The 55,345-nt window shown below is 68.9% G+C and carries 64 protein-coding genes and 2 pseudogenes (2 of these 66 cut by a window edge); 29 read left to right on the top strand and 37 right to left on the bottom strand.

The annotated features are described in order from the left end of the window. A protein-coding gene (locus G7043_RS17590; RefSeq protein WP_166046735.1) for an AMP-binding protein crosses the window boundary here: on the top strand, positions 1-1,452 show its 3' portion. 198 nt of this gene lie to the left of the window's left edge; the window shows 1,452 of its 1,650 coding nt (coding positions 199-1,650); its start codon lies beyond the left edge, outside the window; the stop codon is at positions 1,450-1,452. 46 nt (positions 1,453-1,498) lie between these two features. Here the strand turns inward: G7043_RS17590 and nusB are convergent, their stop codons facing one another. The 3 genes from nusB to G7043_RS17575 are packed head-to-tail and all read right to left on the bottom strand — an operon-like array spanning position 1,499 to position 3,595. Then, entirely contained in the window at positions 1,499-1,918 is a 420-nt protein-coding gene (gene nusB / locus G7043_RS17585) for a transcription antitermination factor NusB (protein ID WP_166046734.1), read from the bottom strand. Beyond that, entirely contained in the window at positions 1,918-2,487 is a 570-nt protein-coding gene (gene efp / locus G7043_RS17580; RefSeq protein ID WP_166046733.1) for an elongation factor P, read from the bottom strand. The genes nusB and efp overlap by 1 nt, the downstream gene beginning before the upstream one ends. A gap of 31 nt (positions 2,488-2,518) precedes the next feature. Then, positions 2,519-3,595 carry a M24 family metallopeptidase gene (locus G7043_RS17575; protein ID WP_166046732.1) on the bottom strand — a complete coding sequence of 359 codons (1,077 nt, stop codon included), beginning with the start codon at positions 3,593-3,595 and terminating at the stop codon, positions 2,519-2,521. Between the two features lie 35 nt (positions 3,596-3,630). On the opposite strand from G7043_RS17575, the gene G7043_RS17570 reads away from it, so the two are divergent. Further along, on the top strand, positions 3,631-4,035 hold the full coding sequence (locus tag G7043_RS17570; RefSeq protein WP_166046731.1) for a B-4DMT family transporter: 405 nt from the start codon (positions 3,631-3,633) through the stop codon (positions 4,033-4,035). Here the strand turns inward: G7043_RS17570 and G7043_RS17565 are convergent. The 10 genes from G7043_RS17565 to G7043_RS17520 form a co-directional block, all read right to left on the bottom strand. Beyond that, positions 4,032-4,649: a hypothetical protein gene (locus tag G7043_RS17565; protein ID WP_207311281.1), complete on the bottom strand. Its 618-nt coding sequence runs from the start codon at positions 4,647-4,649 to the stop codon at positions 4,032-4,034. The two genes, G7043_RS17570 and G7043_RS17565, sit on opposite strands and share 4 nt — an antisense overlap. A gap of 25 nt (positions 4,650-4,674) precedes the next feature. After that, positions 4,675-5,058, bottom strand: coding sequence for a VOC family protein (locus G7043_RS17560; protein ID WP_166046730.1), 384 nt, complete (start codon positions 5,056-5,058; stop codon positions 4,675-4,677). Positions 5,059-5,197: 139 nt separating this feature from the next. Further along, complete coding sequence (locus tag G7043_RS17555; protein ID WP_166046729.1) at positions 5,198-5,362, bottom strand: hypothetical protein; 165 nt, start codon at positions 5,360-5,362, stop codon at positions 5,198-5,200. Positions 5,363-5,408: 46 nt separating this feature from the next. Next, positions 5,409-5,837 carry a type II 3-dehydroquinate dehydratase gene (gene aroQ, locus G7043_RS17550; protein WP_166046728.1) on the bottom strand — a complete coding sequence of 143 codons (429 nt, stop codon included), beginning with the start codon at positions 5,835-5,837 and terminating at the stop codon, positions 5,409-5,411. Then, entirely contained in the window at positions 5,834-6,943 is a 1,110-nt protein-coding gene (aroB, locus tag G7043_RS17545) for a 3-dehydroquinate synthase (RefSeq protein WP_166046727.1), read from the bottom strand. Before aroB ends, aroQ begins: the two co-directional genes overlap by 4 nt. Continuing rightward, positions 6,940-7,446: a shikimate kinase gene (locus tag G7043_RS17540; RefSeq protein ID WP_166046726.1), complete on the bottom strand. Its 507-nt coding sequence runs from the start codon at positions 7,444-7,446 to the stop codon at positions 6,940-6,942. The genes aroB and G7043_RS17540 overlap by 4 nt, the downstream gene beginning before the upstream one ends. Beyond that, positions 7,443-8,642: a chorismate synthase gene (gene aroC, locus G7043_RS17535; protein ID WP_166046725.1), complete on the bottom strand. Its 1,200-nt coding sequence runs from the start codon at positions 8,640-8,642 to the stop codon at positions 7,443-7,445. Before aroC ends, G7043_RS17540 begins: the two co-directional genes overlap by 4 nt. Positions 8,643-8,655: 13 nt before the next feature. Further along, positions 8,656-9,108, bottom strand: a complete 453-nt coding sequence (locus G7043_RS17530; protein ID WP_166046724.1) for a prepilin peptidase — start codon at positions 9,106-9,108, stop codon at positions 8,656-8,658. 223 nt (positions 9,109-9,331) lie between these two features. Then, a complete protein-coding gene (locus G7043_RS17525) occupies positions 9,332-9,787 on the bottom strand; it encodes a PTS sugar transporter subunit IIA (RefSeq protein ID WP_166046723.1) in 456 nt (151 codons plus the stop codon). After that, a complete protein-coding gene (locus G7043_RS17520) occupies positions 9,784-10,020 on the bottom strand; it encodes a glucose PTS transporter subunit EIIB (protein WP_166046722.1) in 237 nt (78 codons plus the stop codon). Before G7043_RS17520 ends, G7043_RS17525 begins: the two co-directional genes overlap by 4 nt. 111 nt (positions 10,021-10,131) lie before the next feature. On the opposite strand from G7043_RS17520, the gene G7043_RS17515 reads away from it, so the two are divergent. From G7043_RS17515 to G7043_RS17505, 3 genes are read left to right on the top strand one after another with little or no spacing between them, the layout of a single operon-like run. Beyond that, a complete protein-coding gene (locus G7043_RS17515; protein WP_166046721.1) occupies positions 10,132-10,887 on the top strand; it encodes a GntR family transcriptional regulator in 756 nt (251 codons plus the stop codon). Beyond that, positions 10,884-12,176: a PTS transporter subunit EIIC gene (locus G7043_RS17510; RefSeq protein WP_166046720.1), complete on the top strand. Its 1,293-nt coding sequence runs from the start codon at positions 10,884-10,886 to the stop codon at positions 12,174-12,176. The genes G7043_RS17515 and G7043_RS17510 overlap by 4 nt, the downstream gene beginning before the upstream one ends. A gap of 30 nt (positions 12,177-12,206) precedes the next feature. Continuing rightward, positions 12,207-12,473: an HPr family phosphocarrier protein gene (locus tag G7043_RS17505; protein ID WP_158102618.1), complete on the top strand. Its 267-nt coding sequence runs from the start codon at positions 12,207-12,209 to the stop codon at positions 12,471-12,473. 204 nt (positions 12,474-12,677) lie between these two features. Here the strand turns inward: G7043_RS17505 and G7043_RS48340 are convergent. After that, positions 12,678-12,941, bottom strand: a pseudogene (locus G7043_RS48340) (phosphatase PAP2 family protein); the annotation flags it as partial. A gap of 330 nt (positions 12,942-13,271) precedes the next feature. On the opposite strand from G7043_RS48340, the gene G7043_RS17500 reads away from it, so the two are divergent. Genes G7043_RS17500 through G7043_RS17490 form a run of 3 tightly spaced genes read left to right on the top strand, consistent with a single transcriptional unit; the run spans position 13,272 to position 15,693 of the window. Beyond that, the gene (locus tag G7043_RS17500) at positions 13,272-13,946 is read left to right on the top strand and encodes a response regulator transcription factor (RefSeq protein ID WP_166046719.1); all 675 of its coding nucleotides are present in this window, start codon (positions 13,272-13,274) and stop codon (positions 13,944-13,946) included. A gap of 32 nt (positions 13,947-13,978) precedes the next feature. Continuing rightward, on the top strand, positions 13,979-15,289 hold the full coding sequence (locus tag G7043_RS17495; protein WP_242642362.1) for a sensor histidine kinase: 1,311 nt from the start codon (positions 13,979-13,981) through the stop codon (positions 15,287-15,289). Continuing rightward, positions 15,286-15,693 carry a hypothetical protein gene (locus G7043_RS17490; RefSeq protein ID WP_166046717.1) on the top strand — a complete coding sequence of 136 codons (408 nt, stop codon included), beginning with the start codon at positions 15,286-15,288 and terminating at the stop codon, positions 15,691-15,693. The genes G7043_RS17495 and G7043_RS17490 overlap by 4 nt, the downstream gene beginning before the upstream one ends. On the opposite strand, the gene G7043_RS17485 is transcribed toward G7043_RS17490, so the two are convergent. The 9 genes from G7043_RS17485 to G7043_RS17445 all read right to left on the bottom strand — a co-directional run bounded on the left by G7043_RS17485 (position 15,690) and on the right by G7043_RS17445 (position 22,975). After that, positions 15,690-16,211 carry a DUF6985 domain-containing protein gene (locus G7043_RS17485; protein WP_166046716.1) on the bottom strand — a complete coding sequence of 174 codons (522 nt, stop codon included), beginning with the start codon at positions 16,209-16,211 and terminating at the stop codon, positions 15,690-15,692. The two genes, G7043_RS17490 and G7043_RS17485, sit on opposite strands and share 4 nt — an antisense overlap. A gap of 10 nt (positions 16,212-16,221) precedes the next feature. After that, positions 16,222-17,040, bottom strand: coding sequence for a shikimate dehydrogenase (locus G7043_RS48335; protein WP_313887938.1), 819 nt, complete (start codon positions 17,038-17,040; stop codon positions 16,222-16,224). Continuing rightward, on the bottom strand, positions 17,040-18,269 hold the full coding sequence (gene mltG, locus G7043_RS48330; RefSeq protein ID WP_313887937.1) for an endolytic transglycosylase MltG: 1,230 nt from the start codon (positions 18,267-18,269) through the stop codon (positions 17,040-17,042). Before mltG ends, G7043_RS48335 begins: the two co-directional genes overlap by 1 nt. Continuing rightward, the gene (gene ruvX, locus G7043_RS17470; protein ID WP_166046715.1) at positions 18,266-18,754 is read right to left on the bottom strand and encodes a Holliday junction resolvase RuvX; all 489 of its coding nucleotides are present in this window, start codon (positions 18,752-18,754) and stop codon (positions 18,266-18,268) included. Before ruvX ends, mltG begins: the two co-directional genes overlap by 4 nt. Next, positions 18,741-21,410, bottom strand: a complete 2,670-nt coding sequence (alaS, locus tag G7043_RS17465; RefSeq protein ID WP_166046714.1) for an alanine--tRNA ligase — start codon at positions 21,408-21,410, stop codon at positions 18,741-18,743. Before alaS ends, ruvX begins: the two co-directional genes overlap by 14 nt. Before the next feature lie 54 nt (positions 21,411-21,464). Then, positions 21,465-21,734 (bottom strand): hypothetical protein, encoded by a 270-nt coding sequence (locus tag G7043_RS17460; RefSeq protein ID WP_166046713.1) that lies wholly within the window; start codon positions 21,732-21,734, stop codon positions 21,465-21,467. Beyond that, positions 21,731-22,135 carry a DUF948 domain-containing protein gene (locus G7043_RS17455; RefSeq protein ID WP_086661769.1) on the bottom strand — a complete coding sequence of 135 codons (405 nt, stop codon included), beginning with the start codon at positions 22,133-22,135 and terminating at the stop codon, positions 21,731-21,733. Before G7043_RS17455 ends, G7043_RS17460 begins: the two co-directional genes overlap by 4 nt. A gap of 100 nt (positions 22,136-22,235) precedes the next feature. Then, complete coding sequence (locus G7043_RS17450) at positions 22,236-22,484, bottom strand: DUF7716 domain-containing protein (RefSeq protein ID WP_166046712.1); 249 nt, start codon at positions 22,482-22,484, stop codon at positions 22,236-22,238. Then, complete coding sequence (locus tag G7043_RS17445) at positions 22,481-22,975, bottom strand: DinB family protein (protein ID WP_166046711.1); 495 nt, start codon at positions 22,973-22,975, stop codon at positions 22,481-22,483. Before G7043_RS17445 ends, G7043_RS17450 begins: the two co-directional genes overlap by 4 nt. 149 nt (positions 22,976-23,124) lie before the next feature. Here G7043_RS17445 and G7043_RS17440 point away from each other — a divergent pair, with 149 nt between their 5' ends. Continuing rightward, entirely contained in the window at positions 23,125-23,703 is a 579-nt protein-coding gene (locus G7043_RS17440; protein ID WP_166046710.1) for a GNAT family N-acetyltransferase, read from the top strand. On the opposite strand, the gene G7043_RS17435 is transcribed toward G7043_RS17440, so the two are convergent. Then, the gene (locus G7043_RS17435; protein WP_313887936.1) at positions 23,700-24,335 is read right to left on the bottom strand and encodes a maleylpyruvate isomerase N-terminal domain-containing protein; all 636 of its coding nucleotides are present in this window, start codon (positions 24,333-24,335) and stop codon (positions 23,700-23,702) included. The genes G7043_RS17440 and G7043_RS17435 overlap by 4 nt on opposite strands. Positions 24,336-24,365: 30 nt before the next feature. Between G7043_RS17435 and G7043_RS17430 the strand changes: the two genes are divergently transcribed. Next, complete coding sequence (locus tag G7043_RS17430; protein WP_166046709.1) at positions 24,366-24,725, top strand: GNAT family N-acetyltransferase; 360 nt, start codon at positions 24,366-24,368, stop codon at positions 24,723-24,725. Here the strand turns inward: G7043_RS17430 and G7043_RS17425 are convergent. Continuing rightward, on the bottom strand, positions 24,712-26,061 hold the full coding sequence (locus G7043_RS17425) for a replication-associated recombination protein A (protein WP_166046708.1): 1,350 nt from the start codon (positions 26,059-26,061) through the stop codon (positions 24,712-24,714). The genes G7043_RS17430 and G7043_RS17425 overlap by 14 nt on opposite strands. Positions 26,062-26,098: 37 nt before the next feature. Here G7043_RS17425 and G7043_RS17420 point away from each other — a divergent pair, with 37 nt between their 5' ends. From G7043_RS17420 to G7043_RS17405, 4 genes are read left to right on the top strand one after another with little or no spacing between them, the layout of a single operon-like run. After that, complete coding sequence (locus G7043_RS17420; protein WP_313887935.1) at positions 26,099-26,677, top strand: uridine kinase family protein; 579 nt, start codon at positions 26,099-26,101, stop codon at positions 26,675-26,677. A gap of 50 nt (positions 26,678-26,727) precedes the next feature. Further along, a complete protein-coding gene (locus tag G7043_RS17415; protein WP_313887934.1) occupies positions 26,728-27,732 on the top strand; it encodes a chemotaxis protein CheB in 1,005 nt (334 codons plus the stop codon). Continuing rightward, positions 27,729-28,472, top strand: coding sequence for an ATP-binding protein (locus tag G7043_RS17410; protein ID WP_166046705.1), 744 nt, complete (start codon positions 27,729-27,731; stop codon positions 28,470-28,472). Before G7043_RS17415 ends, G7043_RS17410 begins: the two co-directional genes overlap by 4 nt. A gap of 1 nt (position 28,473) precedes the next feature. Beyond that, complete coding sequence (locus G7043_RS17405) at positions 28,474-30,324, top strand: CheR family methyltransferase (RefSeq protein ID WP_313887933.1); 1,851 nt, start codon at positions 28,474-28,476, stop codon at positions 30,322-30,324. On the opposite strand, the gene G7043_RS17400 is transcribed toward G7043_RS17405, so the two are convergent. Beyond that, positions 30,321-30,656 carry an STAS domain-containing protein gene (locus G7043_RS17400; RefSeq protein ID WP_207311279.1) on the bottom strand — a complete coding sequence of 112 codons (336 nt, stop codon included), beginning with the start codon at positions 30,654-30,656 and terminating at the stop codon, positions 30,321-30,323. The two genes, G7043_RS17405 and G7043_RS17400, sit on opposite strands and share 4 nt — an antisense overlap. 110 nt (positions 30,657-30,766) lie before the next feature. On the opposite strand from G7043_RS17400, the gene G7043_RS17395 reads away from it, so the two are divergent. The 7 genes from G7043_RS17395 (at position 30,767) to G7043_RS17365 (ending at position 36,713) form a co-directional block, all read left to right on the top strand. Beyond that, positions 30,767-31,762 (top strand): hypothetical protein, encoded by a 996-nt coding sequence (locus G7043_RS17395; RefSeq protein WP_166046703.1) that lies wholly within the window; start codon positions 30,767-30,769, stop codon positions 31,760-31,762. After that, positions 31,749-32,348: a DUF4129 domain-containing protein gene (locus G7043_RS17390; RefSeq protein ID WP_166046702.1), complete on the top strand. Its 600-nt coding sequence runs from the start codon at positions 31,749-31,751 to the stop codon at positions 32,346-32,348. Before G7043_RS17395 ends, G7043_RS17390 begins: the two co-directional genes overlap by 14 nt. After that, complete coding sequence (locus G7043_RS17385) at positions 32,345-33,379, top strand: DUF4350 domain-containing protein (protein WP_166046701.1); 1,035 nt, start codon at positions 32,345-32,347, stop codon at positions 33,377-33,379. Before G7043_RS17390 ends, G7043_RS17385 begins: the two co-directional genes overlap by 4 nt. After that, positions 33,376-34,332: an AAA family ATPase gene (locus tag G7043_RS17380; protein ID WP_166046700.1), complete on the top strand. Its 957-nt coding sequence runs from the start codon at positions 33,376-33,378 to the stop codon at positions 34,330-34,332. Before G7043_RS17385 ends, G7043_RS17380 begins: the two co-directional genes overlap by 4 nt. Position 34,333: 1 nt before the next feature. Beyond that, positions 34,334-35,623 carry a DUF58 domain-containing protein gene (locus tag G7043_RS17375; RefSeq protein ID WP_166046699.1) on the top strand — a complete coding sequence of 430 codons (1,290 nt, stop codon included), beginning with the start codon at positions 34,334-34,336 and terminating at the stop codon, positions 35,621-35,623. Positions 35,624-35,736: 113 nt separating this feature from the next. Next, a complete protein-coding gene (locus G7043_RS17370; RefSeq protein WP_166046698.1) occupies positions 35,737-36,543 on the top strand; it encodes a helix-turn-helix domain-containing protein in 807 nt (268 codons plus the stop codon). A gap of 14 nt (positions 36,544-36,557) precedes the next feature. Then, positions 36,558-36,713, top strand: coding sequence for a DUF397 domain-containing protein (locus G7043_RS17365; protein WP_166046697.1), 156 nt, complete (start codon positions 36,558-36,560; stop codon positions 36,711-36,713). A 267-nt stretch (positions 36,714-36,980) separates the two neighbouring features. On the opposite strand, the gene G7043_RS17360 is transcribed toward G7043_RS17365, so the two are convergent. Continuing rightward, positions 36,981-37,988, bottom strand: coding sequence for a stage II sporulation protein M (locus G7043_RS17360; protein WP_166046696.1), 1,008 nt, complete (start codon positions 37,986-37,988; stop codon positions 36,981-36,983). A 19-nt stretch (positions 37,989-38,007) separates the two neighbouring features. Between G7043_RS17360 and G7043_RS17355 the strand changes: the two genes are divergently transcribed. Together G7043_RS17355 and G7043_RS17350 are read left to right on the top strand one after the other, a co-directional pair. After that, positions 38,008-38,739, top strand: a complete 732-nt coding sequence (locus G7043_RS17355; RefSeq protein ID WP_313887932.1) for an RDD family protein — start codon at positions 38,008-38,010, stop codon at positions 38,737-38,739. 112 nt (positions 38,740-38,851) lie between these two features. Continuing rightward, positions 38,852-41,326 carry an NACHT domain-containing protein gene (locus tag G7043_RS17350; protein ID WP_166046694.1) on the top strand — a complete coding sequence of 825 codons (2,475 nt, stop codon included), beginning with the start codon at positions 38,852-38,854 and terminating at the stop codon, positions 41,324-41,326. 7 nt (positions 41,327-41,333) lie between these two features. On the opposite strand, the gene G7043_RS17345 is transcribed toward G7043_RS17350, so the two are convergent. From G7043_RS17345 to G7043_RS17325, 5 genes are all read right to left on the bottom strand, one after another. After that, positions 41,334-41,969: a cation transporter gene (locus tag G7043_RS17345; RefSeq protein WP_166046693.1), complete on the bottom strand. Its 636-nt coding sequence runs from the start codon at positions 41,967-41,969 to the stop codon at positions 41,334-41,336. Positions 41,970-42,018: 49 nt separating this feature from the next. Then, a complete protein-coding gene (locus tag G7043_RS17340; RefSeq protein WP_166046692.1) occupies positions 42,019-42,936 on the bottom strand; it encodes a phosphotransferase enzyme family protein in 918 nt (305 codons plus the stop codon). 111 nt (positions 42,937-43,047) lie between these two features. Then, complete coding sequence (locus G7043_RS17335; RefSeq protein ID WP_166046691.1) at positions 43,048-43,350, bottom strand: hypothetical protein; 303 nt, start codon at positions 43,348-43,350, stop codon at positions 43,048-43,050. A gap of 191 nt (positions 43,351-43,541) precedes the next feature. Then, a complete protein-coding gene (locus G7043_RS17330) occupies positions 43,542-44,528 on the bottom strand; it encodes a GlxA family transcriptional regulator (protein WP_166047058.1) in 987 nt (328 codons plus the stop codon). 69 nt (positions 44,529-44,597) lie between these two features. Then, a complete protein-coding gene (locus G7043_RS17325; protein WP_166046690.1) occupies positions 44,598-45,038 on the bottom strand; it encodes a nuclear transport factor 2 family protein in 441 nt (146 codons plus the stop codon). Positions 45,039-45,117: 79 nt separating this feature from the next. Between G7043_RS17325 and G7043_RS17320 the strand changes: the two genes are divergently transcribed. Further along, positions 45,118-45,633, top strand: coding sequence for a TetR/AcrR family transcriptional regulator (locus G7043_RS17320; protein WP_166046689.1), 516 nt, complete (start codon positions 45,118-45,120; stop codon positions 45,631-45,633). Here the strand turns inward: G7043_RS17320 and G7043_RS47625 are convergent. From G7043_RS47625 to G7043_RS17305, 4 genes and pseudogenes are all read right to left on the bottom strand, one after another. Beyond that, positions 45,612-46,400 carry an energy-coupling factor ABC transporter ATP-binding protein gene (locus G7043_RS47625; RefSeq protein WP_207311351.1) on the bottom strand — a complete coding sequence of 263 codons (789 nt, stop codon included), beginning with the start codon at positions 46,398-46,400 and terminating at the stop codon, positions 45,612-45,614. The two genes, G7043_RS17320 and G7043_RS47625, sit on opposite strands and share 22 nt — an antisense overlap. After that, positions 46,389-46,982: pseudogene (gene cbiQ, locus G7043_RS47620) on the bottom strand (cobalt ECF transporter T component CbiQ); the annotation flags it as partial. The gene G7043_RS47625 and the pseudogene cbiQ, both read right to left, overlap by 12 nt. Positions 46,983-47,023: 41 nt before the next feature. Then, positions 47,024-47,308, bottom strand: coding sequence for a PDGLE domain-containing protein (locus G7043_RS17310; protein WP_166046687.1), 285 nt, complete (start codon positions 47,306-47,308; stop codon positions 47,024-47,026). Then, positions 47,305-47,991: an energy-coupling factor ABC transporter permease gene (locus tag G7043_RS17305; protein ID WP_166046686.1), complete on the bottom strand. Its 687-nt coding sequence runs from the start codon at positions 47,989-47,991 to the stop codon at positions 47,305-47,307. The genes G7043_RS17310 and G7043_RS17305 overlap by 4 nt, the downstream gene beginning before the upstream one ends. Before the next feature lie 102 nt (positions 47,992-48,093). On the opposite strand from G7043_RS17305, the gene modA reads away from it, so the two are divergent. The 3 genes from modA to G7043_RS17290 all read left to right on the top strand — a co-directional run bounded on the left by modA (position 48,094) and on the right by G7043_RS17290 (position 52,532). Further along, a complete protein-coding gene (gene modA, locus G7043_RS17300) occupies positions 48,094-48,822 on the top strand; it encodes a molybdate ABC transporter substrate-binding protein (RefSeq protein WP_166046685.1) in 729 nt (242 codons plus the stop codon). A gap of 184 nt (positions 48,823-49,006) precedes the next feature. Then, the gene (locus G7043_RS17295) at positions 49,007-51,133 is read left to right on the top strand and encodes a glycosyl hydrolase family 95 catalytic domain-containing protein (protein WP_390827251.1); all 2,127 of its coding nucleotides are present in this window, start codon (positions 49,007-49,009) and stop codon (positions 51,131-51,133) included. A gap of 49 nt (positions 51,134-51,182) precedes the next feature. Beyond that, positions 51,183-52,532, top strand: a complete 1,350-nt coding sequence (locus tag G7043_RS17290; protein ID WP_166046683.1) for a pyridoxal phosphate-dependent decarboxylase family protein — start codon at positions 51,183-51,185, stop codon at positions 52,530-52,532. A 111-nt stretch (positions 52,533-52,643) separates the two neighbouring features. Here G7043_RS17290 and G7043_RS17285 read toward each other — a convergent pair whose 3' ends face one another. Then, complete coding sequence (locus tag G7043_RS17285) at positions 52,644-53,159, bottom strand: MarR family winged helix-turn-helix transcriptional regulator (protein WP_236219911.1); 516 nt, start codon at positions 53,157-53,159, stop codon at positions 52,644-52,646. 375 nt (positions 53,160-53,534) lie between these two features. On the opposite strand from G7043_RS17285, the gene G7043_RS17280 reads away from it, so the two are divergent. Further along, entirely contained in the window at positions 53,535-54,869 is a 1,335-nt protein-coding gene (locus tag G7043_RS17280; protein WP_313887931.1) for a glutamine synthetase family protein, read from the top strand. Between the two features lie 10 nt (positions 54,870-54,879). Continuing rightward, positions 54,880-55,345, top strand: the 5' end (the start) of a protein-coding gene (locus tag G7043_RS17275; RefSeq protein WP_166046682.1) for a DEAD/DEAH box helicase. The gene runs 2,021 nt beyond the window's last position; the window shows 466 of its 2,487 coding nt (coding positions 1-466); its start codon is at positions 54,880-54,882; its stop codon lies beyond the right edge, outside the window.

Raw genomic sequence — 55,345 nt, 5'->3', positions numbered from 1 at the left:
GACGAAGCACAGCAGTGCGCGCACTGGTTGCTGACCCGGTTCACCCCCGGTGAGCGCATCACCGTCTGGGCGCCCAACGTTCCCGAGTGGACAATCCTGCAGTACGGCGCGGCACTGGCCGGTCTGGTCCTGGTGACCGCGAACCCGGCGTTGCGGGCGGCCGAACTGCGTTACGTGCTGGAGCAGTCCCGCTCGGCAGGGCTGTTCCACACGGCGGCGTTCCGGGGCACCGACATGACCGCCGTCGCGCGCGAGGCGAGCACCGGGCTGCCCGATCTGCGCACCACGACGTGTTTCACCGACTGGTCCGCCACGGTGCGCGCGCACGGCGAAACCGGCTCGCTGCCGGAGGTACGGCCGGGCGACGCCGCCCAGATCCAGTACACGTCGGGCACCACCGGGTTCCCCAAAGGCGCCCTGCTGCACCACCGCGGGCTGGTCACCAACGCCCGGTTCATGATCGACCGGACGCAGCTGCCGCGCGCGGGCGTGATGGTCTCGGCGATGCCGTTGTTCCACACCGCGGGCTGCGCGATGGGCGTGCTGGGCAGCGCACATCAGCGCGCCACCTACGTGCTGTGCCAGCTGTTCGACCCGGCACTGGTGCTCAGCACGGCCGAGCGGCACCGCGCGGACCTGCTGTGCGGGGTGCCCACGATGTTGATCGCGATGCTGGGCCATCCCGGCTTCGACGGGTTCGACCTGTCGCGGCTCTCCCTGGTGCTCTCGGGAGGCAGCCCTGTCCCGCCCGAGCTCGTGCGCCGGGTCGAGGAGCGCTTCGGCGCGAGGTTCACCGCCGTGTACGGCCAGACCGAGCTGTCCCCCGTGGTCACCCAGACCAGCCCCGACGACTCGCCGGAGGACAAGGCCACCACGGCAGGACGCCCACTGCCCCAGCTGGAGTTGGCGATCAAGGCTCCGGCCGACGACCGGATCGTGTCCACGGGACAGCAGGGCGAGATCTGCGTGCGCGGCTACCAGACCATGCTGGGCTACTTCGGGATGCCTGAGCGCACCGCGGAAACCATCGACGCCGAGGGCTGGTTGCACACCGGTGACCTGGGCGTTCTGGACGAGCGCGGCTATCTCACGGTCACCGGGCGGCTCAAGGACATGATCATCCGCGGCGGGGAGAACATCTACACCAGCGAGATCGAGAAGGTCCTGTTCACCCATCCCGGTGTCCGCGACGTCACGGTGCTCGGCCTGCCCGATCCCACCTGGGGCGAGGTCGTCGCCGCCGTGCTCGTGCCCAGCAAGCCCGGCCGGCTTCCCCCGATCGCCGAGCTGCACGGCCTGTGCCGGGCGGAACTGGCCCCGCACAAGACACCCACGCGCTGGTTCCTGGCCGCGGAACTACCGCTGACCGGTTCGGGGAAGATCCAGAAGTTCCGCCTGCGCGACCAGGTCGAGGCGGCTGAGCTCACCGAACTGACGCAAGATCAGCAGTGACGTCCCGGACACGGCGGGCCCGCGGCGGGCCCGCCGTCTTCGAGAACTAGAGAACAGCGCGCAGCTGGTCCGCGATGACCGCGATCCGGCCGAGCACACCGTTCACGAACCGCGGCGAGTCGTCCGTGGACAGGCCCTTGGCGAGCTCCACGGCCTCGTCGATCGCCACCGCGTCCGGCACGTCGGCCGCCCACAGCAGCTCGTACAGGCCGAGGCGCAGGACCGCTCGGTCTACCGCCGGCATGCGCTGCAGGGTCCAGCCCTCGGCGTGTTCGGAGATGAGGTCGTCGATGCGCGCGCGGTGTGCGGTGACGCCCTCGACGAGGGTCACCGTGTAGTCGTTGATCGGCGGCACGTCCGGAGACCCGACACGCGAGGCGAGCAACGTCACCGCGTCGCTGCCCAGCAGGTCGGCTTCGTAGAGGAAGTCGACCGCGCGTTTGCGGGCCTTGCTACGAGCACCCATCAGGACTTGTCGCTGATGCGGCCGAGGTAACGGCCGTCGCGGGTGTCGACCTTGATCTTCTCACCGGTCGTGACGAACAGCGGGACCTGGATCTCGGCGCCGGTCTCCAGGCGGGCGGGCTTGGTGCCGCCGGTGGAGCGGTCGCCCTGCAGGCCGGGGTCGGTGTGCTCGATCACGAGCTCGACCGAGGTCGGGAGCTCGACGAACAGCGGCACGCCCTCGTGCGTGGCGACCATCGCCTCCTGGTTCTCCAGCATGTAGTTCGCGGCGTCACCGACGGTCTCGGTCGGAACCGGGATCTGGTCGTAGGTGTCACCGTCCATGAAGATGAAGTCGGTGCCTTCCTTGTACAGGTAGGTCATGCCGCGCTTGTCCACGGTGGCGGTCTCGACCTTGGTACCCGCGTTGAAGGTCTTGTCGACGACCTTCCCGGTCAGCACGTGCTTGAGGGTCGTGCGCACGAAGGCGCCACCCTTGCCGGGCTTGACGTGCTGGAACGCGGTGACGGTCCACAGCTGGCCGTCGAGGTTCAGCACCAGGCCGTTCTTCAGGTCGTTCGTGGTGGCCACGGTGGGATTTCTCCTGTGTTGGACGGGGGTGTCAGACGACCACGAGTTCCTTCGTGGTCAGGGTGAGGAGCTCCGGCCCGCTTTCGCGCACCACGAGGGTGTCCTCGATGCGGACCCCGCCCCGCCCCGACAAGTAGACGCCGGGCTCGACGGTGACCGCCATACCGGCCGAAAGTGTACCGTCACCCACCTTCGACAACGCCGGTGCCTCGTGGATCTCCAGCCCGACCCCGTGGCCCAGGCCGTGCACGAACTCGCTCCCGTGCCCCGCCTTCTCGATCACCTCGCGCGACGCCTGGTCGACGTCGCTCAGCCGCACCCCCGGCCGCAGCGCGTTGCGGCCGGCCGCCTGCGACCGCGCGACCAGGTCGTAGAGCTCGCGCTGCCAGTCCGCGGGCTTGCCGAGCACGAGCGTGCGGGTCATGTCCGAGTGGTAGCCGTCGACGAGCGCGCCGAAGTCGAGCTTGATGAGGTCGCCCTGGTGCAGCGTGGCGTCGGTCGGCGAGTGGTGCGGCACCGCCGAGTTCGCCCCGAACGCCACGATCGAGGAGAACGACGGGCCCTCCGCGCCGTGGTCGAGCATCCGGCTCTCCAGCTCGCGCGCGACCTCGCGTTCGGTCCGGCCCGCCCGCAGGCCGCCGTGCCCGATCAACGCCGCCAGCGCCCGGTCCGCCGCCGCGCACGCCATCCGCAGCGCCTCGATCTCGACCTCGTCCTTGACCAGCCGCAGCTTCTCGACCAGGCCACCGGCTCGCAGCAGCTCCGCCTTCCCGGCGGCCTGCGTGAGCGCGTCCAGCCCGTCCACCGTGACGTGGTGGCTCTCGAACCCGAGCTTGCCCTTCGCCCGGCTCGCGAGCGCGATGTCGCAGGGCCGGTCGATCAGCCGTTCCAGGTCGGGCACCTGCTTCGCCGACTGCGTGAGGTAACGGCCGTCGGTGCAGAACACCGTGGTGTCGTCGCCCTGCGCGTCGATGAGGACGGCGGCGTTCGATCCGGTGAACCCGGTGAGATACCGGACGTTCAGCAGGTTCGTCACGAGGAGCGCGTCCAGGTTCGTGGCCTGGAGCTCTTGGCGCAATGCGGTTCGGCGTGCGGCGTACGACGACATGTCTCGCAGCGTACGGCCAGTCCTAAGCTGTCCGCATGCGTCCTTGGTTCGTCCGTGCGTTGTGGATGGGGCTCCTGCACGGAGCCGTGCAGACCGGCGTGGCCGCGGTCGCCGTCCGCAGTCCCGAGGCCTCGTCGGTCGGCCCGATCGCCATCGGGCTGCTGATCGCCGCCGCGGTGATCTGGGGCGCGGTCGACACGCTGCGCGAGCTGCCCTCACGCGGCATGCAGTGGTTCATCGCGGCGCTGATCGCCGGTCCGTTCGCCGGGGCGCTCGGGGTGATCGGCTCGGCGCTGCTGGTCGACCAGACCGGGCAGGAGGCGCTGTGGGTGGCGCTGACGGGCGGGGCGGCCTTCACCGCGTTGCTCGTGCTGGCGCCGGCGGGGCTCGGGATGCTGCTCGGCGGCTTCCTCGCCCAGAAGGACTCAGCCCGCGGTTAGTCCCCTGCGCCGACCTTGAGCTGGTAGACGACCGAGGTCGAGAAGGTGCCCGACTCCCCCTCGATCTTCAGTTCGTGCTCGCCCGGCAGCAACGGCGGCAGCCACGCCCACAACCCGCACGCCTGGGCGACCTTGCGCCCCGCGCTCTCCCCGATCGCGTTGTCCTGCGCGGCCTGGAAGGTGATCTCGACGGGGTCGATCCGCCGCAGCTCGACGACCTGCCCGTCGAGCGTCATCGACCCCGTGGCCGCGGCCATGAACGACTTGCAGTCGGACGTGTTGGCGCTGTACAGGTTCACCGCGGGCGCGGCGATCGGACGGCCGCCGGGCACCTCACACGTCCGTTGTGCCGCGCCGCCGAACGTCCCGGCGAGGAACCACACGTTCTTCGGCTGGTCCTCGGCGCAGAACTGACCCGTCGGGTCGGCCACCGGGTTGCGCGCCTGCGGACTCGACAGCGCCCACGTCCACCACTTGGCCTGCAAGTCCGCGTCGGACGGCGCGGCACCGTCCGACGCGGACGTCGGGGCGCCCGAAGTGGGCGTGGCCTGCGGTGGAGCGCCCGCGCACCCGGCCAGAAGCAGGGCGACGGCGGCGATGAACAGTCTCGGCACGCGCGGCATCCTCGCAGACGAGAGGTCAGCCGGCTGATGCGACCAACTCGACTTCGAAGCCGTCCTCGTTCTCGAGGAACGCGGCGTAGTGCTCGGGGCCGCCCGCGTGCGGGTGCCGGTCGGCGAACATCAGCCGCCAGCCGTTGCGCTGGGCTTGTTCGGTCAGGCTGTCCACGTTCTCGCGCGAGCCCGCGTGCAGCGCGAGGTGGTTGAGGCCCGCTTTCATCCGATCGTGTGGACCTGTGGTCGCCGGGGACTGCTCGACCACGACGTAGGTCTCGTTGAGCTTCCAGCTGACCCCGGCGTTCCAGCGCTGGAACTCGGTCCAGCCGAGGGCCGGGAAGAGCCAGCCGAACGTGGCTTCGGCGCGGGCGAGGTCGGTCACCCACAGCTCGACGTGATGGAGCATTCCGCGGTCTCCCGGTTCCCTGGGACCGGTTCGTGAAGATCGTCACGAACGGCGAACGGCCCGACCTCCAGGGCGGTGCCCAGGCAGCGCTGCGCGACGGCTGGCCGGCGTTCGTGCTGCGCGGCCAGGTCCCGAAGGACTACCGCGAGGACGGCCTGCACCTCGACCCGTGGATCCGCACCCACCAGCGTCTCGGCGCGACGATCCTGGCACCGGCGCCGCGTTCCCGCAGACCGGGCACCACGTCGTGCCCGGTGCGCTGGACCTCGCCGAGATCGACCGCGAACGCGACCAGGGCGTCCACCGGGAGACGAACCTCTGGGTACGCCACCGCTGAGCGGCCCCGGCCACTACTTCTTGAGCGACAGCCAGCGCAGCGCCAGCAGGTAGCCCTCGACGCCGAGCCCCACGATCACGCCGCTCGCGATCGCCGAGATGACGCTGTGGTGCCGGAACTCCTCGCGCTGGTGGATGTTCGAGATGTGCACCTCGACCAGCGGCGCGGTGAGCTGCGAGCACGCGTCGCGCAGCGCGATCGAGTAGTGGGTCCAGGCGGCGCCGTTGAGCACGACGGGGATCGAGGCGTCGGCGGCCTCGTGCAGCCACGCGACCATCTCGCCCTCGAAGGCGGTCTGGCGGACCTCGACCTCGAAGCCGAGGTCCTTGCCCTCGGCCACGCACATGTCGACGAGGTCGGCGTGGGTGGTGCTGCCGTAGATGAGCGGCTCGCGGGTGCCGAGGCGGTCCAGGTTCGGGCCGTTCAGGACGAGGACCTTCACAGCAGCACCTTCCCGGAGCCGGTGGTCGGCTCGGCGGCGACGGCCGAGTAGGCGGCGGCGATCAGGGCCGGGTCCGGGCCCTCCAGGCGGCCGGGCTTGGCGAGGCCGTCGAGGACGACGAAGCGGAGCACGCCCGCCTTGTTCTTCTTGTCGACCTTCATGCCCTCCATCAGCTGCGGGAGGGCGTCCGGGTCGTAGGAGGTCGGCAGGCCGAGCAGTTCCAGCACCCGCTTGTGGCGATCCGCGGTGTCGTCGTCGAGACGGCCGGCGAGGCGGGCCAGTTCGGCGGCGAACACCAGGCCCACGCTGATCGCGGCACCGTGCCGCCAGCGGTAGCGCTCGCGGCGTTCGATGGCGTGGCCCAGGGTGTGGCCGTAGTTCAGGATCTCGCGCAGCGACGACTCGCGGAGGTCGTTCGTCACCACGTCGGCCTTGATCTGGATCTTGCGGCGGACCAGCTCGGCGAGCACGTCGCCGGTCGGGTCCAGCGCGAGCGCGGGGTCGGCCTCGATCAGGTCGAGGATGACCGGGTCGGCGATGAAGCCGCCCTTGACGATCTCGGCCATGCCGGCGACGAGCTCGTTGCGCGGCAGGGTTTCCAGGGTCGCCAGGTCGACGAAGATGGCGTCCGGCTCGTAGAACGTGCCGACGAGGTTCTTGCCCGCGTCGGTGTTGATGCCGGTCTTGCCGCCGACCGCCGCGTCGACCATGCCGAGCAGCGTCGTCGGGATGTTCACCAGGCGCACGCCGCGCATCCAGGTGGACGCGACGAAGCCCGCGAGGTCGGTCACCGCGCCGCCGCCCAGGCCGACGACGACGTCCGCGCGCGAGAGGCCGATCTTGCCGAGCACGTCCCAGCAGAAACCGGCGACGGCGAGGTCCTTGCCGTCCTCGGCGTCGGGGACCTCGACGCGGTGCGCGTCGGCGCCGCCCGCCTTCAGCTCCTCGACCAGCACCTCGGCGGTCGCGGCGAGCGTCGGCTGGTGCACGATCGCGATCTTGGCCGTGCCCTTGAGGAACTCGACGATGTCGCCGAGCAGGCCGCGGCCGATCACCACGTCGTAGGGCTTCTCGGCGGCGACCCGGATGCGGGCGGGCTCGGTCATTGCTCAGCTCCCTTGATCACCGCTGCGGTCACCTGCTCCGGATCGAGGGCGTCGGTCAGCACCTCGATCGTCGCGACCTCGCGGTACAGCGGCAGGCGCGCGTCCAGCAGCGCCTTGAACGTCGCGCGCGGGTTCACGCCGGACAGCAGTGGCCGCGCGGACGAGAGTCCGGTGCGGCGCACGCCCTCGGCCATGCCCACGTTCAGGAACACGACCGTGTGCGCCTTCAGCAGCTCACGGGTGGCGGCGGACAGCACCGCTCCCCCGCCCAGCGCCAGCACGCCGTCGTGCTCCGCCAGTGCCTTGGCGACGGCTTCTTCTTCCAGGGCACGGAAAACCGGCTCGCCGTCGTCGGTGAAGATGTCCGAGATCGGCTTGCCCGCGGTCTCGACGATGTCCACGTCGACGTCGCGGAAGGTGAGGTTCAGCTGCTTCGCCAGCAGCTCGCTGACGGTGGTCTTGCCCGCGCCGGGCGGGCCGACCACGACGAAGCGCGGGCTCACATGCCCTCCCAGCGGGCTTCCAGGGCCTTGAGGTACGCGTGGGCGTTGCGCCGGGTCTCGTCCAGCGAGTCGCCGCCGAACTTCTCCAGCGCGGCCTCGGCCAGTACCAGCGCCACGACGGACTCCAGCACCACACCGGCCCGCGGCACCGCGCACACGTCCGAACGCTGGTGGATCGCGACGGCGGGCTCGCCGGTGCGGACGTCCACAGTGGACAGCGCGCGGGGAACCGTCGAGATGGGCTTCATGGCCACGCGGGCACGCAGGATCTCACCGTTGGTGATGCCGCCTTCGAGGCCGCCGGCGCGGTTCGAGCGGCGGGTGACGCCGACCGGGCCGCTGCCGCGGTCGATCTCGTCGTGCGCCTGCGAACCCCAGCGCTGCGCGGAGGTGAAGCCGTCGCCGATCTCGACGCCCTTCATCGCCTGCACGCCCATCAGGGCGGCGGCCAGGCGCGCGTCGAGGCGGCGGTCCCAGTGCACGTGCGAGCCGAGGCCCGGCGGCAACCCGTACGCGAGCACCTCGATCACGCCGCCGACCGTGTCACCGGCCTCCTTGACGGCCTCGACCTCGGCGACCATCGCGTCGGTGCCGCGCTGGTCGAAGCAGCGCACCGGCGACTCGTCGATCGCGGGCAGGTCGTCCGGCGTGGGCAGCGCGGCGTCCTCCGGCGTCTGCGCCTTGCCGATGGACACGACGTGGCTCAGGATCCGCACGCCCAGCAACTGCTGCAGGAACTGGCGGGCGACCGTGCCGAGCGCGGTGCGGGCGGCGGTTTCGCGGGCGGACGCGCGTTCGAGCACGGGCCGGGCCTCGTCGAAGCCGAACTTCTGCATGCCCGGCAGGTCCGCGTGACCGGGCCGGGGCCGCGTCAGGGCCTCGTTGCGGCCGGTCGGCTTGAGCAGGCTCGGGTCCACGGGGTCGGGCGACATGACCGTCTGCCACTTGGGCCACTCGGAGTTGCCGATCGTGACCGCGATCGGACCGCCTTGGGTCCGGCCGTGGCGCACGCCGCCGAGGATCTCGACCTCGTCCTGCTCGAACCCCATCCGGGGCGAGCGACCGAACCCGAGCCTGCGGCGCCCGAGCTGGGCGACGAGGTCCTCGGTGGTCACCTCGACTCCGGCGGGCATGCCCTCCAGGACGGCGACGAGGGCGGGGCCGTGTGACTCTCCAGCGGTGATCCAGCGCAGCACGTTCACAATCCTTTCACAGCGTGGTCAAAGCCCAGGTGGCGGCCAGCAACCCGGGCCCGTGCGGCACTCTCCTGCTGCGTCTGACGGCCGCCAGCACGAGCGTGACCGTACTGGACAAGATCGCCGCAGGTAGGAGCAACGGGAGTGCGAGCGGCGCGCCTAGTCCGAACGCCAGCTTCACGTCCCCGCCGCCCATGAGGTGCGGCCGCCAGCGCCGGACGGCGAGATGAGCGCCACCGAAGATCACCGCCGCGAGCACGGCGGCTCCCAGCCGGTGGAACTCGAGGAGCAGCAGCGCGGCCCCCAACGGGAGGGTGAGCGCGTCCGGCAACCGGTGGTGCCGCAGGTCCGTCGCCGCGAGCACGATGCCGAACAACGCCAGCACGTACGACGAGGGTGGTGCGTCGAGGGCGGCGGCGACCGTCCACAACGAACCCAGCACAGACGCGAGCAGGACCGTGGTCATGACACCACGGTCCTGCTAGGTACGACTCGGACCCAAATTCCGGCCCGTCGTGAACGGTCCGTTCACACACCGCCCCCCGATGCCTCACCGACCACCAGGAGATGCCCGATCAGGTGATCCTTCAAGTCACGCGGGGCCCCCGCGTTTCCCTGGAAGGGACGCGGGGGCCCCGCGTTACTCCAACAGACACGGGTGGGTGAGGGGGTGAGGTGGGTGCGGTTGCTCAGCGAGACCAGTCGAAGAGGGCGTCGTTCGTGGTGACGTCCGCGTCCAGGGCGAGGCCGGCCAGCACGTCGGCGGACGCGTCCAGCGCGATCACCGGGCAGATCGGCGCGAACCCGGCCGCCTCAACCTCCGCCGGGTCCCAGGTCACGATCCGCTGACCGGCCCGCACCTCCTCGCCCTTCACGACGTGCAGCTCGAAGCCCTCGCCCTTGCGCTTCACGGTGTCGATGCCGAGGTGGACGAGCACCGCGGCGCCGTCGCCCGTGGCCACGACGAACGCGTGCGGGTGCAGCGTGACGACCTTGCCGTCGACCGGCGAGACGACGTCGGCCTTGGCGCGGACCGGCTCGACCGCGACGCCGGGGCCGACCATCGCCTGCGAGAAGACCGGGTCCGGCACGGCGGAGAGCGCGACCACCCGGCCGGTCACGGGGCTGCCGACGCGGAGGCTCACAGGAGGTCCTCGATGTCGGACGCGAGGGTGTCCGCCTCGGGGCCGACGACGACCTGCACGACGTTGCCGGAACGCATGACTCCGTGCGCTCCCAACGCCTTCAGGGCCTTCTCGTCCACGACGGAACCGTCCTCCAGCTCACACCGCAGGCGGGTGATGCACGGCTCGATCTCGACGATGTTGGACGCGCCGCCCAGTGCCGCGATGATCTTCTGCGCCTTCTCGTCAGCCACGTTCGTACCTCTCGTTCCCGTAACAGCGGTTGACACCCGCTCGGTGTGCGGAGCATTCTCCCGCACCAACTGGTCTAGACCGGAAAGTACCACTAGCGAGGAGGTGAGCGAATGCACGAGATCGTGGACGGGCCCAAGCCCAAGCACGCGCAGCTCCGCGAGATCCTGCGCCGGCTCGCCGAGCGGGACCTCGCGCCGGGCTCACCCATCCCGTCCGAACGCGACCTCGCCGAGCGGTACGGGGTCTCCCGCATCACGGTGCGGGCCGCCGTCGGCCAACTGGTCGCCGAAGGCCTGCTCACCAGGGCGAAGGGGCGTGGGACGTTCACCGCACGGCGGCGCTACGACCTGCAGCACCTGCTGGCCTCGTTCACCTCGGACATGAAGGCTCGCGGGCTCGAGCCCAGCACCGAGGTGATCAGCTCCGGCCAGGCTGCTCCCGGTTCGAAGGCCTCGCTGGGGCTCGATCCGGACGAGTACGCGTACCGGGTGGTGCGGCTGCGCAGGGCCGACGGGGCGCCACTCGCCCTGGAGGCCGGCTGGTACAGCCCGCACCTGCTGCCCGAGCTCGACCGGTGCGACCTCTCCGGGTCGCTCTACGAGCTGTTCGCGGCGAAGTACGGGGTGCAGCTCGACGAAGCTCGGCAGACCGTGTGGGCCGAGACCGCCGACGCCGAGACGGCCAAGGCGCTCGACGTCCGAAAGGGCAGTCCGCTGCTCGTGTTCCGAAGGGTCGCCAGCGCGCAGGGGCGGCCTTGTGAAGACGTTACTTCCTGGTACCGGGGCGATCTCTACCAGGTGACCATGCAACTGGACCGGACCGTCCCGGGTTCCGGACCGAACTCCGCCAAGGGAGGTACCCGATGAGCGCCAACACCGCAGATGTGGGCGGTCGTCAGATCAAGGGCCTCGCCACGTTGCAGCGCTTCGGTCGCAGCCTCATGCTGCCGATCGCCGTGCTGCCCGCGGCAGGTCTTTTGCTCCGCTTCGGCCAGCCGGACATGCTGGGCAAGGACGGCCTCGGCTGGAACGAGGTCGCCGCGGTGATCGGCGCGGCGGGCGACGCGTTGTTCAGCAACCTCGCCCTGCTGTTCGCGGTCGGCATCGCCGTCGGGTTCGCCCGGCGCGGTGACGGTTCCACGGCGCTCGCCGGCGTCGTCGGCTACGTCGTGCTGACGAGCGTCTTCAAGGCCATGTCGCCGCTGGTCCTCGACCAGCCGACGGACCCGGCCGCGAAGCCGGAAGTGATCAACTACGGCGTGCTCGGCGGTATCGTCGTCGGCATCCTGACGGCGTTGCTGTGGCAGAAGTACCACCGCATCAAGCTGCCCACGTACCTGGCGTTCTTCGGTGGCCGCCGGTTCGTGCCGATCATCGTCGCCGGCGTCATGACGGTCCTCGGCGTCTTGCTCGGCCTCGTCTACCCGTGGTTCGACGCGGGCCTCACCGCCATCGGTGAGTGGGTCACCGGCAGCACGATCATCGGTGCGTTCATCTACGGTGTCGTCAACCGCCTGCTGATCCCGCTCGGCCTGCACCACATCGTGAACAACGTCGTGTGGTTCCAGTTCGGCGAGTACAACGACAAGACCGGTGACATCCCGCGCTTCCTCGCGGGCGACCCGACCGCCGGCACGTTCCAGACCGGCTTCTTCCCGATCCTGATGTTCGCGCTCCCGGCCGCGGCGCTCGCGATCGTGCACACCGCGAAGCCCAGCCAGCGCAAGATCATCGGCGGCATCATGGGCTCCGCCGCGCTCACCGCGTTCATCACCGGTGTGACGGAGCCGCTGGAGTTCGCGTTCATGTTCGTGGCGTGGCCGCTCTACCTGATCCACGCGCTGCTGACCGGTACGTCGCTGGCGATCTCGAACGCCCTGGGCGCCCACGACGGCTTCTCGTTCTCGGCCGGTGCGATCGACTTCATCCTGAACTGGAACATCGCCACCAAGCCGTGGCTGCTGATCATCCTCGGCCTGATCTACGCGGTGATCTACTACTTCCTGTTCCGCTTCGTCATCACCAAGTGGAACCTGAAGACGCCGGGTCGCGAGGACGACGAGTCGCCCGAGGCCGACGAGAGCGTCGTCGGCAGCGGGCGGGAGGATGCGGGTACCACTCGCACCGACGTCCGCGAGCCGAAGACCGACAAGTAGGCAACACCAGCTCTACCGGGAGGAACCATCATGGCCGAGCGACGGGTCACCGTGGCCAGCAAGGTCGGACTGCACGCCCGACCGGCCGCACTGCTGGCGAAGGCCGCCGCCGACCAGCCGGTGACGGTCACCATCCGCAAGGACGACGGCGAAGCCGTTGAAGCGGCGAGTGTGCTGGGACTCATGACCCTGGGTGCCATGCACGGTGACGAGGTGGTGCTCAGCGCCGACGGGGACGGAGCGGACGCTGCTCTGGACGCCATCGCCGAACTGATCGCCACCGACCACGACGACTGAGTCGTGACCGGGCTGTGGACGGTCCTCGTCACCCCGAAGACGGGGACCACCCACGGCCCATCCGAAGTGCAGGACGACACCCGCGGTCACGACGCCGGCCAAGGTCGACGGCGTGGCCTGCGGGTACATCACCATCAGCCAGACCCCGCCCACCGCGAGCGCGGGCGGCACCACCAACCCCGCGGTCCACTTGCGCAGCACCAGAAACGCGAGCGTGGAGACCAGCAACGCCGCGCCGAGCGTGTCGCTGAACCGGTGCCAGCCGAGCGACACCGTCTCCGCCGCCACCGCACCCGCCCCGATCGCCCCGGGCACCGCGACCAGAAGTGCGAACCGCCGCGGCACCGCCATGGTCACCGCGATCACCGACGCCACCGCGGCCGTCGTGTGTCCACTCGGAAAGCTGTTGTGCACCAACACGGCGTCTTCGTCGAGTTCGGGCCGCACGAGCACGTAGAGCTTCAGCATCTGCGCGAGCAACACCGAACCGCCGAGCACCAGCAACGGCGGAAACGCCTTCTTGCGCGCAATCAGGATCACGAGGATCGCGGCGACGATGATCGCCATGTCCACGTTGGACGCCCACGAGCGTTGCAGTGACAACTCGGGCAACGCGGCGTTCTCCGCCTTCTGCCCGAACGACGTCCACACCAACGCGAAGTACGTGAAGAGGAATCCCAGCAAGCTTCCGGCCATGCGATCGAGACTCCGCGAGCCGATCAACGGGAGCGTGCGCGCCATGTCATGGTTCCGCTACAGAACCAGCACAGGTGCCGTTACCCACCGATAATGGATCTCGTGGCGATGGTCTTGCTGGTCGAGGACGACCCCTCTGTGCGTGAAGGACTCGGACTGGCGTTGCGCCGCCAGGGACACGACGTCCGGGCAGCCGGTACAGGCGAGGAAGGCGTCGAGAGGCTCCGCGAGTCACGCCCCGACATCGTCGTGCTGGACATCATGCTGCCCGGCATCGACGGCTTCGAGACGTGCCGCCGCATGCGCTCCCACGCCGAGGTGCCGATCATCATGCTCACCGCGCGCGGTGACGACTTCGACGTCGTCGCGGGCCTGGAGGCGGGCGCCGACGACTACGTGGTGAAGCCCGTCGAGCCGCGGGTTCTGGAGGCCCGGATCCGCGCGGTGCTGCGACGGACCGTGTCCGAACCGTCCAGCGTGGAACGGCACGGCTCCCTGGTGATCGACCGCGCCGGCCTGCAGGTGCTCAAGGACGACATGAAGGTGGCGCTGACACCGACCGAACTGAAGCTGCTGCTGGAACTGTCCCGCACACCGGGCCGCGTGCTGACCCGCCAGCAGATCCTTGAGGCCGTCTGGGAACACGACTACCTCGGCGACTCGCGCCTGGTCGACGCGTGCGTGCAACGCCTGCGCGCCAAGATCGAGGACGTGCCCTCCGAACCCGGCTACGTCCACACCGTGCGCGGCTTCGGTTACCGCTTCGGCCCCCGATGAGGTCGCTCTTCCGAGGCCTGAAGCCTCGGCTGATGGCGGCGTTCCTGCTGCTGACCCTGCTGGGCGCGGTGGCGGCGGCGGGTGCCTCCTACGCCACGGCCCGGAACCTGATCCTGGAGGACGCGCAGAACGGGTTCATGAACCCGCTGGTCCAGGACGTCCGCGACTACGCGCCCCGGCTGACCGTGCCGCCCACGCAGAAGGACCTCGACGACTTCTCCGCGTACCTGCGCGGCGGCGCGACCGTGACCTACGGCGACCTTCGTTCCCGCACCGGCCCCGTGCTCTCGACCATGCCCGCGGAGATGCGGGAGTCGCTGAAGTCGAGCAGGACGGTCCTCTGGCAGCGTCGCACCGATCTCGCCTATCCGTACCTGGTCATCGGCATCCCGCTGCAGCGCGCCGACGGTTCTCTCACCGGCGTCGAGGTGTGGTCGGTGCAGTCCCTGGACGCCTCGCAAGCCGCCGTCAACAGCTTCTCGACCGCCGCGTGGGTCGGCGTCAGCCTGGTCATCCCGCTCGCCCTCGGCCTGGCCCTCTTCACCGCGCGGGGCGTCCTGCGCCCTGTCCGCCGGCTGGGCGCCGCGGCGCGCGCGCTCGGTTCCGGGCGTCTGGACACGCGGGTCGACGAACGGGGCTCCGACGAACTCTCCGACCTGGCCCGCACGTTCAACCGCGCGGCCGAGCAACTGGAAGCCTCGCAGGCCGCCTCCCGCAGGTTCGTCGCCGACGTGTCCCACGAGCTCCGCACCCCTCTGACGGCCATGAGCGCGGTGACCGCCGTCCTGGACGAGGACGCCGACACCCTGCCGCCGGACACCGCCGTGGCGGCCCGCCTGGTGTCGACCGAGACGCGCAAGCTGACCCGTCTGGTCAACGACCTGATGGAGATCTCGCGCTTCGACGAGGGCCGCAACCTCCTCGAACTCGACGAGTGGGACATCGGCACCGCCGTCCGCGACTCGCTGGCCGCCCGCGGCTGGACGTCCTCGGTGGAGACCGAACTGCCGGACGGCGTGATGGGCCGGGTGGACCGCCGCCGTCTCGACGTCATCGTGGCCAACCTCGTCGGCAACGCCCTGAAGCACGGCGGCGCCCCCGTCCTGGTCACGGTCAGACCTGGTGTCATCGAGGTGACCGACCACGGCCCCGGCATCCCACCCGATGCCCTGCCGCACATCTTCGACCGTTTCTACAAGGCAGACACGGCCCGCTCCCGTTCCGAGGGCAGCGGTCTGGGATTGGCGATCGCATGGGAGAACGCCCGCCTGCACGGCGGCACCATCGAAGCGGCCAACGCGCCCTCGGGCGGCGCGGTCTTCACCTTGCGCTTGCCCTGGTGACCCTGTCGACCCTGGTCACGCTGACGGCCTGCGGCGTGCGGCCCACCCCGGTGCTGACCGGCGCCGAGGCCCCGACGGTCTCCTCGCACGAGCTGACCGTCTACCTGGTCAAGGCCGAGCGCGACGGCCTGGTGCGCCGCACCCGCCCGTACACGGGCAACGTGGAAACCGTCACGGCCATCGACCTGCTGGTGGCCGGCCTCACCGACGAGGAGAAGAAGCTCGGCCTGCACACCGAGGTGCCCACCACGACCTCGCGGATCTACGCGGTGTCCAACGTCGTCCTGCTGCCCCAGGACATGGGGCCGCTGTCGATGTGGGCGCAGTTCCAGCTCTACTGCACGGCGATCGCGAGCCGGGCGAAGGTGGAGGGCGTGCAGGTGGCGGACGTCGACTGCCCCTAGCGGACGTAGACGACGTTCTCGAGGTCGTCGCGCGCGTATGCCGACGCATTGGTGAGGTGCCCGTCGTACGGCCCGACCTTGGTCACGCGCGCGCCGCCGCGAAACACGACCTGCAACCCGTGCTCTTCTTCCCACGAACACTCGCACTCGACGGAGACGTAAACCAGCCCGTCCCCGCTGTGTCGCCTCACAGTCACGTCGTGCCGGTCAACCGAGACGTGGTCCCAGACCTGTTCGGGTCCGGCGATCTGCGGAAAGTCCTCGTCGTCCGCGAACTCGGCCGCGATGTCCTGGTAGTACTCGAAGACAGCGGGGGCCGCGTCCTGCAGGGCCGTGCGGTCCAGCGCCAGGAAGGTGCGGATGACGGCGTGGAAGTCCTCCTTGTCCGGGTCGTCCTCGTATCCCTCCACGATGAACGGACAGAAAATGGCGCCGAAAACCGGCACCGGAACAGGGTCGCTGACAAGGCAGTCCGGCTCGTCGTCGCGGCTCACGGGCCCGAGGCCGGGAATCTCCACTCGGTCGTCCCTACGCGCGCGTGGCCAGCTCGGCGGCCAAGGCCGAGCGCATCACTTCCTGCGGCGCCGGCTTCCCGGTGAACTGCTCCACCTGCCCGAAAGCCTGATGCAGCAACATGTCCAGCCCGGTGGCCAACCGAGCCCCGGACGCCTCCACCGCCGAAGCGACCGGCGTGGGCCACGGGTGGTAGATCACGTCGAGCACGTACGGCGCCTGAGCCAGCGCGAAAGCCAGCGGAACCGTCGCCTCGGCCGGGACGGTGGACACCAGCACGTCCGACGCGGCGGCCAGCGCGCCGAGGTCCACAGAGGACAGTGTCAGTACGTCGACCGCGACACCGACCCGGGCGGCGGTGGCCAGAGCCTCGGAAGCACGCGAAGGATCCCGCACCACCAGGGAAACCGACGACACGCCCATCTCGGCGAACCCGGCCAGCACGGCCGTGGCCGTGCCGCCCGCGCCGATCACGACGCCGCGCGAGCCGCCGGAGAAACCCTTCTCCCGCAACGCCCCCACGACGCCGTCCACATCGGTGCAGTCGGCGTGCCACCCCGATTCGGTGCGCACCAGCGTGTTCGCGGCACCGACGGCCGCGGCGCGCTCGGTCACCGAGGACGCGAAGGCCAACGCCGCGCGTTTCGTCGGCATCGTGCACGACAGCCCTACCCACTCCGGGCCCAGCGACGAGACCAGAGCGGGCACTTCGGACTCGGTGCACTCCAGCCGCGTGTACTCCAGGTCGAGGCCCAGCGCGGTGTACGCGGCGTTGTGCAGCACAGGGGAAAGGGAGTGCTTGATCGGCGAACCGATCACAGCCGCGCGAAGCACTAGTAGACGCCGTCCTTCTGAGCCTTCGCGACCAGCGCGTTGTGCTCGTCGATGTTCTTCGAGAAGCACGTGGTGCCGTCCGCCTGGCACTTCACGAAGTACATGATGTCGCCACCCTCGGGCTTCATCACGGCCGCGATCGCCTGCTGTGACGGCGAGCCGATCGGGGTCGGCGGCAGGCCCTGGTTCACGTAGCTGTTGTACGGGCCGGGTGCCTCGCGGTCCTGGTCGGACGTGCGGATGTGCGGCTGGTTGTTCTGGTAGTTGATGGTCGAGTCGAACTGCAGCGCCATGGGCTCCTTCAGGCGGTTGTAGATCACCTGGGAGACCTTGGTGAAGTCCTTCTCGATGGCTTCCTTCTCGATCAGCGAGGCCATGATCAGGACCTCGTAGGGGCGGAAGCCGGTGTTCACGGTGCCGCCGGGGATGCCGGCGCCCTGCAGTTTCTGGGCCGAGGCGACGACGACGCTGCGGATCAGCTCCACCGCGGAGACACCCGGCTTGACCTGGTAGACGCCGCGCATGATCAGGCCTTCGAGGCGGTGAGCGGGATCGGCGCGCTTCACGTCGGCCAGCGCCCAGTCCGGGACGCCCAGGGCCACCGGGTCGGTCTGCTCGGCCGCGGCCTTGATCTCCTCGGCGGACAGGCACGTCTTCTGGCCGTCCTTCTCCGTGCAGCTCGCCTTGGCGAGCTGGGAGTAGACGCCCGGCACGGTCTTGCCGTTGGCCTGGATGTCGGTGAGCTTCAGGCCACCGACGATCTGCACGGCCGGGACCCTCGTCTTCGGGTCGATCATGCGGGCGACGGCGAGCTGGCCCGACATCTTCGTCTTCATCAGGTAGAAGCCCGGCTGGATCGACGTCACGCGGGTGTCGGTCTTGCTGGCCTCGATGAAGGCGCGCCCGGAGGCGACGACGCCGTTCTCGTAGAGGGTCGACGCGATCTTGCTGACCACGTCGCCGTCCTGGACCTCGACGATGGTGTCGGTCTCGCCGCTGCCCGTGAAGTCGTCGTAGGAGCCGATGCCGCGCAGCTCCTTGTAGCCGTAGTAGGCGCCGCCCATGCCCACAGCGAGGACCAGCGCGACGACCATCCACAGGATGGTCTTCTTGCGCTTCTTCGCCTTGCGGCGGGCCTTGTCGCGCTCACGGTCACGCTCACGCTCGCGCTTGAGCGGACGTCGTTCATCCACATCGGGGTCGGTGAACAACCCGAGATCGTCGCTCACACCTCGTCCTTTCGGGCGGCCACAGACCGTGCCCGTGCGTCCAGCCAAGACTGCAGGATCTCGACAGCGGCGGCCTGGTCGACCACGGCACGCTGCTTCTTGCCCTTCACACCGCGCTGCGCCAGCACCCGGCTCACCACGACGGTCGTCAGTCGTTCGTCGCTGAGCCGGACCGGCACCGGGGCGATCCGTTCGGCCAAGGCCGCAGCGTACGCGGTAGCCGCATCCGCTGCCGGGCCGTGCCGACCAGCCAGTGTTTTGGGCAGACCGACCACGACCTCGACGACGTCATGTTCGGCCACGAGACGTACGAGCTCGGTGAGGTCCGAGCCGCGCTTCTCGTCACGCTGGAGAGTAACCAGCGGAGTGGCCAAAAACGCCCCTGGATCGCTGAGAGAAATTCCCACTCGAACCGAGCCGACGTCGACGCCGAGCCTCCGACCGAGGCCCGGATCGCCGACACCAGGTGAGTCAGTGCTGCTCAAGCACCTTGTCCAGTTCGTTCGTGAGGGCCGTGATGGCCTCCTGGACGCCGGCCGGGTTCGTGCCGCCGCCCTGGGCCAGGTCCGGCTTGCCGCCACCGCGGGCGGCGATGGCCGGGCCGAACACCGGCACCAGCTTGCCGGCGGCGAGACCCAGGTCGCGGGCGGCGGCCGTGGTGGCCACCACGAAGCTGACCTTGTCGCCGTCCACCGAGAACAGGGCCACCACACCGGGCTTGTTGCCCAGGCGGTTGCGGACCTCGCCACCGAGCGTGCGCAGGTCGTTGCCCGACACGCCCTCCAACCCCAGGGCCACCAGCGACAGGCCGCGAATGTCCAGGGCCTTGTCGGCGAGCGACCCGGCGTTGCCCAGCAGCTGGGCGGCGCGGACCTTTTCCAGCTCCTTCTCGGCCGACTTCAGCCGCTCGACCAGCGACTCGATCCGCTCGGGCAGGCCCTCGGAACCGACCTTGAGCATGTCGGAGAGGTTCTGCACGATGGCGCGTTCCTTGGCCAGGAACCGCATGGCCTCGATGCCGACGTAGGCCTCCAGGCGGCGCACGCCGGAACCAACCGACGACTCACCCAGCAGGGTGATCGGGCCGATCTGCGACGAGTGCTCGACGTGGGTGCCACCGCACAGCTCGCGCGACCACGGGCCACCGATCTCGATAACGCGCACGGTCTCGTCGTAGGTCTCGCCGAACAGGGCGACGGCACCCATGTCCTGGGCGCCGGCCATGTCGGTGTAGACGATGCTGACCGGCAGGTCCTTGCGCACGGCGAGGTTCGAGACCTCCTCGATCTCGCTGCGGGCCTCGGCGGACAGGCCACCGGTCCAGGCGAAGTCGAGCCGCAGGTAGCCGGGCTTGTTGTACGAACCGCTCTGCAGGGCCGACGGGCCGAGCACCTGACGCAGGGCGGCGTGCACGACGTGCGTGCCCGAGTGACCCTGGCGGGCACCGACGCGCCACTCCGGGTCGACGCGAGCCTCGACGTGCTCGCCCTCGGCGACCTCACCGTGCACGACGCGCACCTGGTGCACCCACAGCTTGCGGGCGACCTTCTGCACGTCGAGCACTTCCAGCTCGGCGTTGCCCGTGACGATGGTGCCGGCGTCGGACTCCTGACCACCGGACTCGGCGTACAGCGGCGTGCGGTCCAGGACGACCTCGACGATGTCGCCCTCACGAGCCGACTTGACCCGCTGGCCGTTCAGCACGATGCCGCGCAGCGTGGCCTCGGAGGCGAGCTCGGTGTAGCCGGTGAACTCGGTCGGGCCCTGCTCCAGCAGCTCCCGGTACACCGACTGGTCGCCGTGGCCGGTCTTCTTGCCGGCGGCGTCGGCTTTGGCGCGGGCGCGCTGCTCGGCCATCAGCTTGCGGAACCCGTCCTCGTCCACGCTGAGGCCGGCCTCGGAGGCCATCTCCAGCGTGAGGTCGATCGGGAAGCCGTACGTGTCGTGCAGCTGGAAGGCCTTGTCACCGGGCAGCGTGGCGCGGCCGTCCGACTTCACCTCGTTGGCGGCGTTCTCGAAGATCCGCGAACCGGCGTCGAGCGTGCGCAGGAACGTGTCCTCCTCGGCCTTGAGCACCTGCTGGATGCGGGCGAACCCGCTGACCAGCTCGGGGTAGGCCTCGCCCATCGAGTCGCGGACGACCTCGGCGAACTGCTGCAGCACCGGCTCGTTGACGCCCAGCAGGCGCGACGAGCGGATGATGCGGCGCAGCAGGCGCCGCAGCACGTAGCCGCGGGCCTCGTTGCCGGGCGTGACACCGTCGCCGACCAGCAGGACGCCACTGCGGGCGTGGTCGGCGATCACGCGAAAGCGAACGTCATCGACCTCGCTGTTCCCGTACTTGCGGCCGGACAGCTCCTCGGCCTTGTTGATCACGGCGCGGACCAGGTCGGTCTCGTAGACGTTGTCGACGCCCTGCAGCAGGTAGGCGACGCGCTCGACGCCCATGCCGGTGTCGATGTTCTTCGACGGCAGCTCGCCGAGGATCGGGTAGTCCTTCTTGGCCCCACCCTCGCCGCGGACGTTCTGCATGAAGACGAGGTTCCAGATCTCCAGGTACCTGTCCTCGTCGACGACCGGGCCGCCCTCCTTGCCGTACTCGGGGCCGCGGTCGTAGTAGATCTCCGAACACGGGCCGCACGGGCCGGGCACGCCCATCGACCAGAAGTTGTCCTCGACGCCACGGCGCTGGATGCGCTCCAGCGGCATGCCGGCGACCTTCTGCCACAGCTCGATGGCCTCGTCGTCGTCCAGGTAGACCGTGACCCAGATGCGCTCGGGGTCGAAGCCGTAGCCGCCGTCGTCCTGGGACTTGGTGATCAGCTCCCAGGCGAGCCGGATGGCGTCTTCCTTGAAGTAGTCGCCGAGCGAGAAGTTGCCGGCCATCTGGAAGAACGTGAGGTGGCGGGTGGTCTTGCCGACCTCGTCGATGTCCGGGGTGCGCACGCACTTCTGGATGCTGGTCATCCGCGGGGCGGGCGGCGGGGCCTCGCCGAGGAAGTACGGCTTGAACGGCACCATGCCGGCGTTGACGAACAACAGGTTGGGGTCGTCGAGCAGCAGCGAGGCGCTGGGGATGTACTTGTGCCCGGCGTTCTCGAAGTGCTCGCGGAAACGCTTGATGATCTCGTGGGTCTGCACGGGAGTTTCCTTGCTATTTCAGAAGTTGTCAGGGCGCGCGAACGAGGCGAACGACTAGTGCTTGCCGTTCGCCCTGGGCGCTCGACGCCCCGGCGTGAAGCCCGTCTGACGTTCCACGGTCTCCTGCAACTCCTGTTCCCGTTCGGCCATGCCCGCGCGCACCTCGGCCCCGAAGGAACCGATGGCGCCGGCGAGCTCTCGCAGGCCTTCACCCACGTTAGCGCCGATACCGGCGGGAGTCGCCTGCTTTGTGACCTCGGCGGCCTTCTTGGCGGCGAAGAGCCCGGCGGCGGCACCCAGCCCGAACCAGAAGAGGCGGCTCACTTGGCACCTCGCTTCGGACGACGCTTGGCGTGCTTGTTCGGCTGTTCGGCGGCCTTGCGGCGGGCCTTCACGGCCTTGCTCACGCCGTAGGACAGCGCGGCGGCCTTCACCAGCGGCCCGCCGAGGGTGGCGGTGAACAGGCTGGTGAGTGCCGAGACGTTGCCGGTGACGGCGCGCGCGTTCGCGGTGATGCCGTCGACGCGCTCCAGCTGCGTGTTCACGTGCGTGAGCGTGGTGTTGGCCTCGGTGAACAACGGGTCCGTGTTCTCGTGCGCCTTGCGCATCGCGATCGTGGCCTCGTCGAAGAAGCGGGCCGCCTTGACGGCCACGATCGCCAGCACGAGCACGAGCAGCACGAACGCACCGGCGGCGACCAGCGCTGCGATCTGCCCTGGCGACACGGATCCTCCTGGTTACCGGACGTTTGGCTTGATTGCGGGTGAGATTACCGGGTGGGTCCGACACCCGACCGAGGGGCATCAGCAGTTGATCTTCAGCGGATCAGGGCAGCTCGATGAAGGCGTCGTTGTCGACGTAGTGCGCGGTGGCCCGGATCATCAGGTCCACGCCGGGATTCGCCACCTGTTGCTCCAGGTTGTCGAGGACGCCTTGCAGCTCTTCGCGGATGAGGACCGTGATCCAGCCTCGCTCGGCCGCACCGAAGCAGGTCATGTCGTCGAGATCGAGCTCGGCGACCGATCCGATCACCTCGCCCCACGCGGTCGGCCACGGCCGGGTACTGCCGATCATCGGCCGGTGACGCCGTCGAGCTGTTCCCTGATGATGTCCGCGTGGCCCGCGTGCCGGGCTGTCTCGGTGGTCATGTGCGCGAGCAGCCAACGCAGCGACTTGCGCATGCCGTCGATCGGGATCGCCATGAGCGTCTCGGGATCTCCGGCGGCCGTGATCGCCCGGTCGCTCGCCTCGATCGCCGCGCGATAGAACTCGATCACCTCGTCCACGGGCCGGTCGGCGGGCACGGTCATGCCCAGTTCGGCCTCCTCGTCCCAGTCGCCGCCGCCGAGGTGGTGATCGAACCAGCCGCGCTCTGCTTCCGCGAGGTGCTGGATCAGCCCGAGGATCGACGTGCCGCTGGCGACCACCGGACGCCTGAGCTGATCTTCGGTGAGCCCCTCCGCCTTCTTGAGGACGCAGTGGCGCTGGAACTTGAGGAACGCGTGCGCGACGTCGAGCTCGCCCGTGTCGACGCGCGGGACGGGTTCGCGCTGGATCTCCGACATGGTCATGACCGTACGGCGCCAATTGGAACAAACCACTCATTGACTCAAGGTGGTCACCGCCTGTGAAATACCCGTCACACAGGGCTTGACACCGGCGGCCCCGCGTTATCAAGTAAGGCAACCCTAAGTTGGACGGCGCAGGAGGCCTCGTGAAGCCGGTATCGCACCTGGACTCCTACCGCAGGCACGCCACCGCGGACGCCCCGCCGATCCCGGAGCTCACGGACCCGTGGCAGGCGCGCGTCGCCCGTCCGGACGGCTACGACCTGCACCTCATCCACCGCTGGAACCAGGCACCGCACGTGGCGGCGTTCTGGCGGCAGGCGTGGCCGCTGCCGCGCTGGGAAGAACAGCTGCGCGCCCATCTGGACGGCGACGACGTCCGCCCGTTGCTGATCAGCTGGCACGGCCGCCCGGTGATCTACGCCGAGCTGTACCGCGCGGCCCGCGACGCCGTCGCCGGCTGCTACCAGGCGCGGCCGCACGACCTGGGCCTGACCCTGGCGGTCGGCGAGCTCGCGATGACCGACCGCGGCCTGGTGCGGTCGCTGCTCCCCCGGCTCACCGACGCGCTGTTCGAGGCCGACCCGCACTGCACGCGGATCGTGATGCAACCCGACGTGCGCAACATGCGCGCCATCAAGTCGTTCGAGGCCGGTGGGTTCATGGCCGCGGACGAGATCATGCTGCCGGGAAAGCTCGCGCTGCTGATGGTGTGCAAACGCTAGAACGCCGTGATGTCCTGCGGTGCGCGTTCTTTGCGGCTGAGCGCGCGCACCACGTCGATCGCGCGATGTTTGTTGAGCGACATGCGGGTCAGCAGGTCGATGACCGTCTCGTTGACGCGCCTCGGGAACTCGGGCGTCTCGACGCCGACGCTCACCGCGAGGTCGTCGGAGTGCACGACGAACTCCATCAGCCGGGTGACGAGGTAGTCGTCCAGCGACACCGCCCACGGTCCCCAGTGCGGCATCCGGACGCCGCGGTTCTCCAGGCCCGGCAACATCTTCGCGAGCTCGTCGAGGGTCTGCTCGATCTGGTCGCAGAGCGCGTCCTGGCCCTCGGCGGCGATCTTCTCACCGCCGGCCCGGATGCGGGTGTGCATCTCGGAGTCGATGTCCAGCTCCGTCCAGTTGGCCCGCGCGTAGTGCTCCATCAGTCCGACGACGGGCTCGTCACCGGTGGGGGCCGCGATCATGTCCGGCAGCGGCAGGACCTGGTAGCCGATGTGGCCCGCGAGGCCGCTCACGCCGAACTCGGGCAGCACGCTCGGCTTGTCCCAGTTCTGCCCGACCTGCGGGTGGCGCATGAGGTCCAGCGCGATGCGGGCGGTGGTCAGAAAGTCTTCTCTGATCGTCACGCCGCCGAAGTTACGCCATGATCAGGTGACATGAGCGCGAATGAAATACGTCCCGCGGTGCCCGACGACATCGCGGCGATCTGCCGGTTCGGCGAGGAGCACATCCCGCCGCTCTACACGCCGCTGATCGGCGCGGAAGCCGCGCGATCTGATGCTGGTCGCGGAAGAGAACGGACGGATCGTCGGCGTCGGCAGCGCGGCCGTCGAGTTCGCGGCATCGGCCCGCGGCTGATCGCGGCGCTCACCGCACAGATGGACACCGACAGAGTCCACATCGAACACTTCGTCCAGAACGAACGCGCCGGGAAGTTCTACGAACGCGAAGGATTCCAGGTGGAACGGATCGAAGAGGGCATCGTGTGGCGCTCGCGCCCGGTCACTCGCCCCTGATCACCCGGCGCAACCGCGGCAGCCGCTCCGACACGGCACGTTCGGCACCCCGGCCGGTCGGCTCGTAGTAGTCGCGGCCCACCAGGTCGTCCGGCGCGTACTGCTGCGTCAGCACCCCGTCCGGAACGTCGTGCGGGTACCGATAACCCTGTGCGTTCCCCAGTTTCGCCGCACCCGCGTAGTGCCCGTCCCGCAGATGCGCCGGCACCGCACCGATCGCGCCCTTCCGCACGTCCGCGATGGCGGCGGAGATGGCGGTCGTGACGGCGTTCGACTTCGGCGCGGTGGCCAGGTGGATCGTGGCCTGCGCGAGGTTCAGCGTGCACTCGGGCAACCCGATGAGCTGCACGGCCTGCGCGGCGGCGATGCACGTCTGCAACGCGGTCGGGTCCGCCATGCCGACGTCCTCGCTGGCGTGGATCACCAGGCGCCGCGCGATGAACCGCGGGTCCTCGCCCGCCTCGATCATCCGGGCCAGGTAGTGCAGTGCCGCGTCCACGTCCGAACCGCGGATCGACTTGATGAACGCCGACGTCACGTCGTAGTGCTGGTCGCCGTCGCGGTCGTACCGCACCGCCGCCTTGTCCACAGTGGACTCCAGCAACGGCAACGTGATCACGCCGGAGTTCGACGCCAGCGCCGAGTCCGCCGCGGCTTCCAGGGCCGTCAGCGAACGGCGCGCGTCCCCGCCGGCCAGCCGCACGAGGTGGTCCTCGGCGTCGGGCTCGACGACGACTTTGCCGTCCAGTCCACGCGAGTCGGACACCGCACGCCGGATCACCGTCCGCACGTGGTCGTCGGTCAAGGACTTGAGCTGCAGCACCAAAGACCGCGACAACAAAGGCGAGACCACCGAGAAGAACGGGTTCTCCGTCGTGGCCGCGACCAGCAGCACGATCCGGTCCTCGACGGCACCCAGCAGCGCGTCCTGCTGGGTCTTGGAGAACCGGTGCACCTCGTCGATGAACAGCACGGTCGACTCGCTCGTCCGCACCAGCCGCCGCCGGGCCTCGTCGATGACCGCCCGCACCTCTTTCACACCCGCCGACAACGCCGACAGAGCCACGAACCGACGCCCGGTCGCCTTCGACACGAGGGTCGCGAGCGTCGTCTTGCCGGTGCCGGGAGGGCCGTAGAGCATCACCGACGCCGGGGTGGCGCCTTCGACCAGCCGGCGCAGCGGCGCGCCCGGCCCGAGCAGGTGGTCCTGGCCGACGACCTCGTCCAGCGTGGCCGGACGCATCCGCACGGCCAGCGGGGCGTTGGCCGCGATGCGCTCGGCCTTCTCCTCGTCGGTCGCGCCGAAGAGGCCCTCGTCGAACAGACCTTCGCTCATGCGTTCGAGCGTAATTCATGTGCGAGGATTGCGTTCCGTGCCCATCCCTCGTGCCGTGCTGCTCGCCGGTCCCTCCGGCTCAGGCAAGTCGACACTCGCCGCCCACCTCGGCTGGCCCGTGCTGCGCCTGGACGACTTCTACCGCGACGGCGACGACCCGCTGCTGCCCCGCGACGAGCACGGGCGCGCGGACTGGGACGCGATCGGCTCCTGGAACGCCGAGGCCGCGCTGAAAGCCGTCATCGAGCTGTCGGACACCGGCAAGACGGAGGCACCGGTCTACTCGATCAGCGAGGACCGCGCGGTCGGCACGCAGACGATCGAGCTGGGTGACGCGCCCGCGTTCATCGCCGAAGGCCTGTTCGCAGACCTGCTCGTGGAGGGCGCACGGGATGCGGGCGTGCTGAAGGACGCCATCGTGCTCGCCCCGACCGCGCCCGTCACGTTCGCGCGCAGGTTCGCGCGGGACGTCGCCGAGGCCCGCAAGCCGGTCCCGACGCTGCTCCGGCGCGGACTGCGGCTGATGCGCGAACAGCCACAGGTGGTCAAGAGGTGCGTCAACGCCGGTATGCGCCGCACGACACCGTCGAAGGCCAGGTCCGAACTGTCCGTGTGAGACCAATGACCACGGGTACCCGGAGCGAAAGCGAGGTTGAGGAGTTCCGAGTGCGCACAGACCTGGTGGTCGTCGGCGCCTCCGCAGGAGGTGTCGAAGCGCTGCGGACCCTGGTCGGAGCGTTGCCGGAAGACCTGCCCGCCGCGGTGGTGGTCGTCCTGCACATGCCCGCGGGCGGCTCGTCGGCACTGCCGGCGATCCTCTCGCGCAGCGGCCCACTGCCCGCGCTGGCCGTGCAGGACGGCGCTGAACTGCGCAGCGGCCACATCCACGTCGCCCGCCCCGACTACCACGTCGTGGTGCAGGACGGCGTGCTGCGCCTGTCGAGAGGCCCCACGGAGAACGGCCATCGCCCCGCCGTGAACGTGCTGTTCCGCTCCGCCGCGCTCGCGAAGGGCCCCTCGGTGATCGGCGTGGTCCTGTCCGGAGCGCTCGACGACGGCACCTCGGGCATGGCCGCGATCAAGAGCCGAGGCGGCGTCACGGTCGTGCAGGAACCCGGCGACGCGCTCTATCCCGGCATGCCGGAGAGTGTGCTGCAGCACGTCGAGGTGGACCACACGCTGCCGGTCGCCCGGATCGGCCCACTGCTCGCCGACATCGCGGGAGAATCCGCGATCCAGGTGACGATCGCACCAGTGCCCGAGGCACTGCGCATGGAGGTGGCCGTGTCCCGCGACGACGCCGGAGCCGAGTTCGGCGAGATCCCCGCCATCGGCTCCCCCACGACCTACACCTGCCCTGACTGCGCCGGCTCCCTCTTGGAGATTCCAGGCAACGGCGTCCAGTACCGATGCCTGGTCGGACACGGATGGACGGCGGACGCACTGATGGAGGCCTACGGCGGCACCCTGGAACGCGCGATGTGGACCGCGTTGCGCACCCTCGACCAGAAAGCCTCGCTCACCCACCGCATGGCCAACGTCTCCCGCGACGCGGGGCGCGACCTGGTGGCCGACCGGTACTCCCGGCAGGAGGAGGAAGCGCTGGCGGCGGCCAACGTCCTCCGGAAACACCTGTTGCGGGGCGGCGTGCGCGAGGAGACCGGCACATGAAGATCGAGACGACGGATCTCGCCGGCGTCGTGGTCGCGACCCCTGCGGGTCGGCTCGACCTCGCCTCCTACGCGGCTCTGCGTGACGGCCTGCTCAAGCTCGCGGCGGACACCCCGATCGCGCTCGTCGTCCGGCTCGGCCAGGGCTTCGAGGTCCCCAGCAACGCGATGCTGTCGGTGTTCACCACGGTCTGGATGAAGATCTCGCAGTGGCCGGACATCCCCGTGGTGCTCCTGGCCGAGACCGATGAGCACCGCGAGAAGCTGCGCACCAGCGGCATCACCCGGTTCGTGTGCGTGGCCGGCAGCCTCAGGGACGCCCTCAAAGCCGCCGAACGCCCTCCGCGCCGCCGGTTCCGCCGCGTGCCGCTGCCCGACTCGCCGACCGCACCGCTCATGGCCCGCGCGGTCGTGCGGGAAGCCTGCGAGACATGGGGCCTGCCCGGGGTGGTCGACGACGCCGTGCTGGTCGTGAGCGAGCTGGTCGAGAACGCGGTCCGGCACGCGCACTCGGAGTCGGTGCTGAAGGTCGAGCTGCGCCCCGGCGGGCTGTCCCTCTCGGTGCGTGACGGCGACCCGGCCCCGCCGATGCTCGAGTTCCCGAATCGGGACGTGCCAGGACATCGGGGCGTGCAGCTGGTCGACCGGCTCAGCCTCGCATGGGGCTGTGCGCCGTCATCCGACGGAGGCAAGATCGTGTGGGCCGTCCTCGCGTGCACTGAGGCGAGTAGGTTCTCCTGACGTGAGTGACGGTCAGCTGATCCCCGACCAGGACTTCGAACAGGTCCTGCAGTACCTCAAGGAGTCACGAGGTTTCGACTTCACCGGGTACAAGCGCACCAGCCTGATGCGGCGCGTGCGGCACCGGATGAGCCAGATCGGTGTCGAGGACTACGTCGACTACATCGACCAGCTGCAGGTCAACGCCGACGAGTTCAGCGTCCTGTTCAACACGATCCTGATCAACGTCACCGCGTTCTTCCGCGACCCCGAGGCGTGGGCGTACCTGCGCGAGGAGGTCATTCCGACGCTGCTGGCCGAGCGCGGCCCCGAGGACCCGCTCCGGGTGTGGAGCGCGGGCTGCGCGTCCGGTGAGGAGGCCTACAGCCTCGCGATCGCACTGGCCGAGGCACTGGGCCCGGAACGCTTCCGGCAGCAGGTCAAGATCTATGCCACCGACGTCGACGACGAGGCGCTCGCCCAGGCCCGGCACGCGAGCTACGCGGAACGGGACATACAGTCCCTGCCGCCCGACTTCGCCGCGAAGTACTTCGAGCACCAGAACGGCCGCTACAGCTTCCGCAAGGACCTGCGCCGCTCGGTCATCTTCGGCCGCAACGACCTCGTGCAGGACGCCCCGATCTCCCGGATAGACCTCCTGGTGTGCCGCAACACGCTGATGTACTTCAACCAGGAGACGCAGTCCCGCGTTCTGCGCCGGTTCCACTTCGCGCTGGCACCCAAAGGAGTGCTGTTCCTGGGCAAGGCGGAGATGCTGCTCAGTCACAGCCGCATCTTCGACCCCATCGACCTCAAGCGGCGCATCTTCCGCAAGACCTCCTCGGGTTCACACTCTCCGTCGCACTTCGTTTCGCACGCGATGGTGCACGATCGAAGGGTGGACCTGCGGGGCATCGACGAGTTGCGGGAACACGCCTTCTCCGCGAGCCCGGTGGCGCAGATCGTGGTGACGGCGGATGACGTGATCGCGCTCATCAACCAGCAGGCGGAGACCACGTTCGGCCTCTCGGCCAAGGACGTCGGCCGGCCGCTGCGCGATCTGGACATCTCCTACCGGCCCGTGGAGCTGCGCGGCTACGTCGAGCAGACCCGGCTGGAACGCAAGTCGTTGCGCATCAAGGACGTCGAGTTCTCGCGCGGCCCCGGCGAGCCGATGTGGTTCGAGGTGCACGTCAACCCGCTCGTCGGCCTCGACAACACCATCCTGGGCGTCACGGTGGTCTTCCACGACGTCACCAGCGCGCGCCGGATGCTGGAGGACCTCGAACACGCGAACCGGCAGCTGGAATCGGCCTACGAGGAACTCCAGTCCACGAACGAGGAACTGGAGACCACCAACGAGGAACTCCAGTCCACCGTGGAGGAGCTGGAGACCACCAACGAGGAGCTCCAGTCGACCAACGAGGAACTGGAGACGATGAACGAGGAGCTGCAGTCGACCAACGACGAGCTCCAGACCATCAACGAGGCCCTGCGCGAGCGCACCTCCGAGCTGGACCGGGTCAACGAGTTCCTCGAGTCGATCCTGACTTCGCTGCGGGCCGGGGTGGTCGTGCTCGACATGCAGATGCGGGTGCTGGCGTGGAACCGCGGCGCCGAGGAGCTGTGGGGTGTGCGGCGCGACGAGGCGGAGGGCGAGCACCTGCTCAACCTCGACATCGGGCTGCCGGTGGCCGATCTGCGCCCGGTCGTGCGGTCGGCTCTGGGCGACGGCACGTACATGGAGGAGATCAAGCTCTCCGCCGTCAACCGGCGTGGCCGCGAGGTGGTCATCCGCGTGGTGTGCAGTTCGTTGCGGGCCAGCGATGGTGAGCCGGGCGGCGCGATCCTGGTGATGGAGCAGCAGAACTAACCTGCCGCGTTCTCCCCGCGCAGGAAGAACCCGGTCAGCCCGCTGAGCTCGAACACCCGCCGCACGATGAACGAGCACTCCGCGAAGACCAGGTCGACGCCGCAGCGGTCGCACTCGGCACGTATCGCGATCAGCGCTCCCAGGCCCGCTGAACCCATGTGGTTCACACCGGACATCTCGATCATGAGCACGGCGTGCGTGTGGGCGAGCTGGTCGCGCAGGAAGGCTTCGAACCGCGGCGCCGTCAGGAGGTCGATCTCCCCTGCCACGCTCACCACCGTCGACACACCCTTGTGGTCGACGCTGAGGTCCAGTGGCTGCGGAACGTCCACCGTCAGATGGTCCCACATCCGGCCGGTCACCGTTTCGTGATCAGGTTGGCCGGTGGCGGGGGTGCTGATCTGGCAAGATGCCGCTCACACACGACCAGGGGGTAGCCGCGATGTCCGAAACGCCTGGCTGGTCCTCACCCGACCAGCAACCGAACCAGCCCAACCAGCCGCAGCAGCCGCCGCAGCCCTCGCCGGGCTACTACGCCCCGCCGCCGCCGGGAGCGCAGCCGACGATCAAGCCCGGTGTGATCCCGCTGCGCCCGCTGGCCGTCGGCGAGATCGTGGACGGCGCGATCACCACCATGCGCCGGTACCCGAAGCTGATCATCGGCGCGGCCGCGGTGGTCGCCGCGATCACGCAGATCCTCGGCCTGCTGGTGCAGCTGCCGTTCCTGAGCGACCTCTCCTCGGTGGTGGCGCAGGACCCGAACACCCTGACGCAGGAGCAGCTCGTCGAGCAGCTCACGAACACCCTGACCGGCTTCATCGGCGGCACCCTCATCAGCGTGGTGCTGGTGGTGATCGGCACGGTGTTCCTGTCCGGCTTCATCACCGTCATCGTGGGTCACGCGGTGCTGGGCAAGCCCGTCACGTTCGCGCAGGCGTGGGAGGAGTTCAAGCCGCGCCTGCTGCCGCTGCTCGGCGCGACGCTGCTGTCCACTCTCGTGATCATGGTCGGCCTGCTCCTCTGCATCGTGCCCGGCATCTGGCTGTGGATCCTGTTCGCCCTCGTCACGCCCGCGCTCGTGCTGGAGCGCTGCGGCGTCGGCGCCGCGTTCGGGCGCTCGAAGGCGCTGGTCAACGGCGCGTGGTGGCGGACGTTCGGCGTCCTGCTGCTCACCGCCGTGATCGGCTGGGTGATCAGCTGGATCATCAGCCTGCCGTTCGGCCTGATGGGCGCGGCGTCCACCGGCTTCAGCGACGATCCGGGCGCCGCGCTGAGCGCGGGCTCGCTGGTGCTGTCCACGATCGGCGGGATCATCGCGTCGACGATCACGCTGCCGTTCACGGCCGCGGTGACCGTGCTGGTCTACGTCGACCGCCGGATGCGCTCCGAGGGCATGGACATCGAACTCCAGCGGGCCGCAGGGCATGGCGGTCTCTGACGTACCGGTAGATCTCGACCGCGACGAGGCCCGCGAGGCGGCTGTACGGGAGCTCAGCGACCCGGCGTACGTTTCCGACGACCCGAACCCGCTGGAGCGCGCGCTCCGGTGGGTGCTGGAGAAGCTGGGCGACCTCTTCGCGGGCGCGGGCAGCATGAGCGCCATCACCGCGATCACGATCCTCGTCGTGGTCGCGGTGATCATCGTCATCGTGATCAGGCTCCGCACCGGCCGCACCGGCCGTGCGCTGCGGGCCGGCGACAAGGTGTTCGGCTCCACGGTCATGTCCGCCGCCGAGCACCGCGCCGCCGCCGAACGCGCTGCCGCGGCCGGTGACCTGGCCGAGGCCGTCCGCGAACGCTTCCGCGCGGTGGTGCGGGAACTGGAGCAGCGCGGCGTCCTCGAACCGCGGGCGGGACGTACCGTCGACGAGGTGGCGATCGAGGCGGGCAGGGCGCTTCCGGTGCTCGCGGACGACCTGCGCGGCGCGGCGGTGCAGTTCGACGACGTCTGGTACGGCGGCCGGACCGCGACTCGTGAGGGGTACCAGCAGCTGGTGTCGGTGGATGGCAGGGTGCGCGAATGACGGCGGTCTCCCCCGACGCCGGGCGGATCTGGACGGCCGCGCGCGGCCCGTTGCTGATCGGCGTGATCATCCTGTTCACGGCCGTCGTGATCACGTTGCTGCGCGGTGGCGGTGAGGGCGGATCGCTCGACCCGCGCTCGTTCCGCCCCGAAGGCAGCCACGCGGTCGCACGACTGTTGGAACAGAACGGCGTGCGGGTCGAGCTCACCGACAACGCGTCCGCTGTGGACGGTGCGACGCTGTTCGTGACGCAGCCGAACCTGATCGACCCTTCGCGGTTGCAGGATCTCAGTCGTCGTGCCGCTGCCACCGTGTTGCTGGCCCCCGCGACCGGCGTGGTGGGCCAGGTCGAGGCCGAGACGCGGCAGCCGGGGTGCCCGCTGGCGGCTCAGGCGGGCGCGGCGACCATGGGCGGGTTCGTCTACGAGGGCGAACAACGGTGCTACGACTCGACGTTGGTGCGCACCGGCACGGTGACGATGCTGGGCCACGGCGCGATCTTCACCAACCGCGACCTCGACGGGGAGGGCAACGCGGCGCTCGCGCTGTCGTTGCTCGGCCAGCACGAGCGGCTGGTCTGGTACGTGCCGTCCGCGGCGGACAAGTCGCAGCAGAAGTCGTTGTCGGACCTGGTCCCGGCCGGGTGGAAGTTCGGCGCGCTGCAACTCGGCCTCGCGGCCGTGGTGATCGCGTTGTGGCGGGCCCGCAGGCTCGGCCGGGTGGTGCCCGAACCGCTGCCGGTGGTCGTGCGCGCCGCCGAGACCGTGGAGGGCAGGGCCCGGCTGTACCGCCGCTCGCACGCCGCTGAGCACGCCGCTTCGGTGCTGCGGCAGGCGACCCGCGACCGGCTGGCGCCCCTGCTGGGACTGCCGGCGGGCGAGGACCCGTCTTTCGAGATCGCCCGCCGGACCTCGCGGTCCGAGGCGGATGTGCGGACTTTGCTGTATTCGCAGGACCCAGTGGACGACCGGGGGTTGGTCGCGCTGGCTGACGAGCTGGACGCTTTGGAGGACGAGGTGCGCAACGCATGACCGTCAGCACTGAAGAGGCACGCACGGCGCTGGTGGCGTTGCGCACGGAGATCGGCAAGGCCGTGGTGGGCAACGACGCCGCCGTCACGTCCTTGATCCTCGCGTTGCTGTGCAAGGGACATGTGCTGCTGGAAGGCGTGCCGGGCGTCGCGAAGACGTTGCTGGTGCGCGCGATGGCCCGTGCTCTGGACCTGTCGACGACGCGGGTGCAGTTCACGCCGGACCTGATGCCGGGCGACCTGACCGGTTCGCTGGTCTACGACTCGCACAACGCGGCGTTCTCGTTCCGCGAGGGCCCGGTCTTCACCCACTTGTTGCTGGCCGACGAGATCAACCGCACGCCGCCGAAGACGCAGGCCGCGCTGCTGGAGGCGATGGAGGAACGGCAGGTGTCCGCGGACGGCAAGACACGCCCGCTGCCGTCGCCGTTCATCGTCGTGGCCACGCAGAACCCGGTGGAGTACGAGGGCACCTATCCGTTGCCCGAGGCGCAGCTGGACCGGTTCCTGCTGAAGGTGACCATGCCGATTCCCCCGCGCGAGCAGGAGATCGACGTGCTGGCCCGGCACGCCGCGGGTTTCGACCCGCGTGATCTTTCTTCGCTGTCCCCGGTGGCCGGTGCTTCGCACCTAGAGGCTGGTTCCGCGGCCGTGCGCGCGTTGACCGTGGCGCCCGAGGTGATCGCTTATGTGGTCGACGTGTGCCGTGCGACGCGTCAGTCCCCCGCTGTCCGTCTGGGCGTTTCTCCGCGTGGTGCAACGGCTCTGTTGGCCGTCGCACGGGCGTGGGCGTGGCTGGCCGGCCGCGACTACGTGACGCCGGACGACGTGAAGGCGTTGGCCCGCCCAGCGTTGCGGCACCGCCTGGAGCTGCGCCCGGAGGCCGAGTTGGAGGGCGTGACGGCGGACGGCGTGCTCGACGGCGTGCTCGGCGCGGTCCAGGTGCCGCGCTGACGTGGCACTCACGGACCGCGCGGGACTGCTCGCGCTCATCGGGGTTCTCGTCGTCGGGCTGCTCTTGCCTTCGTGGCAGGGGATTCTCGTCGTGTTTCTTGTGCTTGTGTCGTGCGTTGTGGTCGACCTGTTGTTGGCGGCCGGCGTCCGGCGGTTGACGTTCACGCGCGCTGGTTCGACCTCAGTGCGAACAGGCGAGCTTTGTACCGTGCAGCTCACCGTGCACAACCCTGGTCGTCGGTTGCGTGGCGTGCTTCGCGACGCATGGGCGCCTTCTGCCGGTGTGGTCGCCGACCGCGTTGCCGTTGATGTGCCCGCTAATGGCTCGCGTGTGCTGTCCTTTGAGTTGAGGCCAGTACGGCGTGGTGACCGCGTTGCCGACCGTGTGACCGTGCGGTCCGTTGGGCCTCTTGGCGTTGCAGCACGGCAGGGTTCGCACGTCGTGCCGTGGACCGTGCGCGCGTTGCCGCCGTTCCACAGCCGTCGCCACCTGCCGCCGTTGCTCGAACGCCTGCGCGAGCTGGACGGCCGCCGCGCCTCGCTGATCCGGGGCGCCGGCACGGAGTTCGATTCGTTGCGGACCTACGTGATCGGCGACGACGTGCGGTCCATCGACTGGCGCGCGTCGGCCCGTTCGTCGGACGTCGTGGTGCGCACGTGGCGGCCCGAACGCGACCGCCAGGTGACGATCGTGCTCGACACCGCGCGCACGGCGGCGGGCCGTGTCTCCGGCGCTTTGGGTGGCCTGCCGCGCCTGGACACGTCGATGGACGCCGCGTTGTTGTTGTCCGCCTTGGCATCGCACGCCCGCGACCAGGTCGACTTCCTGGCGTTCAGCCACAAGGTGCGCGCCTCGGTGCCCCGTGCCACGCTGCCGGTTCTGGTGCAGGCGATGGCACCGCTCGAAGCGGAGTTGGTCGAGTTCGACGCTCGCGGTGTTGTCGCGGAGGTGCTGCGCCGGGCCGGTCGCCGTTCGCTGGTCGTGCTGCTGACGTCGCTGGAACCGTCGATCGAGCACTCGTTGGTGCCGTTGCTGCCCGCTTTGGCCACGCGGCACCGGTTGCTGATCGCTTCGGTCTCCGACCCCGCCGTGCACGCGATGGCGGCCGGGCGCGGTGACCTGGAGTCGGTTTACGCCGCTGCTGCTGCGGAACGTGTACTGGCCGAACGACGCCACCTGACCGCTTTGCTTGCACGGCACGGTGTTGACGTTGTCGACGCACTGCCGGATGATCTGCCACGCGCTCTCGCGGACCGCTATCTGTCGTTGAAGGCCGCAGGCAAACTCTGAACTTGTACCGGCTCCAAAAAGTACTTCCTTCGGGGCTATTCGGGCGGAAACGATGGAGCGGAAAGCCTTGCTGCTCCTAGTTTCTTGCCATGCCACGACGAAACTCCAGCGTGGTGGGCCGGGAGTTCGGCATCGGTATTCGCCGCGCCATCGAGCAGACCCAGATGACCCACCGCAAGATCGCCGAGATGCTGGACTGGGACGAGTCCAAGCTGTCCGACCTGGTCCGCGGCAAGGGCGGAGTCACTGAGGCCGAGGTGCTGCAACTGCTCGCCTTCTGCCGTGTCCCGCCCGCCGAGGTCCGCCACCTCATCGCCCTGTACCGCGAAACGCGCCAGACCGGATACCTGAAGATCCCCGAGGACGGTGTCCCGGACCTGGTGCGCAGCCTGGTCGAACAAGAACGCCTCGCCAACGTCATCACGGTGTGGTCGATGAACCTCGTCCCAGGCCGGCTCCAGACCGCTGACTACATGCAAGCCGTCGTCGACGGATCGGTGCGCTCGAAGTCTGTCAACTACGGGGAAGTCATCGCGGCGAAGATCAAACGACGCGAGCTCTTCCACTGGAGCCGCGAATTCACCTTCTACATCCATGAGCAGGCGCTGTTGCTGCCGGTTGGAAGCACAGACGTAATGAAAGACCAACTGCTGCACCTGCTTGCCATGGCTCAGCGGTCCTATATCACGTTGAGGATCGTGCCGGTCGCGATCGGTGCACACGCAGGACTCGGTGGCTCGTTCATGCATCTCAGCTATGAGAAGTTCGAACCCGTCGTCTACCTCGAAGGTGAGAACTCCAGTCTCTTCCTCGAAGACAAGGCATCGCTTGCCACCTACACCGAGGTGCTGAAGCTGCTCGACCGGCAGGCGCTCGGTGCGGAAGAATCCAAGGAGCTGATCAACAGCATCCTGATCTGAGGAGATGTTCCGGCATGTCGGTCTGGCGCAAGAGCAGCTACAGCGCGAACTCGAACGACTGCGTCGAGGTCGGTCGTCGCATCGGCATCCGGGACAGCAAGGCGCCCTCCGCCCACCTGCCCGTGTCCTCGTCTGCCTGGTCGGCGTTCCTGCGCAGCCTGAAGGCCTGAGCATCTGTCCAGAAGTCCTGCGCGAAACCCCTGGCCTCGTTGGTGCCCGATGGCGTCTGCAAGTACCACCAATCCTTGATCGAATCGCCGTTAACTACACCCAACCCGTTCGCCATCTGCCGAACGCTGCGGCGCCCTCAGCTCAGAACAAACCTGTTGGTAGCGGAAAAGTGTCTGTTGATCTCGGGTTGGCGGTACTTGCAGACGCCATCAGAGCCCGACGCAGGTCCCTGGGCGGGTAACCAACACGGCTTCCGGGCAGCCTGCTCAGACGGCGACCGGCGCGACGTCCTCACGTTCGCTCGCATCGATGTCGCCCGTCTCACCCTGCTGCGCCGCCCGCCGCCCAACCACGAACACGTACAGCAGGAACAGCACCTCAGCGACCACGCCGATGCCCACCCGTGCCCAGGTAGGCCACCCGGAAGGCGTCACGAACCCTTCCAGCACACCGGAAACCAGCAGCACGACCACCAACCCGAGCGCCACCGCCACCACCGACCGGCCTTCCGCGGCGAGGGCGGCGGCTCGGGTGCGTTTGCCGGGGTCGATCACCTGCCAGCCCAGCCGCATGCCGATGCCCGCGGCGACGAAGACCGCGGTCAGCTCCAACAACCCGTGCGGGGCGAGCAGCCCGAGGAACTCCGGACCGCGACCGGCGCCGAACATCAGGCCGAGGCCGACGGCGAGGTTCACGGCGTTGGTGAAGAGCAGGTAGATCGGCGGGATCGCGAACAGCACGCCGAGCAACAGGCAGGTGGCGGCGACCCAGGCGTTGTTCGTCCACACCTTCGCCGCGAACGAACCGGCCGGATCGCTTGAGTAGTAGGACTCGTAGCCGCCGCCGACCCTGGTCATCTCGCGCAGCTCGTCCGGTGCGGCGATGGTCGCCTGCACGTCCGGGTTCGACGCGATCCAGGCCGCCATGATGCCCGCGATCAGGTAGAACACCACGCCGGCCGGTACCCACCAGCGCCAGCCGAGGTAGATCGCGGCGGGCAGGCGGTGCGTGAAGAACCGCGTGACCACGCGCCAAGCCGGCGTGTGCGTGCCCGTCAGCACCGACCGCGCCTGTGCGATCAGCGCCGACAGCCGTTCCACCGTCGCCGGGTCCGGCGTCTGGCTGCGCACGATCGACAGGTGCGTCGTGACGCGCTGGTACAGCTCGATCAGCTCGTCGGCCTCGGCCCCGCTGAGCCGGCCGGACCGCTTCACGAGCTGTTCGAGCCGCTGCCACGACGCGCGGTGGCGCTCGATGAACACGTCCAGATCCACGATGAGTCACACTATCCGCGTGGGGGACCTCGTCACCGGTGAAGCCGTAGTTCTGGACCTGCGCGTCGCACAGCTCGCGAGCAGGGCGGTCGCGTTCGTGTTCGACGTGGCAGTGCAGTTCCTTCTGCTGCTGCTCGTCTTCCTGATGACGCCGATCGGGTTCGACGACGCGCTGCAGTCGGCGCTCGCGCTGTCGCTGACGGTTCTCGTGCTGATCGGCTACCCGACGCTCGTGGAATCGCTGTCGCGGGGCCGTTCGCTGGGCAAGCTGGTCATGGGCCTGCGGGTGGTGCGCGACGACGGCGGCTCGATCCGGTTCCGGCACGCCCTGGTGCGCGCGCTCGGCGGGTTCTTCGTGGACTTCTGGGCGCTGGGCCTGGGTGGTGCGGTGGCGATGTTCGTGTCGCTGTTCTCGCCGAAGGGCAAGCGGGTCGGCGACTACCTGGCGGGCACGGTGGTGATCCACACGCGCGTGCCGAAGCAGGAGGTGGAGCTCGCCGAGATGCCGCCGCAGCTGGCCGAGTGGGCGCGCGGGCTGGACCTGTCGCAGCTGCCCGAGGAGCTGGTGCTGGCGGCGCGGCAGTACCTCAGCCGGTATCAGGAGCTGGGCGAGAAGGCGCGTTTCGAGCTGGGCGCGCGGCTTGCGGACGACGTGGGTGCCGCGATCCGGTCGCCTCGCGTCGAGTTCACGCACCCGCATCCGTACCTGGCGGCGGTGCTGGCCGAACGTCGGCGCCGCGCGGTCGGCTGAGGCCAGGTGACGGTTGAACGACGAACCTGACCAACACTCACTGCGCAACGACGCGTCGGCGCAGAAGATCGAAAACCTCGTACAGGCGAACGTCGTGCATGGCGGAGTTCATGTGGGCGGACGAGGACCGGAGCGGCGCAGCCCTCAGGACGATGCCGCCGAGCAGCTGGCCCACGCGGTCTCGGCGCAGTGGGTCCGGGAGCTCGAACTACGGCGTGCCTACGACCCGCAACCGCTCCAGGTGCATTGGCACGTGGTCGATTCCGACCTGGCCGACCACCGGGACAACATCGAGCGTCGAGCCGACAGCACCCGGCGCGAACTCGGCGACCTGAGCGGGTCCTTCGCGGCGGTGCGGGACGTGTACCGCATGGTCCCGTCCGAACGTCTCCTGGTGCTGGGCGGCCCCGGTTCGGGCAAGACCGTGCTCGCCATTCACTTTGTCCTGTCCGTTCTCAACTCCCGCGGCGCGGTGACCGACCGGGTTCCGGTCCTGTTCAACCTCGGTGGTTGGAACCCCGCCGTCGCGTTGCGCGACTGGCTGGCCGACCAGCTCACCGTCGACTACCCGATGGGCAGGAGGCTCGCCGTCGACCTGCTCGACGGAAACCGGATCCTGCCGGTGCTGGACGGGTTCGACGAGATCGTCGACGGCTTCCACCAGGCCGCGCTGACCGAACTGAGCGCCACCACCATGCCGTTCCTGCTGACCAGCCGCGTCGACGAGTTCAGCGCCGCGGTCTCGGACACGGGCCGCCTGCTTTCCCGGGCGGCCGTGGTGCAACTCGACCGGATCGGCATCGAGGATCTGTCCGGTTACCTGCCGCTGACCACGCGCCGCACGACGACGGTCGGCCGCAACGAGATCCCGATGTGGACCGCCTTGCTGGACGAGGTCGACCACAACCGGGAAAGCCCTGGTTCGCAGAACTTCCTGAACGCGTTGGCGACGCCGCTGATGGCAACCCTGGCGCGCACGGTCTACAGCGACGACCCGCGGCGCGACCCCGCCGAACTGCTGGACGCGCAACGGTTCTCCACCGCTCGTGCGATCGAGGAACACCTCCTTGCGTCCTTTGTGCCCGCCACCTACTACTCGTCCGCGGGAAAGGATCCCGCCAGGATCCGGCGGTACGAGCAGTGGTTCGGTTTCCTGGCCCGGCACCTGGACGACCTCGGCACGTTCGACCTGGCCTGGTGGCGGCTCGCGGAGGCGGTGCCCAGACCGACGCGCAGTCTGCTGATGGGCGCGTTCGCAGCACTGGCCTCCGGACTTCCGATCGCGCTCGCGCTCTTCCTCTTCTCCGTTCCGGACAACTCACACCTGATCGTCGGCGGCATGGTAGGCGGCGCCGTTCTCCTGGCCACCTGGTCCGGACGCCGCCTTCTGGCGGGCGCGGCCTTCAGCGTCACCACGGCCGCTGTGCTGGGATCGATCGCGCTGAGCAGAGGGCTCGACCAGGACGCCATCATGATCGGCGCAACGGCCACCGGTGCCATTGCCGCCGTGCTGTACTTGCTGGCCGGACGGTCGAGGCCGGTCCCCTCCTACATCGTGCTGAGCCTCCGGAGGCCGCCAGAGGTGTTGGTCCGAAAGATTCGTTTCGGCATCGGGGGAGGCGCGGTCGCCGTTGCGTGCGTGTTTTTCGTCCACGTGGCCGGCCTGAACGAAGACAGTCTTCTCGAAAAGCTGCTGGGTCCAGTAATGATGGGAGTGTTCGTCGGCCTCTACACGGCTGTCATGTCCGGTATTTCGTTCCGCTGGCGCGCCGGACGGGCAGCCGTGTGGATCGCGATCTCGACATCACTGTGGCTGGGAGTGCATTTCCTTCTCCAGCCCGACAAAGTCACGCCCAAATTCCTCCTGAGCTTGCCCGCGGCCGCCGCGATCGGTGTCGTGCTGTCGATGCTCAGGATCGAAGAAGTGAGTCCCGGCGGAGCCGGAGCCGAGTTCTCGCTGAGGACGATCGCTCGAACGCTCGGACTGGTCATCGGCGGCGGGCTGGCAGGAGGACTCTGCGGAACGCTGTTCGCCGTCACGACGGTGGCGAACGGCACCTACGACACGCGCCGCTTCGGCCCGATCGACTACCTGCTCGACATGACGGCAATAGGAATTGTCACCGGAACCCTCATAGGTCTGATCGCCCGGATCGCGGTGAGCGGAGTCCGATCGATCACGGAATTCGAGCGCAACGTCGACCTGAACACCGCGATCAGCCCGATGTTCCTGCTGCGACTAGACCGAAAGAACTCCCTGCTGAGCGCATTGGTCTACGTCATCCCGCTGGGCTCGTTGACCATGATTCTGTTCGCTCCCGTTCGTGGAGTGGTGACCGGATTGACAACGACGGCCCTGGTCGCCCTCGTCATCGGAATCCTGACCGGCGTTTCAGCCAGGGCATGGGGCCGATGGGTGATCGTCACCCGGTTCTGGCTTCCGTTGACGGGCCGGCTCCCCTGGCGCCTGACCGGTTTCCTGACCGACGCGCACCGACGGGGAGTCCTGCGCCAGGTCGGCGCGGTGTACCAGTTCCGCCACGCGCGGCTCCAGGCCTACCTCGCGCACAACTACTCGAACGAATGAGCTGAGCTCACACGTCACACGTCAGCTCGCCGCCCCAGGCGCGACGCCCCTCGTTGATGGCGAAGAGCGCGATGAACAGTCCCGCCACCGCGTCCAGCCAGGTCCAGCCGAACACGGCGTACGCCACCAGGCCGACGAACGTGGTCACGCTCAGCCAGACGCAGAGCCGCGTTTCCGCCGCGTCGGCGACGATGAGCCGCGAGTTCATCGCCCGGCCGTTCCGGCGTTTCGCGGCGGCGAGAAAAGACATGGTCACGATGGAGATCCCGGTCAGGAAGATGCCGAGCAACGACTTCTCCGGCTTGGCCTGAACGACGATCTCGCGGACGCTCTCGAACAGGATGAACGCGCCCAGGGCGAAGAACGTGAGTGCCACGAACCGCAGAGCGCGGTACTCCTTGCGTTCGTCGACGGCACCGGTCCGGATCGCGGCCCGCAGCCGGACCGCGATCAGCACCGCGGCGATGAGCTCGATCCCCGAGTCGACCCCGAAGCCGACCAGCGCCACCGATGCCGCGGCGAGACCGGCCGCGATCGCGATGACGCCTTCGACCAGGTTGTAGCCGATCGTGACGTACTGCAGCACCAAGGCCTTTCGCGCGGCGTCGCCGCTCACGTCCGGCAGCGCCTTGGGCTGTTCCACGCTTGCTCCTCAAGGCACGATCTCACCGGCGGCGTGATCATAGCGGCGATCAGCAGTTCGCCCTGCGGAGCCGCTCGGCCGCCTGCTCCCGGACGGCGTTGAGGGACAACGGCGCGTCACCGTGCAGAGCTTCCCAACGCGCGTTGTGCACCGCGGTCCACATGCTTCCCGCCCACGCGATCTCCAGTTCCTCCGCCGAGAACCTCCGGACCAGTTCCTGGTACGCCTCGATGAACGCGGCCGAGCTCTCGACCGGGACCAGCGACGGCGGCGGCACGTTGGCGAACGCCCCCGAGGCCGCGCCCACCAGTGCTGCCTCGGGCTGCCACGCCAGGCTGTCCCAGTCGTGCACGGCCCACACCTCGCCGTCCCGCCAGCGGAGGTTCTGCGCCTCGAAGTCGGCGTGGCCCAGCACGCACGGCAGATCGGTGGCGCGCAGACGTTTGCGGACGCGCTCGGCAACGTCCACGACGAACTCCGGCACGACGCTCTGGTCCCGTTCGTCGAGGAAGTCGATCGCCGGCCACAGCCCCGGATCGGTGTGGTCCCACCGGGACCAGCGCGGGTTCGGCAGCGGTGGCGCGACGGTCACGGTGGCCAGTTCGGCCATCAGCCGGGCGAACACCGCCGCGTACCGCCGGGCGATGTCCGGGGTGTCGCCACTCAGGACAGAACCGCCTGGCCGGGACTCCTCGGCGTGCACGGCCAACCCGCCGACACGAGTCACCGGCGTGAGCGGGCGGGGGCACGGGAACCCCCGCTCCGCCAGCACGGCCTGCGCGGTGAGGCACGCCTCGGCGCGGCCATCGTCCTCGCGGGCTTTGACGAAGACTTCTCGTCCGTCTGTCAGTCGCAGCCCGTGAACCGACGAGATGGACACACGCTCGTAGAGGACGACGGCCGGCTCACTGCCCAGGTGGTGTGCACACCAGCCGTGTAGCCAGTACGGCACGTTGCCCAACGTCATGCCGAGAGCGTGCCACCACACACACGGCGCGGCCTGGGTTCCCCCAATTTCAATATTACTGAGCAGGTCCGACAGTGCTGACGCCGAAGAGTTCGGCGAGCAGCAGCGGGTTCACCGGCCGGGAATGTTGGGGCCCCGTTCCGGCAGGCTCGAACGGCTCACGTCGCGGACCCTGGCCCAGTCGAACGCGTACTGGTTGAAGACGGCTTCGTTCGGAATCCAGCGCTTGGTGCGGCCGACCAGGTAGACCATGCCCGTTTCCCTCTCCCGAGCCAGGTAGGACCCGGAAAGCAACGGCGCCCCGATGTCGATGGCGGCGCCGTCCGGCCGCCGTCCGTCCCAGCTCGCCCACAGGTTGAAGTAGGTCGCCTCGTCCGGGACGTGGTGCCGCACACCGTCGATCACCAGGTACACGGCCGCTTCACCGGGGTTTTGGTAACGGAGCCCGTTGCACGCGTTGCAGACCACCTGAACAACCGGATCACCGGCAGGAGGCGGTGCAGCGGCTGATGCCGATGCGTAGGGGGCGCCGATCAAGGACACCGCCGCGAGAAAAGCGAGTAAGGACCGTGAAGACGTTCGCATTGAAGACCCCTCGTTGGCTGTCATGTCCTCGAAGAGTGGTCCTGTCGCGGGTCCAGCGGTTGCGGCATGTCCGGCATCCTGCGAATCCTGTCCCCCGTGACCCCGTAGTGATCCAGGAACGCCTGCCGCAGGGTTTCGGCCGACCGCAGCCCGCATCGGCGGGCGATCGCCGCGAGCGACAGTTCGCTGCTGCGCGCCAGGTGTGCCGCGGCCTCGGTCCGGACGGCTCGCACGGCGCGGGCGGGAGTGGTGCCCAGGTGGGTGGCGAACAACCTGGTGAGGTGACGTGTGCTGACTCCGGCCCTGGCCGCCAGCGCGGAGGTGCCCAGGTCCTCGACGAGGTGCGCGGCGATGTGACCGAGCAGGTCGCGCACCAGCCGGTCGCCGGGCGGCGGTGCGGACAGGAACATGCTGATCTGCGCCTGGTTGGCCGGGCGGTGCAGGTAGGTCACCAGCTCGCGGGCCACGTTGCGCGCGAGCGTGGGGCCGTGGTCGTCCTCGATCAACGCCAGGGTGAGGTCCAGCGCGCTGGTCGCCCCGGCCGAGGTGTAGACGTTGCCGTCCTGGATGTAGAGCGGAGCGAGATCCACGGCGATCGACGGGAAGACCTTGGTGAGAATGTTCCCGTAGCCCCAGTGGGTGGTGACCCGCCTGCCGTCCAGCAGCCCGGCCCCGGCCAGCACGAACGTGCCGGTGCACACCGACGCGATCCGGCGGCTGCGGGACGCCAGCCGCCGCACCTGCGTGAGAATCCGCTCGTCGAACATGGCCGTCCGGCTTCCGGGCCCGCCCACGACGAGCAGCGTGTCGATCTGCCCGGTCACCGCGGCCAGCCTCCGCCCGCCGGCGAGCACGATTCCCGACGAGCTGCGCGATCCGCGCCCGGAGATCGAGGCCAGCTCGATGGCGTAGGGCGGTGCCGCGCCGTACAGGTTCGCGCTTTCCAGTGCCCCGCTGGGGCAGGCCACGTCCAGAATCTGGGCGTCGTCGTATGCGACGATCACCACTCGCCGCGCTCGACCGTCTGTCACCAAGACAGGTAACCAAGACCGCACGGCCAGGAACGGCGTTTTCGGTCAGCTGACGGATGCTCCCTGGCCGGGCAGCCCCAGCAGTTCGGCGAGCAGCAGCGGGTTCATGTAGTCGTCGTAGCGAACGATCTCGCCGTCGCGCAGGCGGATGATCGCGACGGTCGCGAACGTGTAATAGTCCTGCTTCACCTTCGACCAGCCGCGGTGCGTGATCTCGGCGACCGCCACGGAAGGGTCGTTGGTGCGCCAGCAGTTCGCCTCCGCGCTCTGGATCTCGATCCGCTCCCGCACGTTCGCGCCGCGCACCTTGCCGAAGTACGCGCGGATCTCCCCGCGGCCCTTGATCTCCTCCGGCTGCCACTGCGTCGGGAACTTGTACGCCATCACCCCGTCCTCGGCGAAGAGGTCGGCGAACTGGGCGTGCGTCTCCTCCCCCGCCACCATCCTGCGAACGTGCTCGACGATCTCTTCGGGCGTGCGTGTCATCGGACGTGCCCCCAATCTCTAGAATCGGAACGGTGACCCCGGTTATGACGATACGGAACGCACGCCCCGGTTGGCAACGATGAGGGCCGATGCGGCGCGGAACCGCGAGAAGGTGCTGGAAGCGGCACGGGAGTTGTTCGCCGCGCAGGGCTACGACGTGCCGTTGGACGAGATCGCCGCGAAAGCGGGCGTCGGGCCCGGCACGGTCTACCGCCACTTCCCGACGAAGCAGGCGCTGTTCCAGGCCGTCACGGAGACGCGGGTCGCGGCGATGATCGCGTCGGCCGCCGAACCCGCGGAGGACCCGAAGCAGGCGTTGTTCGTGTTCCTCGGGCGGATGGCGGACGAGGCGGCGGTGAAGCGGGACATGTCCGACGCGATCACCGTGTCACCCGAACTGCGCAAGGGCCTGCACGCGGCGTTGGGCGAACTGCTGCACAACGCCCAGAAGGCCGGCACGGTCAGAACGGACGTCACCGCGACCGACCTCGTGGTGTTGATGAAGGGGATGCTGCAGAGCCTGCACGAGGGCGGGAACCCCGCGGTACTGCTGGAGATCGTGCTGACCGGGCTTCAGTCCAGCCGGAAGCCGTAGGGCAGTTCCAAGCGGTGCCGCGCCAGCAGCGCGGTGTCGGCGAGGATCTCGCGGGTCGGTCCGTCCGCGACGACCACGCCGTCGTCGATCAGCACGCTGCGGGGGCAGATCTGCAGCGCGAACGGCAGGTCGTGCGTGACCATCAACATGGTGCGGCCCAACGACAAGAGCAGCTCCGCCAACTCGCGGCGCGCGACGGGCTCCAGGTTCGCGGAGGGTTCGTCCAGCACCAGGATCTCCGGATCGCAGGCCAGCACCGACGCCAGCGCGACGCGGCGGCGCTGGCCGCCGGAGAGGTGCAGCGGTGAGCGGTCGGCCACCGACTCCATTCCGACGGCCTGCAATGCCTTCCGGACTCGTTCGTCCACATCGGACAGACCGAAGTTCTGCGGGCCGAACGCGATGTCCTCGCGCACGGTCGGGCAGAACAGCTGGTCGTCGGGATCCTGGAAGACGAGCCCGACCCGGCGGCGGATCTCGCGCAGGTTGCGCTTGGTGACTTCGAGGCCGGCGATCGAGACCGTGCCGGAACCGCCGGAGTGAACTCCGTTGAGGTGCAAGGCGAACGTGGTCTTGCCGGCGCCGTTCGGGCCGAGCACCGCGACCCGTTCGCCGTGCTCGACGCGCAGGTCGACGCCGAACAGCGCCTGGTGGCCGTCCGGGTAGGCGAAGGCGAGCTTCGAGACCTCCAGCGCGGGTGCGGCCGGGGTCTCCGGAACGATCACTGCCGAACCTCCCGGGCTTCCCGTCCAGCCGCGCGACACCATCGCGAGGTGCACCCTCTCTCCGCGTTCGTAGGACCGGATGAACAGTGTGCCGACCGCGCGTGCGGTGGCGCCCGCCTGCCACAGGAAACGGGGGTCGTCGCCACGGGAGATGCGCGCGACCCTCATGCGTTTCGCTTCTCCCACAACGACTTCGCCGTAGCGGAGCATCAACGTGGCGATCATGATCAGCGGCGCCGGAACGCGCAACGCCTGCAAGCCCCGCAACAGCTCCCCCGGCGCCGTGGTGGCCGCCAGGGTGAGGCTGACCAGGACACCCAGGGTGCCCTTGGCCAGGATGTTCCAGCCCGCAAGCGTTCCCTCGACGGACACCGAGAAGCCCAGGAAGTCGGTGCGCGGGTCCGTGCCGAAGATCGGCAGCAGGAACGCCAGCACCACGAACGGCACCTCGATCACCGCGCGCTTCACGAACCACAGCGCGGGAACGCGCGCGACGGCCCACACCGCGACGATCAGCAGCAGGTACAGGCCGAACAGCGGGAACCACGTGCGCGGGGTCGCCACGACACCCAGCACCGCCCCGAACGCCACGAGGATCTTCACGTGGGGTGCGAGACGGTGCACCGGCGAGTCGCCGGCGTGGTGCAGGACGTCGTGGCTACCGCTCACTTGACGTCAGACTTCTTGCGCAGCAACCAGAACAAGCCGACCGACACGGCCAGCACGACGACCACGCCGAGCACGCCGGCGAGACCGGTGAACTTGTCGTCACCGCCGAGCGCGTAGTCGGCGAACGTACTGCCCGAGAACGGGTGTTCCTGCGCGTGCTCGGCGATTCCGGTGTCCTCGACCGTCTTGTCCAGGCCGTCCGGGGAGCCGGACGCGAAGTACGACAGGACGCCCGCGATCAGCAGCGAGACGACAGCGAACCCGATGAAGAACTTCTTCACGACCGGACCTCCAACGGCTTCTTGTTCCCGCGCAGCAGGTAGACGAGGTCGGGCCGGATCGAGGCGACCGACGTGACGGTGACCGCGGTGATCAGGCCCTCACCGATCCCGATCAACGCGTGCAGGCCCCACATCAGCAGCGCGACCTTGCCGATCTCCACGCCACCGACGCCGCCGATCGCGTACTCGACGATGAAGCCGGTCGCGGCGACCACGGTGTTGACGAACGCGGAGACGAACGCGACCGCGGCCAGCCCGCCCTTGCCCCGTTCGGCGAGCTTGCGCAGGGCGAGCGCGACGAAGAACCCGGTCGCGGTGCCGATCAGCGCCATGTTCGTGACGTTGGCGCCGAGTGCCGTGAGCCCGCCGTCCGCGAACAGCAGCGCCTGCACCACCAGCACGATCGTCACGCACAGCGCGCCGACGTACGGGCCGACCAGGATCGCCGCGAGCGCGCCGCCGAGCAGGTGGCCCGAGGCGCCGGGCAGGATCGGGAAGTTGATCATCTGGACGGCGAAGATGAACGTGGCCACCAGGCCCGCCATCGGAGCGGTGCGGTCGTCGAGGTCCGCCCGGGCCTTGATCAGCGCGAAGCCGACGCCCGCCGCCGCGATGACGAGGAAGGCAACCGAGACCGGCGCGTTCAGCAGACCGTCGCTCATGTGCATGGCAACAGGTGACATACCCGGCACGCTAATTGCCACCACCCCGCTACGGCCAGACGTGTGCAACAACGATTTGTGTCACAGCTGCTACTTTGTTCGGCGACCTGGGGGTTGAAGTTCATGAAACGCAGCACATTGATGCTTTTGGCCGCACTGGTGGCGGCCTGCTCGCCCGCACCGCAGCCCGAGAAGCCGACGATCACCGTGTACGCGGACTCGGCGCTCACCGAGACGTTCACGAAGATCGGCACCGACTTCGAGGCCTCACAGGGCATCCGGGTGAAGTTCCTCTTCGGCGCCAGCTCCGCGCTGCAAAAGCAGCTCGGCGCGCACGTCGACGTGTTCGCGTCAGCGGGCCAGGGAGCCATGAAGCTCCCGTCGAAGGTGTTCGCCCGCAACCAGCTGGTCGTGGCGCAGTGGCAGGGCAGGGGCGGGAAGGGCGTCACGACGATGACGGACCTCGCCGCCGTCCCGTACGCGATGTGCGCCGAGGAGGAACCGTGCGGCGACGCGGCCAGGCAGAAGCTCAAAGCAGCGGCGTTCAACGCCTTCCGCGACAGCGTCGTGCCGACTCCGAAAGCGGTCGGGCAGGACGTCCGGGACACCCTCGCCAAGCTGGCGGCCGGTGAGGTGGGCGCCGCGATCGTCTACGCGACGGACGTCAGGACCAACCCGAAGCTCACCTCCGTCCCACTCCGCATCGCCGTGCAGGACGAGCCCGCCCCGGCGGACCTCGACTTCCCGGTCGCCGTCGTGTCCGGTTCGCCCGAGTCGCTGAAGTTCTACAACTTCGTCTTCAGCGAACAGGCGCGTGCCGCGCTGACCGACGCCGGGTTCGAGCTGCCCTAGTCATCCGATGAATTCTGCGTAAGATCCGTTCCGCCGCCGCCACGGCACGGAGGGACGAACAGTGACAGAGCTGTCGCGTAGAACCTTTCTGTACGGCACAGGCGCGGCCGTAGGCGCTTCCGCGCTCGGCGGAGGCGGTACGGCCATCGCCGCTCCTGATCAAGTGCAAACATCGGGTCGCAACGTGCACCGGGACGTTGTCCGCGACGCCCGCATGGAGTGGAAGCGGCTGCCGCAGAACTGGGGCGACAGCCCGTTCCTCGCCAACGGCTTCCTCGGCGTCCAGGTCTACGCGGGCCGCACCCCGAACGAGCTGAAGCTCATGCTCAGCCACTCCGAGGTGCAGGACCAGCGCGAACACTGGGAGGCCGCGGTCGGCCTGTCCAGGCTGCCGATCGGGTACCTCACGCTCCAGTTCGCGGGCGCGATCACCGCCGTCGACTGGACGCTGGACCTGTGGAACGCCGAGCTCACCGGCACGGTGACCACCACTCAGGGCAGCGCCGGCTTCACGATGCTCGTGCACAACACGCGCAGCACGTTCCTCGCGACCGTGAAGGGCGAAGTGACCTGGGGTTTTCAACCGCTGCAGTCCGCGACCACCCGCACGATCCGCAAACCACCGGAGTACACGGCCAACCCCGACGCGACCCTGGGCACGGCCAACGGGGTTTCCTACGCCGCACAGCCGCTGCACGCGGGCGGTGGCTACACAACGGCCTGGCAGACCCGCAACGGCCGTTTCGCGGCACACGTGGCGTACACACACCCCGCGGACACGCACACGTCCGACGCGATCCGTGAGGTGCGTCAGGCGTTGTCGATCCCGTTCGAGGTGCTGGCGCTGCAGCACCGTCGCTGGTGGAACGCCTATTTCACGAAGTCGCTGGTCTCTGTGCCGGACAAGCTCGTGCAGCGTTTCTACTGGTTGCAGCTCTACAAGATGGCCGCTGCCACTCGTGCCGACGCGCCCGTCATCTCGGAGTGGGGGCCGTGGTTCCCCGAGCAGGGCAACAGCTGGACGGCCGTGTGGTGGAACCTCAACGTCCAGATCTCGTATCCGCTGATCAACGGCTCGAACCACCACGAGCTCGACGCGGTGACCACGACGTTGAAGCGGTTCGAGCACCACCTCGAACTGAACGTGAACCCGGCCTACCGCGACGGCAACTCCTACGCGATCTGCCACCCCGGCGACCGCACGCTGCGCTCCGGTCCGCGCTACTGCGGCGTGCCCGGCGTGGCGCCGAACGACCATACGGGCAATCTTCTGTGGGCGTGCCACAACGTGTGGCTGGGCTACCGGCACACGATGGACAAGAAGATCCTTTCCGACGTGCTGTTCCCGATCCTCACCAAGGCGGTGAACTACTACGCGCGGTTCCTCGTCGAGGGCGCCGACGGCAAGCTGCACCTGCCCGAGACGCGTTCGCCGGAGTACGCGAACGCCACGGACACGACGTACGACCTGTCACTGATCCGCTGGGGCGTGCGCACGTTGCTGTCCATTGAGGAGAACGCGCGTTGGCGCGACATCTTCAACCGGCTCGTGCCGTACCACCAGGGCCCGAACGGCGTGCTGATCGGCAAGGACGTGTCGCTGAACGACTCGCACCGCCACTTTTCGCACATGTTGTGGTTCTACCCGTTGCGCGAACTCACCTACGACCTGCCGGAGCACCGCGACCTGATCAACCGCACGTTTGACCACTGGGTGTCGCGGCAGCAGTTGTGGGCCGGCTACAGCTACGGCGCGGCGTCCGCGATGGCGTCGGCGATGGGTCGTCCCGAGGAAGCGCTGGCGTTCCTGCGCCACTTCCTGGACCGCAAGCCGGTCGGCTCGAACGCGGTGCTGACCGAGAACACCTTCTACCGCGAGGGCGGCAACCTCGCCATCGAGTCGCCGCTGATGTCCGGCCAGGCCGTGCTGGAGATGATGGTCCAGTCGCACAACGACGTCGTGCGAGTCTTCCCCTCTGTTTCGTCCACTTGGGCTGATGCGTCCATCTCGTCGTTGCGCACGCAAGGCGCGTTCCTCGTGGACGCTTCACGTTCCAACGGACGCACCGACTGGGTCCAGGTGCATTCGGAGGCCGGTTCGCCGCTGGTCCTCGACCACGGCATCACCGGCGAGATCGACGTGCGGGACAGCTGGGGCCGCCGGTTGAACTACAAGACGCACGGCTCGGCCGTCGAAATCCCGCTTCGCCGAGGCCAGACGGCCGTTGTCTCGCGTCGGGGCACACGGCCTGACGTCTCACCACGCGATGTGAACGCCAACGGCTCGTCGCCGCGCTGGGGTCTGCCGTAACGTACAAATTCGAACATTCGGGTTTGCACGGACGAGTGGGGTGTGTGCGGTGGATCTTCAGCACTGGCTCAACGAGGCGCTGGCCAACCACGAGAAGTGGACCGCCGACTACGGCTCCTACCCGCCCCACTCGTCCCTGCAGGTCGACCCGGCGGTCTTCGGCTCGGCGCTGGCCGAGCTGCAGGACCGCCTGCGCGACAACTACCCGTTCTTCCACCCGCGCTACGCGGGTCAGATGCTCAAGCCGCCACACCCGGCGGCCGTCGTGGGCTACCTGTCCGCGATGCTGATCAACCCGAACAACCACGCCCTGGACGGCGGCCCCGCGACCGCGGCGATGGAACGCGAGGTCGTCTCCGGGCTGGCGCACATGTTCGGCTACGGCGACGAGCACCTCGGCCACCTGACCTCCAGCGGCACGATCGCCAACCTGGAGGCGTTGTTCGTCGCCCGTTCGCTGCATCCCTCTCGCGGTGTCGCCTACTCCTCCGAGGCGCACTACACGCACGCACGCATGTGCGGCGTGCTCGGCATCGAGGGGCACCCGGTGCCCGTGGACGGTCGTGGGCGCGTGGATCTGGACGCCCTCGAAGAGCTTCTGAAGACCGGCAAGGTCGGCACGGTCGTGGTGACCCCGGGAACCACCGCGTTGGGTGCCATCGAACCGGTGCATCTCGTGCTGGACATCGCACGGCGGTACGACGCACGGGTGCATGTAGACGCCGCGTACGGCGGCTTCTTCACGTTGCTCGCGGGCACGGACCTGGCTCCGGAACCGTGGGAGGCCATCGGCTCGTGCGACTCCGTGGTGGTGGACCCGCACAAGCACGGCCTACAGCCGTACGGCTGTGGCGCCGTGCTGTTCCGCGACCCGTCCGTGGGCCGCTTCTACCTGCACGACTCCCCCTACACGTACTTCACGTCCGACGAGCTGCACCTGGGCGAGATCAGCCTGGAGTGCTCCCGCGCCGGCGCCGCGGCCGCCGGACTGTGGCTCACGCTGCGACTGCTGCCGCTGACCCGCGACGGCCTGGGCGAGGTGCTGGCGGCCGGTCGGCGGGCGGCCGTCCGGTGGGCGTCGATCATCGGGGAGTCGGCGGAGCTCGAGCTCTACCAGGAGCCCGAGCTGGACATCGTGACCTACTTCCCGCGGACCGACCCGCTCACCCTGTCGGCTGTGGACGCTGCCTCCCACCGGGTCATGGAGGCGGGCATGAACGCGCCGGTCGACCCGGTGTTCCTGAGCGTGGCACGGGCGTCCGCGCCGGCGTTCGCGGCCCGGCACCCCGAGGTGGCGGCCGATGTGGACGGAGCGCGGGTGCTGCGCAGCGTGCTGATGAAGCCGGAGTCCGAGGACTACCTCGACACCCTGCACGCGCGGGTGCTCAGCCTGCTGTGAAAAACGTGCTGTGAAAAGTTGAAACTGGAACCCGAGAACGCCGAAGTGGGCGACTCACCAAGTCGGGGCGGTGATTCCCCGGCCAGGTGAGTCGCCCTTCAGGCGTCCACATCAGCCGTGCTTGGCCCGCCGCCCGGACCGGCGCGGTGGCAAGGGCGTGTCGCCGCGCAGATCGAGCCGCCGCTGCTCGCCGTTGGCCTCGAGGTGCGTCACCATGCGGCGCAGCATCTCGGCCAGCGACTGGGCCTCGGAGGACTCCAGCGGGTCGGAGACGAAGACTTCTTCCTCGTTGAACTTGGGGAAGAGGTCCGCCATCAGCTCTTCACCCTCAGGGGTGAGCCGCAGCACCGCCAGCCGCCCGTCGGTCGGGTGCCCGAGACGTTCCAGCAGGCCCCGTGACTGCAGCGTCTTCGCGACGCCCGTCAGGGTGCCCTTGGAGATCCCGGCCTCCTCGGCCACGTAACGCGTCTCCATCTCGCCCCAGATCCACACGACCCAGAGCACGACGAAGCCGGTCCAGGTCAGATCGCTGGTGCGCAGCACCGAGTTCTCGAGGTGCTGGCGGATCGCGGTGGCGGCGCGGTGGATGTTCGACACCGCCGCCATCTGCTCGCGATGCAGCGGCACCGCACCGAGTTTGGCCTGTACGGCTTTCTCGGTCTCGGCAATCGTGTGGTGACCAGACAACTCAAAGTCTCCCGTGCTCGAGCTCAGGTGTTCCCGGCACAATACTTGCGGTTCCGAACTATGTCTGTGGTGTGACGCGAGTGGTCCGCAACCACTTTGATCACGATCCCACATCGTGCATGATCTCGTGACGGTAGTCACCCGTCCAGTTACGGACTGTTGCCCCGTGGTGGACGATGAGTGCGGAGCACCCACTGAGACCGATCGTGGTCTTTGCTCCACGGACGGGTCGATAGCGTTTGCCCCTCAACGTTATCCCCTCCGCGCCAGCGACACACTGTGCCGGAAAGGTAGTTCGACGTGGTCGGTGAACAGGTGACACGGGAACTCGCGTCGAGGCTCGGCGAGGACGGTATCGACGTCGTGCGCGTCGTCTTCCCCGACCTGCTGGGCACGGACCGGGGTCGTGACGTCCTCGTACAGCATCTACCAGCGGTTACACAGCGCGGGCTGTCGTTCTGCCGCGCTGTCTACAGCACCACACCGGGCGGCAAGACCACCGAGAACGGGGGTGTGCTCGACGCCGGTTTACCCGACGTGATCGTGGTCCCGGACCTCGACACGCTGCTCCCGATCCCGTGGGAGCCGGGTGTGGCGTGGTGCATCGGCGACGCCGTCAGCCCCGCCGACGAAAGACCCGTCGACGAATCGCCGAGGCAGGTGCTGCGCCGGGCCCTGGAAATATTCTCCACGACCGGCCTGTCCCCGGTGGTCGGTCCCGAGTTGGAATATTTTCTCTGCGAACCGGACGAAGATCGCCCGAACGGGTGGCGGCCTTACTGCGATGAGCCGGGCAACGTGTACGCGACCGGCCGCCGGGGCGATTCAGACGGTCATCTGTTGAGAACTCTTCGCACACTCAGCTCGGCGGGCCTGCAGACGACCGGCGGCAACCACGAGTACGCGGGCGGGCAGTTCGAAATCAACCTCGTCCATTCGCCCGCCATGGACGCCGCCGATCGCGCGTTCCGGTTCAAGTCGTCGGTCAAGGAGCTCGCGCGCCGGGAGGGCCGCCTGGCCACGTTCATGGCCAAGCCGTTCAACGACGGCGGCGGCAGCGGGTTCCACCTGCACCTCTCCTGCCACGAGAAGGACGGCCGCAACGCCTTCCAGGCGGCGGGCACCTCGCACGGCCTGTCCGACGAGGCGCGCTGGGCCATCGGCGGCATCCTCAAGCACGCCCCGGCACTTGCCGCGCTGCTCAACCCGACGGTCAACTCCTACAAGCGGTTCGGTCCGGACTCGCTCGCGCCGTGGTTGATCGACTGGGGCCTCGACAACCGCAGCGCGATGCTCCGGGTGCCGGCCGAACGCGGCGAGACGACCCGCCTCGAACTGCGGCTCGGTGACGCGAGCGCCAACCCCTACCTCGGCATCGCCGGCCTCATCGCGGCCACCTACCTGGGCATTCGCGACCGGATCGAGCCGCCGCGGCCGTCCGCCGGGTACGGCTACGACCCGTCGAAGGCCCCGACCCTGCCCGCCACGCTGCCCGACGCACTCGCCTATCTGGAGGAGGACACGGCGATGGTCGAGGTGCTGGGCAAGGACTTCGTGCGGTCCTATGTGGACTTCAAGTGGGAGGAGGTGGCCCGGTTCCAGCGGTTCGTGACCGACTGGGAGTTCACCGAGTACGCGTACCACCTATAGTTCACCTGCGATGACTGCACTTACGGACCGGCTCACCTCGATCGCCGACGAAGACGAACTGTTCGACACCTTCTCCCACTGGGCCGCCGAACGCGGCCTCGCGCTGTACCCGGCGCAGGAGGAGGCCGTGATCGAACTCGTTTCCGGCGCGAACGTCATCCTCAGCACCCCGACCGGGTCGGGCAAGAGCCTGGTGGCCATCGGCGCCCACCTGGTCGCGATGGCGGGCAACCAGCGCAGCTTCTACACCGCGCCGATCAAGGCGCTGGTCTCGGAGAAGTTCTTCGCGCTGTGCGACGTCTTCGGGCCGGAGAACGTCGGCATGATGACCGGCGACGCCTCGGTGAACGACCAGGCGCCCATCATCTGCTGCACCGCGGAGATCCTCGCGAACATCGCGCTGCGCGACGGCGCCCGGGCCGACGTCGGCCAGGTCGTGATGGACGAGTTCCACTTCTACAGCGAGCCCGACCGCG

The organism is Lentzea alba (genome assembly GCF_011067745.1).
Classification (GTDB): Bacteria; Actinomycetota; Actinomycetes; order Mycobacteriales; family Pseudonocardiaceae; genus Lentzea; species Lentzea alba.
Note: the sequence above shows the minus strand (reverse complement) of the source record. Positions and strands in the feature narration are given on the sequence as shown.

Excerpts from the sequence above, each read along its gene's own strand:
- nusB (WP_166046734.1), bottom strand. The coding sequence starts at position 1,918 with ATGGGTGCTCGTAGCAAGGCCCGCAAACGCGCGGTCGACTTCCTCTAC.
- G7043_RS17575 (WP_166046732.1), bottom strand. The coding sequence starts at position 3,595 with ATGTCGTCGTACGCCGCACGCCGAACCGCATTGCGCCAAGAGCTCCAG.
- G7043_RS17570 (WP_166046731.1), top strand. The coding sequence starts at position 3,631 with ATGCGTCCTTGGTTCGTCCGTGCGTTGTGGATGGGGCTCCTGCACGGA.
- G7043_RS17560 (WP_166046730.1), bottom strand. The coding sequence starts at position 5,058 with ATGCTCCATCACGTCGAGCTGTGGGTGACCGACCTCGCCCGCGCCGAA.
- aroB (WP_166046727.1), bottom strand. The coding sequence starts at position 6,943 with ATGACCGAGCCCGCCCGCATCCGGGTCGCCGCCGAGAAGCCCTACGAC.
- G7043_RS17530 (WP_166046724.1), bottom strand. The coding sequence starts at position 9,108 with ATGACCACGGTCCTGCTCGCGTCTGTGCTGGGTTCGTTGTGGACGGTC.
- G7043_RS17515 (WP_166046721.1), top strand. The coding sequence starts at position 10,132 with ATGCACGAGATCGTGGACGGGCCCAAGCCCAAGCACGCGCAGCTCCGC.
- G7043_RS17510 (WP_166046720.1), top strand. The coding sequence starts at position 10,884 with ATGAGCGCCAACACCGCAGATGTGGGCGGTCGTCAGATCAAGGGCCTC.
- G7043_RS17505 (WP_158102618.1), top strand. The coding sequence starts at position 12,207 with ATGGCCGAGCGACGGGTCACCGTGGCCAGCAAGGTCGGACTGCACGCC.
- G7043_RS17495 (WP_242642362.1), top strand. The coding sequence starts at position 13,979 with ATGGCGGCGTTCCTGCTGCTGACCCTGCTGGGCGCGGTGGCGGCGGCG.
- G7043_RS17450 (WP_166046712.1), bottom strand. The coding sequence starts at position 22,484 with ATGATCGGCAGTACCCGGCCGTGGCCGACCGCGTGGGGCGAGGTGATC.
- G7043_RS17445 (WP_166046711.1), bottom strand. The coding sequence starts at position 22,975 with ATGTCGGAGATCCAGCGCGAACCCGTCCCGCGCGTCGACACGGGCGAG.
- G7043_RS17430 (WP_166046709.1), top strand. The coding sequence starts at position 24,366 with ATGAGCGCGAATGAAATACGTCCCGCGGTGCCCGACGACATCGCGGCG.
- G7043_RS17425 (WP_166046708.1), bottom strand. The coding sequence starts at position 26,061 with ATGAGCGAAGGTCTGTTCGACGAGGGCCTCTTCGGCGCGACCGACGAG.
- G7043_RS17410 (WP_166046705.1), top strand. The coding sequence starts at position 27,729 with ATGAAGATCGAGACGACGGATCTCGCCGGCGTCGTGGTCGCGACCCCT.
- G7043_RS17395 (WP_166046703.1), top strand. The coding sequence starts at position 30,767 with ATGTCCGAAACGCCTGGCTGGTCCTCACCCGACCAGCAACCGAACCAG.
- G7043_RS17390 (WP_166046702.1), top strand. The coding sequence starts at position 31,749 with ATGGCGGTCTCTGACGTACCGGTAGATCTCGACCGCGACGAGGCCCGC.
- G7043_RS17385 (WP_166046701.1), top strand. The coding sequence starts at position 32,345 with ATGACGGCGGTCTCCCCCGACGCCGGGCGGATCTGGACGGCCGCGCGC.
- G7043_RS17380 (WP_166046700.1), top strand. The coding sequence starts at position 33,376 with ATGACCGTCAGCACTGAAGAGGCACGCACGGCGCTGGTGGCGTTGCGC.
- G7043_RS17365 (WP_166046697.1), top strand. The coding sequence starts at position 36,558 with ATGTCGGTCTGGCGCAAGAGCAGCTACAGCGCGAACTCGAACGACTGC.
- G7043_RS17340 (WP_166046692.1), bottom strand. The coding sequence starts at position 42,936 with ATGACGTTGGGCAACGTGCCGTACTGGCTACACGGCTGGTGTGCACAC.
- G7043_RS17325 (WP_166046690.1), bottom strand. The coding sequence starts at position 45,038 with ATGACACGCACGCCCGAAGAGATCGTCGAGCACGTTCGCAGGATGGTG.
- G7043_RS17320 (WP_166046689.1), top strand. The coding sequence starts at position 45,118 with ATGAGGGCCGATGCGGCGCGGAACCGCGAGAAGGTGCTGGAAGCGGCA.
- G7043_RS47625 (WP_207311351.1), bottom strand. The coding sequence starts at position 46,400 with ATGGTGTCGCGCGGCTGGACGGGAAGCCCGGGAGGTTCGGCAGTGATC.
- G7043_RS17305 (WP_166046686.1), bottom strand. The coding sequence starts at position 47,991 with ATGTCACCTGTTGCCATGCACATGAGCGACGGTCTGCTGAACGCGCCG.
- modA (WP_166046685.1), top strand. The coding sequence starts at position 48,094 with ATGAAACGCAGCACATTGATGCTTTTGGCCGCACTGGTGGCGGCCTGC.